The organism is Roseateles aquae, assembly GCF_032337115.1.
In the GTDB taxonomy this organism is placed as follows: Bacteria; Pseudomonadota; Gammaproteobacteria; order Burkholderiales; family Burkholderiaceae_C; genus Roseateles_C; species Roseateles_C aquae.
Genome location: NZ_JAVXZY010000005.1, coordinates 340459 through 395799 on the forward strand (window position 1 = coordinate 340459; position 55341 = coordinate 395799).

Here is a 55341-nt window from a genome sequence, read left to right on the forward strand (position 1 = left end):
GGCCCAGCGGCACAGCGGCTATATGGTAGGCGGCACCTCGCCGTTTGGCACGCGCAAGCAGATGCCCGTATTCGTCGAGGCCGGCATCCTGGCACTGCCGCGCATCCTGATCAACGGCGGCCGGCGCGGCTATCTGCTCAGCCTTGACCCCCAGGTTTTGCCTAGCCTCCTGGGCGCGCGAAGCGTCCAGTGCGCCAGTGCAGAATAGCGCCCCATGCAAGACACACTCTTTCCCCTGCTGGCCGTGGTTGCCGGCTATCTGATCGGCTCGCTCTCGTTCGCCGTCATCATCAGCCGTTTGATGGGCTTGTCTGACCCGCGCAGCTACGGTTCCGGCAATCCGGGTGCGACCAATGTGCTGCGCTCCGGCAACAAGAAGGCCGCCATCCTGACGCTGCTCTTTGATGCGCTGAAGGGCTACCTGCCGGTGCTCGCGGTGCTGCTCTGGGGCGGCTCGCTGGGGCTGGGCGAAGGCACCGCAGCACTGGTCGGCCTGGCCGCCTTTCTTGGCCATCTGTGGCCGGTGTTCTTCAAGTTCGAAGGCGGCAAGGGCGTGGCCACGGCCGCTGGCGTGCTGCTGGCGATCAACCCGCTGCTGGGCGGGGCGACGCTGCTGACCTGGTTGATCATTGCCTACTTCTCGCGCTACTCCTCGCTGGCGGCCATCGTCTCGGCCCTCTTCGCGCCCTTCTACCAGATGCTGATCTGGGGCGCCGGCCCGGTCGTGCTGACGGTCGGTGTGATGGGCCTGCTGCTGGTCTGGCGCCATGAGGCCAATATCAAGAAGCTGCTCAACGGCACCGAAAGCAAGCTGGGCCAGAAGGCCGGCGCCGCGGTGCCGGCCGGCAGCAGCAAGAAGCATCCGCATGGCCAGGGTTACCAGGCGCGCGGCCATTCGCACCACCACAGCAGCAAGAAGGGCAAGAAATCATGATCGAACGTTTTGATGTCGGCGCACGGATGTCCGAAATGGCCGTGCACAACGGCGTCGTCTACCTGGCCGGCCAGGTGCCGGCCGATGCCAGCCTGGACATCACCGGCCAGACGGCCGATGTGCTGGCCCAGATCGATGCCTTGCTGGCCCGTGCCGGCAGCGACAAGACCAAGATCCTGCGCGCCCAGATCTATATCGCTGATCTGGCCGATTTCCCCGGCATGAACGTCGCCTGGGACGCCTGGGTCGCGCCGGGCCACACGCCGCCACGGGCTACCGTTGAGGCCAAGCTGGCCAAGCCGGAGTGGAAGGTCGAGATCGTCATCACCGCGGCTGTCTGAGTTCTATGCGGCCCAGCCAGCAAGGCGCCCCACGGGGCGCTTTTTTCTTGCCTGTCAGATCGCCTTTGCAGCGAGCTCGGGTCTGGCTTCGCTGCGTGGGCTGAGCTGCTTGCTCAGCACCTCCAGCTTGAGTTTGCGCTGACCGTCGGGGCCGCTGGTTTCGAGGCTGGCGCGCTGGCTGTCGGCCATGAGCAGTCGGGTGTGCAAGGGCGCTTCGCCGGGCTGCTGAAGCTCCAATTCCAGCAGCAGCATGCCGTCCGGCAGAGGGGTCGGGCGCAGCGAAAGGTGCCAGCGCGTCTGGGTGTGGTCCTGGTCCGGTTCGATATCGAGTTCCGCGAGCGCGCCGGATTGGACCTGTACCGTGGGCGATCCAAGCGTCCGCGCGCCATCAGACAAGCTCAATTCCAGGCGTATCGGCGCTCTGAGTTCGGCCGCCAACGTGCGCGCCGCAGCGATTTGTGCGTCGCTATAGGGGAAGGGCGGACTAGCGCCTGCATCGCGCAGGGCGATTCGCAGGCTGAGGCGACGACCGTGGGTGTCCAGCACCGGCAAGTCCGTGGCGGACGCGCGCAGCCTCTCGGGCGCACTGCGGGGCAGCTGGCAAGCGCCATCCAGCAACTGGGCCAGGCGCTGCACCGCGCCGTCATGATGGTGCCGAGTGCTGAGTTCAAGACACCAGCCCTCGCTACCGAGTTGCTGCGCATTGATGCGAGTCTGCGTCAGGCTGTAGCCGGCATCGCTGGCAAGCTTGGCGGGCAAGACCATGCGGGTTTGCAGACTGAGCTGTCGGCCGTCCGGCAGTCCTATGCTGACCAAGGCCAGCTGGTCAGCTTTGCTGGCGGCACCCTTGCCTGTTCCGGTGTCTGGACCGTCAGGCTGACTGGCCAGTCCCACGCCTGTACCCAGCAACAGGCTGATGAACAGCGTGATACGTGACGCCGTGCGGCGCGCCTGATCATGGCGGTGTCGCTGCAGCCAGCGCATTCGCTCGATGGCAGGGTGGCGACGCATCCAGGCGCCACTCAGGCTCGGCATGGCCTCGGCCTGCTCGGCTTTCAGCAGCGCCTGCGCATAGACGGCTAGTTCGGTGGCTGGAAGAGGGCCCAGCACCGCGGCGTCGCAGGCCAACTCCTGGTCAGCGCGCAGCCGTGCCCAGGCCCACCAGGCTAACGGATTGCACCATTGCAAGGCCAGCAGCAGCAGGGCGAGCAGATTCCAGGCGTTGTCATGGCGTTGTGCATGCACCGCTTCATGGGCGAGGATCAGCCGCTGCTCAGCAGCATTGAAGCGCTGTTCGAAATCCCGCGGGAGGGCCAGACGCGGGCGCCACAGGCCCAGCAGCGCCGGGCTGCAGCCCGCCGGGAGTCGCAGCGGCGAGTGTTCGTCGCTCGAAGGGCTGGCGCGGCGGCTCAGTCGCCACTGCTGCCAGGTCGCGGCGCCCAAAAGCCCCAAACTACCGGCGAGCCATAGGAGGCTGAGGATTGTCGGCGTCGGGCTGCTCGTGCGAGACGAATGGGTCGGCTCGGTGGGTGCGAGTCGCTGTACCTGTTGCTGAGTGAAACCCAGTACCGGCTGAACGGCAGGCACCGCAGGGAGCGGGCTCGGCAGGCTGCGCGCCAGCAGCAGCGCGGGCAGCAGCAGCCAGCAGGCATAGGCGGCGCCGGCGCCCAGCCAGCGGCGGCAAGCCAGCCGCAGTACCACCACAGCGAGCACGGCCACGCTGAACCACAGGCTGCACTGCAGCAGCAGGGGCCAGAGCAGGGGCAGGCGATCATTCATTGTCATAGTCCTTGATCAACTGCTTCAGCGCTGCGAGGTCGGACGGGCTGAGCCGGCGCTGCGATGAAAACTGCGCCACCAGCGGCGCCAGGCTGCCACCGAACAACTTGTCCAACAGGCCCAGGCCCTGACTGGCCTGCCAATCGGCGCGGCTGAGCAGCGGGCTGTAGAGGTAACGGCGGCCGTCTTTTTCGGCGTGGATCACGCCCTTGTTCAAGAGGCGGTTGATCAGGGTCTTGATCGTGGCCAATTGCCAGTCCTGCTTGTCGGACAGGTCGGCAGCGATCTCTTCGCTGGTGAGGGGATGCCGATCCCAGAGGATCTGCATGACCTGTGTCTCTGCATCGCTGATGCTTGTCATGGTGTTTCGTTTACGCTTGTAAATGTTCAGCAATGATTACGCTTGTAATCGAAGCTGTCAACAGGGCTTGTGCGTGATGGGCAGTGTCTTTGGGGTCAGGTCTTGCCCGAGCGGAATTTGGGCGTGCTTGATATGCCTCAAGCCGACGCTGCGGAGCTCGGCCTAGAGTGCGGCATCAAAGCCTGGAGGGAGTGATTCCAATGCCGATCGAACTGTTCCGCCGCGACAGCCATGTCTGCCTGATGTTTTCCAAACTCAGCCTGGAAGAAGACGAGGCGGTGCAGTCGAACCAGTTCCTGCTCGTCAATGGCGACACCGGTGCCATCCTCGATCCGGGCGGCAATCTGGCCTACAACGAACTCTATCTGGGCATGACCCAGCATTTCGCGCCGCACAAGCTGGCCGCCATCCTGGCCTCTCACGCCGATCCGGACATCATCGCCTCGCTGGACCGCTGGATGACCGCGACGACGGCGCCGGTCTACATCTCGCGCATCTGGGAGCGCTTTGCGCCGCATTTCTGCAAGCCCGGCAAGACCGCCGGCCGCATCGTCGGCATTGCGGACGCTGGGGCGCGGCTGCGTCTGGGCGAGGGGCCCAGCAGCTTCGAGTTGCTGGCCTTGCCGGCGCATTTCCTGCACGCAGAAGGCAACTTCCAGTTCTATGACCCGGTCAGCAAAATCCTATTTTCCGGCGACCTTGGCGCTTCAATCGGCCATGATCTGAATCCGGAAAAACCGGTCACCGATCTGGCCAAGCACCTGCCGCGGATGGAAGGCTTCCATCGCCGCTATATGGTCAGCAACAAGGTGCTGCGGCTGTGGGCCCAGATGGTACGTGGGCTGGAAATATCAATGATCGTGCCGCAGCACGGTGCGCCGATGGCTGGGCCAGCGGTGGCTCAGTTCATCGACTGGGCCGAGCGGCTGGATTGCGGCATTGACCTGATGGGAAGTGCGGACTATCGCGTGCCACAGTAAGCCGTCGCAGCATGCCGTCTGGCCCTACGATGGCTGGATGGACGAATCATTGAGCAAGCCTGGCCGCTGGCGGCAACTGTTGCCGCTGGGCATTCTGGTTGTGGCGCTGAGCGGCGCTGTCGCCGGCCTTGGGCATTGGCGTGGCGCACAGGCGGCGGAGCGACTGCGCGCCGCACATTTGCAGCCAGCAGACTTGCTGATGTTGAGCAGCGCGGACTGTGCGGTCTGTTTGCGCGCGCGTCGCTGGCTTGATGCCGAACGGGTTCCCTACAGCGAGTGCGACATCGGCAAAGAGCCGAATTGCGAGGCCTTGTTTCGCCGCTTGCAAGCGGTGGGCACGCCGACCTTTGTTTTGCGGGGTCAGGTCTTGTCGGGCTGGGACGCGTCGCGGCTGGCAGCGATGCTCGATGGCTAGGCCGCGCTCAAGCTCATGCACGAGGTCATCCGGGGCAAGGAGGCGCCAGACGACTTGGCATTTGCATGGGTTTTGACGCTTCGGCCCGCGCTTGCAAGCCGCTCAGCTCTCGCAAGGCGTCGAACAGGCCGCAGGGCCTGTTCTCGGTCGCGCCTCATGCCTGCCGGCTTGCAGGCCAGCAGGCTTTCGCCGGGCGTCAGGCAAGCCGCAGGGCTTGCCTTCGGTCGCAGCTCATGCCGAGCGGCTTGCAAGCCGCTCAGCTTTCGCAAGGCGTCGAACAGGCCGCAGGGCCTGTTCTCGGTCGCGCCTCATGCCTGCCGGCTTGCAGGCCAGCAGGCTTTCGCCGGGCGTCAGGCAAGCCGCAGGGCTTGCCTTCGGTCCCGTCTCAATCCTCTGCCTTGAAGACGAGTTTGACTTCGTGGGTTTGCTTTTCGCCGTTGCCTTCAAAACGCCACTCCATCAGCGCGCGCGTAACGGCTCTGTCGAAGACGCGCGGTGGTTCCGATTCCATGATGGACACTTCGGTCACCTTGCCTTCGGCATCAATGCTCAGCTTGGCCTTCACCGAGCCGGCTGACACGCCGCGCTGGGTGGCCTCACGCGGGAACTCGGGCGGCACCTTCTTGACGACCTTGGGCGAAGCCTGCACGGCAATCGCGAACAGGGCTGCACAGCACAGCAGCAGCACGCGACGCGTCCATTGCGACACAGACGAAGCGCTCTGGAATGGGCTCATTGTCTTTCCTCCGTGAAGAAGCTGTAGTTTCAGTGATGGCCGGTGCGGAAGAAGCCGACGGCTTCGAGCAGGCGCGAAGAACTACCGGTCAGCGCTTCCGTTGAGCGGGTCAGTTCGCTGACCAGGCTGGCATTTTGCTGAGTGCTGCGGTCCAACTCGTTCATCGCGTTGTTGACAACACCCACGCCCATGGCCTGTTCCTGGGCCGAGTGGGAGATTTCCTCGATCAGCTGGCCCATATTGTTGACCTCGTCGACGACGCTGTGGATGGTCTGCCCGGCGTTGTTGACCAGGCCAGTGCCTTGCTCCACCTTGACGGTCGACTCCTGGATCAACACCTTGATTTCCTTGGCGGCCGAGGCAGCCCGTGAAGCGAGGGCGCGCACTTCGGAAGCGACCACCGCGAAGCCCTTGCCGTGCTCGCCGGCACGGGCCGCTTCCACCGCTGCATTCAACGCCAGGATATTGGTCTGGAAGGCGATGCCATCGATGACGCCGATGATGTCGCCAATTTTCTTGGAGCTGGCACTGATGTCCTGCATTGTGGCGACCACCTGCGCCACAGCATTGCCGCCGGCCGAGGCCGATTGACGCGCCTTGCCGGCGATGCTGGCGGCCTTGCGGGTCAACTCGCTGGCACCGCTGAGATTGGCAGCGATTTCCTCGACCGAGGCTGCCGTGGTCTGCAGGCTGGAGGCCGAACGGGCCGTGCGGTCGGCCAGATCGTTGTTGCCACCGGCAATCTGCTGTGAGTTCTGCGCGACTTCGCTGGCTGCGGAGCTGACGCTGCTGACCACGCCACGTAGTGCCGTCTGCATTTCAAGCATGGCTTGCAACATTTGGCCGAGCTCGTCGGTGCCATCGGCGCGAATGTCATGGGTCAGATCACCATTGCTGATCGACTCTGCTGCCGCACGCGCTGTATGAACCGGACCCACGATGGAGCGCGAGATCAGCAGGCCGCCGCCGCCGCCCAGGGCGACCGCGACGATGACCAATACGACAGTGACGACGACCGATGTCTTGGCCACCTCACCGCCGGCGCTGGCCAGATCATGGGCACTTTCGAACTGCAAGTCGACCAGCCCCTTCAAGCCCTCTTGATAAGCCTGCTGGGCGGGGCGCACGTCGGTGATCAGACTCTCACGGGCTTCATCGGGGCTGCCATCGACCTGAATCTTGCGGAACTTAACGACCGAGGCAAAGAACTTGGCCTGACGCTCCTTGACCTGGCCAATCAACTCGGTTTCCTTGCTGCCGTCGATCTTGCCCTCCAGGCTGGCGAGTTGCTTCTCGCTTTCCTGCAGCGCGTTGTCGATGGCGGCCTTCTGTTTCTTGATCTGGCCGGCTTCGTCGAGCAGCAGCAGATCGCGGGAGGCGCGGGCAATGACATTGACCTGACCCTCCAGCGAATTGGCCGCGGCGATCTTTACCAGGCTCAGATTGGCCGTCGTATCCAGGTCCTTGGACAGACGATTGGCGCTGGATGCGCCGTAGCTGCCGATGATTATCAGCAGGACGATGAGTAGCCCATAGCTCAGGGCAAGACGCTGGCTGATTCGCAAGCGGGTCAAAAGGCTCATGCTCGGCCCCTCATCAAAGAAGCGGTATTCAGACAGACGCCCAACGCATGCATCCACCGCTCCAGCGGCACGGTACAGCGTTAGGCCTCACTGCACAATCACTTCGGCAGGATGCCAGCCAACTTTAGCGCCTGAGGCGTCGGAAAGGCGGTACAAGTTCCGCCTGTTCATTCGATGCTCAGGCCCAGTGTTGCAGGATCGCCGCGGCCCTGACGCAGCAGTACCGGCTCGTCGCCGCAGAGGTCGACGATGGTGGTCGCCTGCAGCGGGCAGGCGCCGGCATCGACGATGGCCTGCAGCTGATTGTCAAAGCGCTCGCGAATCTCGTTGGCGTCGTTCAGCGCCTCGGTTTCACCGGGGGGTATCAAGGTTGTGGCCAGCAGCGGCTGGCCGAGCAGCTGAAGCAGTTCCAGTGTCACCTTGTGGTCCGGGACGCGCAGGCCAATGGTGCGTCGCGAGGGATGGGACACGCGCCGTGGCACTTCCTTGGTGGCCTGCAGGATGAAGGTGAAGGGGCCAGGTGTTGCCAGCTTGAGCAGCCGGTACTGCCGGTTGTCGACCCGCGCGTAGTTGGCCAACTCGCTGAGGTCGCGGCACAGCAGGGTCAGGTGGTGCTTGTCGTCGACGCCGCGAATGCGTCGCAGCGCGTCGGCCGCGGCCTTGTCGTCCAGGTGGCAGACCAGCGCATAGCTGGAGTCGGTCGGGATGGCGACCACGCCGCCGCCGTGAAGAATCTGCACCGCTTGCTTCAGAAAGCGGACCTGCGGGTTGTCCGGGTGGACTTCAAAGAATTGCGCCATGACCCGATTGTGGTCCGCGCCGCAGCATCGCGCTGTGGCGCGGATGCCGCGCGGGCTCAGTCGCTGCTGGTGTCCAAAGCCAGCGGCGAGTGCGTGGCCGACCGGCGCACGTTCAGCCAGGCCGAGGCGGCACCACAGGCGCTGACCACCAGCATGCCCAGCCAGGCGAAACGGTCCGGCACATGGCCGAAGGCCAACCAGCCAATCGCCGCGGCAAAGGCAATCTGCACATAGACAAAAGGCATCAGCGTGCTGGTTGGCGCCAGGCCCAGGGCCAGGATCAGCAAGAGGTGGCCCAGCGTGCCAAGCGCGCCTATGGCCAGAAGCACGGCCCAGTGCCAGGGCGCCAGCTGCGGGAGGGCCGCCGTGGCCGGCCAGGGCCCCAAGGCCAGCAGCAGACTCAGCAGCAGGGCGCCGACCAGGCCGGTGTAGAAATGCGTGGTGAAGGGGTCTTCCAGGGCGGCCAGACGCGCGGTCAGAATCTGGAAGCTGGCATAGCTGAAGGCGCCGGCCAGCGGGAACAGCACGGGCCAGCCCAGCACGCCGCTGCCCGGGCGCATGACGATCAGCGCGCCGGCAAAGCCGCCGATGACCAGTGCCCAGCGCAAGGCCGAGGTCTTCTCATGCAAGAGCAGCGCGGCCAGCAGGGTGACAACCACCGGCGTCAGCATATTGATCGCGGTGAACTCCGCCACCGGCAGGTATTGCACACCGTAGAAGCTCATCGCGCTGGTGGCCAGCAGCAGCAGGCCGCGGATCAGCTGAAAGCGTGGATGGGCGGCCCGGAACGGTTGGCCGCCGCGTTGCCAGCGTCGCCAGGCCAGCCAGATGGCCATGCTCAGGGCCTGGACGCTGTAGCGCGCCCAGAGGATCAAGAGCACCGGCACATAGGCGCCGAGAAAGCGGATGGTGCTGTCCATCGAGGCAAAGCATGCTGCCATCAGCAGGATCAGCACGATGCCCAGGCCGGCATGCTTCCCGGCGGGAGGCCGCGATGGGGCTGGAGCAGCCTTCAAGACGGGCGTTGAATGCGCGCATCCAGCGCTTGCCAGACGGGCGTCAGCCGGCCGGATAAATCGGGCAGCTTGCCCAGATCGGTATGGCTCTCGGTCGGGCTGTGGAAGTCAGAGCCACGCGAAGCCAGCAGGCCGAATTCCAGCGCGGTCTCGGTGTATTTGGCGGCCTCGGCGGCGGTGTGGCTGCCGGTCACCACTTCGACGGCACGACCGCCATGGCCGATGAAATCGGTGAACAGCGCGTATTCCTCGGTCGGCGTGAAGTCATAGCGGCCCGGGTGGGCAATCACGGCGATGCCGCCCGCGCCATGAATCCAGGCGAGCGCATCGCGCAGCGCCGCCCAGCGGTGCTCAACATAGCCGGGCTTGCCCAAGGTCAGGTAGCGGCGGAACACTTCGCTGACATCCTGGCAGTGCCCGGCCTCGACGAGGAAGCGGGCGAAATGGGTGCGTGAAATCAGCTCGGGATTACCGACATAGTGCAGCGCGCCCTCGTAGGCGCCCTTGATGCCGACCTGGGCCAGGCCGGCGGCCATTTCGCGGGCGCGAGCCTCGCGGCCGCCGCGGGTGGCACGCAAGCCAGCCACCAAGGCCTCGTTGTGGTGATCAAAACCAAGGCCGACGATGTGCACCACGCGGCCGGCAAAGCTGACCGAGATCTCGCAGCCGGTCAGATAGCTGATGCCCAGCGCCAGCGCGGCATCCATGGCGCGCTGCTGGCCGCCGATCTCGTCGTGGTCGGTCAGCGCCCACAGCTCCACGCCATTGGCTTGGGCACGGGCGGCCAGCGCCTCGGGCTCCAGCGTCCCATCGGACACTTTGGAGTGGCTGTGCAGATCGGCGTTGGTGCAGGCGCTGAAGGAGGAGGGGCTGGATGGATTCACCCCACGATTCTAGGTGGCCCCCTTGCTGCAGGCTGTTGCGGGGCCTTTGCGCCGGCGCGAGTTTCGCCTCAGCGGCTTTGGCGCGAGACCCGGAAGCTGCTGATCACGCCGGTGAGGCTGACGGCCTGGTCCTTCAGGCTGGAGGCCGCCGCCGCGCCTTGCTCGACGAGGGCGGCGTTTTGCTGCGTCATCTGGTCCAGATTGCCGATGGCCTGGCCGACTTCGCCAATGCTGGTGCTCTGCTCATTGGTCGCCGCGGTGATCTCGGCCATGATGTCGGTGACACGCTGCACCGAGGCGACGATATCGGTCATCGTCGTGCCGGCCTGCTGGACCAAGCTGGCACCGGTTTCGATCTTGTCCACCGAGGTGGTGATCAAGGTCTTGATTTCCTTGGCCGCCTCGGCGCTGCGCTGGGCCAGGCTGCGCACCTCGCTGGCCACGACGGCAAAGCCGCGGCCCTGCTCGCCGGCACGTGCCGCTTCGACGGCGGCATTCAGGGCCAGGATATTGGTCTGGAATGCGATGCCGTCGATGACGCTGATGATGTCGGCAATCTTCTTGGAACTGGCGCTGATCTCGTCCATCGTCGACACCACCTGGCCGACGACCTCGCCGCCGCGTGTGGCCACACCGGAGGCGCTGACCGCCAATTGATTGGCCTGGCGGGCCGAATCGGCGTTGTGGCGCACGTTGTCGGTCAGCTGCTGCATGGCCGAGGAGGTCTCTTCCAGGCTGGCCGCCGCCTGTTCGGTACGGGCCGAGAGATCGTGGTTGCCGGTGGCTACCTCGGCAGCAGCGACCTGGATCGACTCCGAGGTTTCGCGCACCCGCAGCACGATATTGCGCAAGCCCTGCTGCATCTGCACCAGGCCGTGAGCCAGCTCGCTCATCTCGTCTCGCCCGATGACATCCAGGTGCTCGTCCAGTGCACCGCCTTCGACGGCGGCGGTGAATCGCATGCTCTCGCGCACCGGGATCAGTACCGACAGCGAGATGCGCCAGGCGATCATCATCGCGAGCACGCAGCCCAGTGTCAGCGCCACCCAGATGACGGTTGAAATCGTGCCGTAGACGCCGTCGATGCGCGTCTTGGCGATATCGACGAACTTGTCGACGGTAGTCAGCGCCTGGTCGAGTGCTTTTTCAGCCTCGTCGACCGACTTCTTGGCATCGCGCGGGGCATCCCAGGCTGCCTTCAAGTCGCTGGCCATATCCCCTTTGGACAAGCGCTCCATCACCGGTTGCATGCCGCTGCGGTAAGCGTTGAAGTTCTCGCGGATATTGGCCAGCATCTTCAGCACCGCCGGGTCAACAACGCGCTGCTCCAGATCCTTCAAGCCCTTGTCGGCATCGCGCATGGAGCTGTTCCAGCGTTCCTGGGCCCGATTGAAATCCGCCACGCCGATGGCAGCGAAGATCATGTCCTTTTCGTAGCGGCGCGCGGTCAGCAGCCCGGAGCGCAACTCGTCGACGCTGCGCAGCGAGTTGACGACCTTGTCGTTGAAGGCACCGAAGGCGTCGTGCATGGTGCGGGTGGCGATCCAGCCGCCTATGCCCAGGACCAGCATCAGGATCACCATCAGGCCGAAGGCCAGGCCGAGTCGAAGCTTGATCGATAGATTGCGCAGCATGGGCATGTCTCCTTGATCCCGGAAGCATGCGCAGTCATTGGGCATGGCGTTCCATCAAAAAGCGGGGGCGAATGCCGCCCATCTCGCTAATTTGTCGACAGCCTCGCCCGGCCTTCAGCTGGCGATGAAGGCCTCGACCACCATCTGCACCCGCTGCTGGCCCTGGTATTCGTCCAGGCTCAGCCGGTAGGCCAGGCGGCCGCGTTCGGGCAGGGCGTCGATGTGGCCAAACCAGATCGCGTCGCGCAGCAGGCTGCCCTGGCGCACGCGCAACTTCAGATGCCGCTCGCCGACGATGCGCTGGGCGACGATCTGCACCTCGTCGCAGAACAGTGGCGCCTCAAAGGCCTGACCCCAGACCTGGCCGTCCAGCTCGCGCACCGTCTGGGGCGTGAACTGTTCCGGCGGCAGCGGGCCATCGGTGCGCAGCGTGCGGGTCAGCGCCTGTTCGTCCAGCCATTCGGCGGCCACGCGCTGGAATTCGGCATCGAAGGCCGCGAAGCCGTCGGGCTCCAACGTGCAGCCTGCGGCCATCGCATGGCCACCAAATTTCTTGAGCAGCTGCGGCTGGCGCTTGGACACCAGGTCCAGCGCATCGCGCAGATGGAAGCCGAGAATCGAACGGCCCGAGCCCTTCAGCTGGCCGTTGGCGCCCAGGGCGAAGACGAAGGTCGGCCGGTGCAGGCGATCCTTCAGCCGCGAGGCGACGATGCCGACCACGCCCTCGTGGAACTCGGCGTCGTAGATGGCCAGCGCCGGCGGGATTTCGCCGTCCAGCTTGGCCAGCAGCCGGTCCAGCTGCATCTCGGCGCTCTCGCGCATATCGGCCTCGATCTCGCGACGCTCACGGTTGATCTCGTCCAGCAGCTTGGCCAGCTCCAGGGCGCGGCTCGCGTCCTCGCACATCAGGCAGCTGATGCCCACGGTCATGTCCGACAGTCGGCCAGCGGCATTGATGCGCGGCCCCAGGGCAAAGCCCAGATCGAAGGCATTGGCGCGGCTGGCATCGCGCCCCGCCGCGGTGAACAAGGCGGCAATGCCGGGCTGCATGCGCCCGGCACGCATGCGCTTCAGGCCCTGGGCGACCAGGCGGCGGTTGTTGGCGTCCAGCCGCACCACGTCGGCCACGGTGCCCAGGGCCACCAGGTCCAGCAGCCCGTCCAGCCGCGGCTGGCTGCTGGCGTCGAACACACCGCGTGCGCGCAGCTCGCTGCGCAGCGCCAGCAAGAGATAGAAGGCCACGCCGACGCCGGCCAGGTTCTTGCTGGCAAAGCCGCAGCCGGGCTGATTGGGATTGATCAGCGCATCGGCCTCGGGCAGCAAGACCTGACCCTCATGCACGGCGGCCAGATGGTGGTCGGTGACCAGCACCTTCAGGCCGAGCGCCTTGGCATGGGCCACACCCTCGATGCTGGCGATGCCGTTGTCCACCGTCATCAGGAGCCGGGGCGACAAGGGCAGCGCCAGCTCGACAATGGCCGGCGTCAGCCCGTAGCCGTGGATGGCGCGGTCGGGCACCACATAGTGCAAGGTGTCCGGCTTTGCGCCGAGCAGGGCCAGGCCGCGCAGTGCGACGGCGCAGGCGGTGGCGCCGTCACAGTCATAGTCGGCCACGATGCAGATGCGCTCGCCGGCCTGCAGCGTGTCGGCCAGCAGCGCGGCGGCAGCGGCCATGCCCTTCATGCCTTCCGGTGGCAGCAGCTTGCCCAGGCCGTCGTCCAGCTCTTCGGCGGCGCTGACGCCGCGGGCCGCGAACAGCCGCGCCAGAAGCGGCGAGACGCCGGCCTGTTCCAGCGCCCAGGCGGCCCGCGGCGGCACATCGCGCACCAGCAGTTGCGGCGCGTTCATAGTGCCTCCAGCGGTGCGGCGACGGCGGCGCGCGGTGGGGCCAGCTGGTGCCAGAGCCTTTGCAGCGCACCGTGGCGTTGATTGGTCCAGCTGCGCGCCTGTCGCTCGCCGGCCAGGCTCAGCCGCACCGTGCCGGGCGCCGCGCCGCGCAGCGCGCGATGCAGATCGGCCAGCGGGCCGGCATCGATGGCCGCCCAGGCCTCTGCCCAGGCGGCCCAGTCACCGGCCAGCCAGGGCTCGCGCAGCGTATCGACGACACGCAGTTCGGCAGGCAAGGCCTGACCCTCGGCGCGGCCGCAGCCGCTGATCCAGACCGAGTTCAGCACCAGCGCACCACGGGCCTCGCGGGCCGTGTTCAGCGGGTGGCCGTGCAGCAGCATCTGCAACTCGTTCTGCAGCCGGCGCAAAAGCCGTGCCTCGGGCATCCAGCTGTCGACGTTGCGGTTGAGCACACGCTCCAGGCTGGCGGTGGCCAGGCCCTGCAGCGATTCGTGCCCGATCAGCCACAGGCTGGGCGCCCGCCACTGGCAGCGCCAGCCTTCGGCGCTGGGGAAGAGTTCGGTCGTGAGGGCAGCAAAGAAAGCGCGCGATTCGGCCTCGTCCAGCTGCAGCAGCTCGGGTGACAGCGCGGTGACCTGATCGCTGCCCACCGACAGGTGCAGCGGCGTCAGCTGTGCCCAGGCGAGATCACCGGGGTCGGCCAGCTGCCAGGCTGCGCTGGGCAGGCTGGCGGCGGCCGGATCAAGGCCGCGCTCGGCGGCGAGCAGGCGCTCATGGGGCAGCAGCGGGTTGTACTCGTCATCACCGTAGACCGTGGCTTGCGGGCCCATCAGGGCCAGCAGGGCGCTCAGATGGGGGGTGTTCAGGCCGTGCAGGGCAGCAAGGCCATCGTCGCTGCGCGCGCTGGCATAGGGGATCAGGAGATGCATGGCGCGATTATCGAGGACACCCTCGGTCATCAAGTCTTCATCGCGCTGCCATGGCAGCGACACGGCCGGGCGCGAAGCTGGGCGCCCATGCAGCACGACCACCTGATGGCCCGCGCCGCGGCGGGGCTGGCCTCACCGCCACCATGGCATCTGACGCCGCAGGCGCCGGATGAGGAGGCGCCGCCGGGTCAGCTGCGCTACCGCACGGTCTGGATCTCCGATCTGCATCTGGGCACGCCCGGTTGCCAGGCGGGGCCTTTGCTGGACTTTCTGCGCGAGGTCGAGTGTGAGCAGCTATTTCTCGTCGGCGACATCATCGATGGCTGGCAGCTGCGGCGCAGCTGGTACTGGCCGCAGGCGCACAACGATGTGGTGCAGAAGCTCTTGCGCAAGGTGCGCAAGGGCTGCCGGGTGATCTATGTGCCGGGCAATCACGACGAGTTCGCGCGCAAGTATCTGCAGCTGAGTTTTGGCGGCATCGAGGTGGCCGAGGAATGGATTCATGAGACGGCCGATGGCCGCAAGCTCTGGATCACCCATGGCGATCTGTTCGACGGCGTGATCCAGTGCGCCAAGTGGCTGGCCCATGTCGGCGACACGCTCTATGAGTTCACGCTGAAGCTGAACCGGCATCTGAACTCCTGGCGGGCGCGCATGGGTCTGCCCTACTGGAGCCTGTCCAAGTACCTGAAGTTGAAGGTCAAGCGTGCGGTCAGCTATGTGTCGGACTTTGAGCAGGCGGTGGCCCGCGAGGCCAGGCGGCGGGGCGTGCAGGGCGTCGTCTGCGGGCACATCCACCATGCCGAGCTGCGTGAGATCGACGGCATTCTTTACGCGAATGACGGGGACTGGGTCGAGAGCCTGACAGCCTTGGTGGAACACGCCGATGGCCGCCTGGAGATCCTCGACTGGGCGGCACTGCAGGCGGCGCGCCATGCCGGGCAAGACCTGGCACTGATCGATGCACCGAGCCTGTCATAAAGCGGCATGGTGCTGTCATAAAGCAAGACGAACTGTCACGCAGGTGTCACAAGCCCTTCATAGAATCGTTGCATGAGCCCATCTACCGTGGCCCTGCTCAACCGTGAGCAGGCCATTCTTGAATTCAACCGCCGTGTGCTGGCTCAGGCGCAACGCGCCGATGTGCCTTTGCTGGAGCGGCTGCGCTATATCTGCATCGTTTCGTCCAATCTGGATGAGTTCTTTGAGGTGCGCTTTGCCGACATGCTGGACGCCGCGCGCGCGCCGGACAGCGTGGTCAGCAACCGCGACGTCGAGCGTGTCGGCCGTGCCGCCCATGCGCTGATCGATCAGCAGTACGCGATCTTCAACGAGCAGGTGATGCCAGCCTTGCAGGCGGCGTCCATCCGCATCGTCAACCATGCTGAGCGCAATGACGAGCAGCGCCGCTGGGTGGCCAAGTTCTTCGAGCGCGAGGTGCGTCCGCTGCTGGTGCCGGTCGGCCTGGACCCGGCCCACCCCTTTCCGCAGGTGGCCAACAAGTCGCTGCATTTCATCGCCAAGCTGTCCGGCAAGGATGCCTTCGGCCGCGACAACCGCATTGCCATCGTCAAGGTGCCGCGCGTCCTGCCTCGTGTCATCAAGCTGCCGGCGATGATCAGCGGCGGCCAGCAGGTCTTTGTGCTGCTGACCAGCGTGATTCGCGCCCATCTGGAGGAGCTGTTCCCCGGCCGCCAGGTGGAATCGTTCTCTCAGTTCCGCGTCACCCGCGACTCCGATCTGGAAGTCGACGAGGAAGAGATCGCCAATCTGCGCCATGCCCTGCGCAGCGGGCTGACGACGCGCCACTTCGGCCGCGCCGTGCGGCTGGAGGTCGTCAACACCTGCCCGGAAGAGCTGTCGCGCTTTCTGCTGGAGCAGTTCGCACTGCCACCGGCCGCGCTGTATCGCGTCAACGGCCCCGTCAATCTGGTGCGTCTGAATGAGCTGATCGATCAGAGCGATGCGCCGGAGATGCGTTTCACGCCGCATGAGCCGGTCTGGCCGCAGGGGCGCCTGCCGCGGCAGAAGTCGATGTTTGATCGGCTGAAGAAGGGTGACGTGCTGCTGCACCACCCCTTTGAAAGCTTTGAGCCGGTGGTGCAGTTCCTGCGCGAGGCGGTCGACGACCCGGACGTGCTGGCCATCAAGCAGACCATCTACCGCACCGGCAGCCAGTCGGTGCTGATGGATTTGCTGATCGAGGCGGCGCGGCGTGGCAAGGAAGTGCTGGCCGTGGTCGAGCTGAAGGCACGCTTTGACGAAGAGGCCAATATCAACTGGGCCGAACGGCTGGAAGCGGTGGGCGCCCAGGTGGTCTATGGCATCGTCGGCCTCAAGACCCACGCCAAGATGCTGCTGGTGACGCGACGTGAGGGCAACAAGCTGCGCCGTTATGTCCACCTGTCGACCGGCAACTACAACCCCAAGACGGCCCGGCTCTACACCGATCTGGGCTATCTGAGCGCCGACAGCGAGCTGTGCAGCGATGCCGACATCGTGTTCCGCCAGCTGGCCTCGCTGTCCAAGATCAAGCTGCCCAAGCGCATGCTGCTGGCGCCTTTCAATATGCATGAGCGCATGGTCGAGTACCTCGGCCGCGTCGAGGCGGCGGCGCGCGAGGGCAGGCCGGCCCGGGTGGTGCTGAAGATCAATGCGCTGACCGATGCCGCGCTGATCGAGGGCCTGCTGCGTGCCGGCCAGGCCGGAGCCAAGATCGATCTGATCGTTCGCGGCGCCTGCATGCTGCCGCCAGGGCTGCCCGGTGTGTCTGACAACATCCTGGTGCGCTCGGTGGTCGGTCGCTTTCTGGAGCATTCGCGGGTCAGCTATTTCCGCTGGGGCGAGGACGATGCCGACGAGGCGCTCTACCTCTCGAGCGCCGACTGGATGAGTCGCAATATGTTCCGGCGTATCGAGCTGGCCTGGCCGGTCATCGATGCCCGCCTCAGGCAGCGCGTCATTGACGAGGCGCTAACACCTTATCTGCACGACAGCCTGGACGCCTGGCAGCTCGGCCCTGACGGCCACAGCACGCGGATCTCCGACAGCGGCATCAGCGCCCAGCAGGCGCTGGTGCGGCGCTTCAAGCCGGAATGAGGCGGGCATGGATCTGATCCTCTGGCGCCATGCCGAAGCCCAGGTCCTGCAAGAAGGCGGTGACGACCTTGCCCGCACGCTGACGCCCAAGGGCGAGCGCCAAGCGCAGCGGATGGCGCACTGGCTCAACCACCGGTTGGCGGCGAGCACGCGGGTGCTGGTCAGCCCGGCCGAACGCACCCGGCGTACGGCGGCGGCGCTGGAGCGCGACCACCGCATCGTGCCGGCCTTGGCGCCCGATGCCAGCCCTGACGACATCCTTCAGGCGGCGCGCTGGCCGCGCTCGACCGAGCCGGTGCTGGTGATCGGCCATCAGCCGGCGCTGGGCCAGGTGGCGGCCCTGCTGCTTAGCGGCGCGCCGCTGGAATGGAGCATCAAAAAGGGCGCTGTCTGGTGGCTGCGCTCGCGGCTGCGCGACGACCAGCTGCAGGTGGTGCTGCAGGCGGTGCAGGCGCCGGACTGCCTGTAAAGGCGGTTGCGCCGCGCCGCGTCAGTCGGCCAGCGACAAGGCCACGGCACCAAAGCGTGCCCAGGCCTCGATCTCCTCACGCAGCAGGAAGGCCGAGCGCGGATGGGCATCCAGCCAGCCGCGCGGCAGGCTGATCTGCACCAGGCGGCCCTGGCGGCGCAAGCGCATCGCGCCGCTGTCCACCGCCTCGCGGGCATGGCATTTGACTACGGCCAGGCGCAGCGCCAGCAGCTGCCAGAGCAGGCCTTCATCCTTCAGTTGTTCTTCCAGCTTGCGCAGGCCGCCGCGCTGGCCCAGGGCCAGATCACCGAGCCGGCGCAACTGGCTTTGCGAGAAGCCCGCCGCATCGACATGGGCCAGCAGGTAGGCGCTGTGGCGGTGGTGGTCGTGATGCGAGACCATCATGCCGATCTCGTGCAGGGCAGCCGCCCAGCCGAGTTCGCGTTGGCTTTCGGCGCTGGCGCGTGGCAGCAGCTGTTTGTACAGCGCCAGCGCCTGGGCTTGCACGCGCTGCGCCTGTTCGGGATCGACATCGAAGCGCTGCTGCAGTGCCTGCACCGATTGGTCGCGCATATCGTGGCCGTTTTCCAGCCCCAGGCGCTGCGCTTCCAGCCGCTCGGCCAGGTCGAACACGACACCCTGGCGCAGCGCGCCCTTGGCCGGCTGCAGCCGCTCAATGCCGAACTGGGTCAAGAGCGTGTAGAGAATGCACAGGCCGCCGGCGACGACGGCACGGCGGTCGTCCTTCAAGCCGGGCAGCTTCAGCGCCTCGACATGGCCGGCCTCCAGGCAGCGTTCCATGCACCAGCGCAGCGCTTCCGGCGTGATGCTGCCGTCAGTCTGCCCCGAGGCGGCCAAGACCTGCGAGACCGCGCCGACCGTGCCCGAGGAACCCAGTGCCTCGACCCAGCGCGGCCGGGCGTTCTGGCGCGAGAACAGCGCGAAGGCCTCTTCCAGTTCGGCACCGGCGGCGATCTGGCCGGCGCGCAGGCCCTCGGCGGTGAATCGGCCGTCGGCGAAGTAGCGCAGCGACATGCTGACGCTGCCGATCTGGAAGGATTCGGCCTGCAGCGGGCGGCTGCCCTGGCCCAGAATCATCTCGGTCGAGCGGCCGCCGATATCGATGACCAGGCGCGGCGCTTCCGAGGGCTGCAGCCGCGAGACGCCGGCAAAGATCAGTCGCGCCTCTTCGCGGCCGGAGATGATTTCGATGGGGTAGCCAAGTGCCGCCTGGGCGCGCTCCAGAAAGGCATTGCGATTGCGCGCCTCGCGCAGCGTCTGTGTAGCCACCGCGCGAACGCGGTTCGGGGCCATGCCGCCCAACTCGGCGGCAAAGCGCTGCAGGCAGTCCAGGCCGCGCTGCATCGCTGCCTCGGTGAGATTGCATTGCTCGTCCAGGCCGGCGCCAAGGCGGACGGTGTCCTTCAGGTAGAGCAGGCGCTTGTACTGGCCGCGATGCAGCTGGGCGATTTCCAGCCGGAAGCTGTTCGAGCCCATGTCGATGGCGGCCAGGGCATCACGGCCGTGAGGAGAGGTGCGCGGCAAGGTCATGGGGCGCGATTGTCGCGGTGTTTTGTGTCTTCGCCCGGCTCAATTGGCGTGGCCCACCGAGGGCTTGACAGCTTTGCGACAATGCAGGCTTCTCATTCAGACAAGAGCGCAGCGCAGGCTGCGCTTTTTCTTCTCCGCATGACCCTGAGCTATATCGTGTTGGCCACCCTGGCCGGCGGCCTGCTGTCGGTGTTGATCGCGGCCAGCCTGACCGTCGCGTTGCTCGGGCGCATCGTCAAGCACCTGGTCAGCCTGTCTACCGGGGTACTGCTGGCCACGGCGCTGCTGCATGTGTTGCCCGAGGCCTTCGAGAGCAAGGCCAGCCCGCACGCGCTGTTCCTCACGCTGTTGTGCGGCTTGATGTTTTTCTTTCTGCTGGAGAAGGCCGAGCTGTACCGGCATACCCATCACCATGAAGGCGACGGGCACCATCACCACCACCATTTCGATGTGGAACAGGCCGGCCGTGGTGGCCTGGCGGTTCTGGTGGGCGACTCGATCCACAACTTCTGCGACGGCATCATCATCGCCGCGGCCTTTCTGGCCGACACGCACCTGGGCTGGGTGACGGCGCTGGCCATCATTGCGCACGAGATTCCGCAGGAGGTGGGTGACTACATCGTGCTGCTGAATGCCGGCTTCAGCCGTGGCCGGGCGCTGTTGTTCAATGCGTTGTCGGGGCTGGCGGCCGTGGTCGGCGGTGTGCTGGGCTACTTCGTGGTCGGGCCCTGGGAATCGCTGTTTCCCTTCTTGCTCGTCGCCGCGTCGAGCAGCTTTGTCTATGTGGCAGTGGCCGATCTGATCCCGCAGCTGCAGCGCCGTCTGCCCTGGCGCGAGACGGCGCTGCAGCTGTTCTGGCTGGCCGCCGGCATGGGCATCGTGGTGCTGGCGGTGAACAGCCGCCACTGAGGCGAGGCATTTAGGCGAGATACTGAGGCGAGCTTCGCGACTCAATGAAAAACGCCCTGGCCGCATCGGCACAGGGCGTATTGCGTTGGAAGTGCTGCTGTTAGCGCACGACCAGCACCGGAATGGTCGAGTGCGTCAGCACCTTCTGGGTTTCGCTGCCCAGCAGCAGGGCCTGGACACCGCGGCGGCCGTGCGAGGCCATCACGACCAGATCGGCCTCGACCCGCTTGGCGTGCTCGATGATGGCCTCCCAGGCATGCAGGGCCTCGACACTGTGCGCCTCGGCGCTGACGCCAGCGGCCTCGGCAGCGGCCACGACCTCCTTCAGGCGGCCGGCAGCGATGCGCTCCTGGGCGTCGAAGAACTCCTGCGGCGGTGTCGGCTGCATTTCGGACACGGCGCTGTAGGGGAAGGGCTCCTTGATGCTGATCGCGAAGATCTTGGCGCCATGCAGCTTGGCCATGGCGGCTGCGGTGGCGACGGCCTTGGCGGTGATGTCGGAACCGTCGGTCGGTACGAGGATGCGTTTGAACATGAGGGCCTCCTGTCAGCTTGAGTCAGTGGATGATGCTCAGTGTTGCGCTGACATGGTCCTCGTGTCTTGCGCTATGTCAAGCTCCGCCCAAGGCCACGGGGCGGGCAGGGTCGGCCGACCACTCGCTCCACGATCCCGGGTAGAGCCGCGAGCCGGCCAGCCCGGCGTGCTCCATGGCCAGCAGGTTGTGGCAGGCGGTGACGCCTGAGCCGCATTGATGCACCACCTCGGCCGGCGCATAGGGCGCCAGCAGCGGCAGCCACTCGGCGCGCAGCTGTTCGGCGGACTTGAAGCGGCCGTCCGGCTGCAGGTTGTCCCGGAAGAAGCGATTGCTGGCGCCGGGGATGTGGCCGGCGCGGCGGTCCAGCGGCTCGACGTCGCCGCGAAAGCGCTCGCCGGCGCGGGCATCGACCAGGCGCAGCTTGCCCAGGCTGGCGGCCAGGGCGTCGGCATCCAGGCTGAGGGCGAGCGAATCGCGCAGGCTCAGCGCAGCAGCCGTTGGCGCCGTCGAGGCCGTCTGGCTCAGGGTGCCACCGGCGGCCGTCCAGGCGGCCGCGCCGCCATCCAGCACGGCGACCTCGGCGTGGCCAATCCAGCGCAGCATCCACCACAGCCGCGCCGCGTACATGCCGCCCTGGGCGTCGTAGGCCACGACCTGACGGCCGGGCGTCAGGCCCAGCTCGGCCATGCGTGCGGCAAAGCCTTCCCGCGAGGGCAGCGGATGGCGTCCACGGAAGTGGCCGTCGGCGGCCTGCTTGTCGCCGCTCAGATCGCGATCCAGATGCAGATAGTGGGCGCCGGGAATGTGGCCTGCCGCATGGGCGCGCTCGCCGGCCTCGGTATCGGCCAGATCGAAGCTGACGTCAATCAGCAGCACGGTCTGGTGACGGGCTTCCATCGCCAGCAAGTCGCTGGCACTGATCAGGGTGGTGTAGTGGCTCATGATTCACTGGTGGGCTGTTGACTGTCGATTGGCGTGCTGCGTGCTCGCAGCAGCGTCGCTGCGATGCCTGCAACGATGATCAGACCCATGCCCAGCAAGGCGGCCGCGCCGAGCTGATCGGCGAACAGCAGCACGCCATAGAGGGCCGAGAAAACGATGCCGAGGTACTGCAGGCTGGCATTGACCAGCGTCTTGCCACGGGCGTAGGCGTGCGTCATCAAGAGCTGAGCCGTGCTGGCCAGCAGCCCGACGGCCAGCAGCAATGCGGCTCCACGCCAGCTGTGGCTGTGCCAGGGTTGGGCCTCGATGCGGTCCATGGCACTGGCCAGCAGGGCGCCTGCAAGCACGCCGCCAAGGGAGAAATAGAACACCACACGGATCTCGGGCTCGCCGGCCCGGCCCAGTGCGGTGACCTGAAGATAGGCCAACGCGGCCAGCATGCCTGAGAGCAGGCCGGCCAGGCCATGCCAGGCCTGCTGTTGCTCCACCGTCGGTCGCAGCACCAGGGCAACGCCAACAAAGCCGAGCAGCACCGCTGCGACCAGACGGCCATCAACACGCGCGCTGCCCATCATGATGCTGCCGCCGATCAGGAACATGGCCATCCAGACCGATGACATGTAGTTCAGCGTCATCGCGGTGGCCAGCGGCAGCTTGCCGATCGCATAGAACCACAGCGACAGCGCGATCACCCCGGACAGGCTGCGCCAGAAATGCATGGCCGGGACGGCGGTGCGCAGGCTGATGCCCTGTTTCCAGGCCAGGCCGCCCAGCATCAGGCAGCCGATCAGGCCGCGGTACATGACGATCTCACCGGCGCCGTAATAGGCCGAAGCCAGCTTGACACACACACCCATGGTGGAAAACAGCAGCGTGGCGAGGATCATCTGCAGCGAGGCGGGCATGGGTGGCATTCTCGCCCATGAAAAAACCGCCCATGGCGCGCAAGGCCAAGGGCGGTTGATCGGGCCGGCGAGGGCGTGCCGGCGCAGTACTTCGTCAGTACTTCCTCAATACTTCATCTCGCGGCGGTACCACTCGTGGAAGTGCTTCATGCCGAGCTCCATCGGGTCCTGATAGGGGCCGACCTCGTTGTCGCCGCGCTCCATCAAGGCCTTGCGGCCCCAGTCCATGCGCAGAGCGATCTCGTCGTCTTCGACGCAGGTCTCCATATAGGCGGCCTGGTTGGCCTCGACGAAATCGCGCTCGAAGGCGGCAATTTCCTCGGGGTAGTAGAACTCGACGATATTGGTGGTCTTCTGCGGGCCCTTGGGGTGCAGCGTGGAGACGACCAGCACGTGGGGGTACCACTCCACCATGATGTGCGGGTACAGGGTCAGCCAGATCGCCCCATGCTTGGGCGCCTCGCCACCGCGGAACTGCAGCACCTGCTCATGCCATTTGCTGTAGACGGCCGAGCCGGGCTTCTGCAAAGCCTTGTGGATACCGACCGTCTGCACCGAATGGTGCTTGCCAAATTCCCAGGCCAGGTCTTCACAGGTGACGAACTGACCCAGACCGGGGTGGAAGGGGCCGACGTGATAGTCCTCCAGATAGACCTCGATAAAGGTCTTCCAGTTGTAGTCGCACTCATGGACATGGACCTTGTCGAGCACATAGCCGCTGAAATCGAGCTCGGCGCGAGGACCCAGCTGGGCCAGCTCGGCCGCGATGTCACGGCCGTTGTCCTCGAACAGCAGGCCGTTCCATTCACGCAGCTTGTAGCGGTTCAGGTGCAGGCAGGGGTCTTCCTTGAAATGCGGAGCGCCGACCAGTTCGCCCTGCAGGCTGTAAGTCCAGCGGTGCAGCGGGCAGACGATATTGCTCTGGGTGTTACCACGGCCGCGCAGCATCACCGCCTGGCGGTGGCGGCAGATATTGGAGATCAGCTCCAGGCCCTGGCGGCTATGCACAATGGCGCGGCCCTCGCCCTCCTGGGGCAGGGCGTAGTAATCGCCTATCTCGGGCACGGCCAGCGCATGGCCGAGATAGCGCGGGCCATGCTGGAAGATCAGTTCCTGTTCGCGGCGGAACAGGTCCTCATCGAAGTACGAGGTGACAGGCAGCTGGGTCTTGCTGCGTTCAAGCGCTGAGAGAGTGAGGCTCAGGTCGGACATGATCCAAAGGGGTCTCCAAGAAACCAATGTCAACCCCCCTGCCGAGTCACCCATCAGGGGGTGCAGAGCAGGGTTTGTGTCAAAAAGCCCGGCCAAACAAGCGTTCGAGACCGGGCTCACGGGCGTCGCTTTACGGGTATCGCCCCTTGTTCTGCACAGAAGGGCACGGCTAGCGAGCCCGGGATTGTACCCGTACGCACAGTCACAACTTTGCGCCAAGGCAAATTCATTGCCGCGCTACCCTGTGGCGCTGGTCTGACAGCCTGCCGAGCACGTGATTCGCCCTTTTGGGGCAACTACAATCGCAATTTCGCGTGTTGAAATGAGCAAGTCTTCCACCTCCACCAAGTCTGCCGCCAGTGAGCGGGCGGCCATCAGCTACGAGCAGGCCTTGGCCGAGCTCGAGCGGCTTGTGGCCAGCATGGAGGGCGGACAGCTGCCGCTGGACCAATTACTGGACAGTTACAAGCGTGGCGCCGAGTTGCTCAGCCTTTGTCGCGAGCGCTTGCAGGCGGTTGAACAGCAGGTCAAGGTCCTGGACGGCTCGGACCTTAAGCCTTGGGAGGATGTCTGAGCGTGGATGCTGGAGTTTTTGACCAATGGACGCAGCGCGTGCTGCTGTCCTTCGAGACAAAGTTGGATGAGTGGGTGCCAGCGGATGCGCCAGCCGGGCTTGGTGAGGCAATGCGCTATGCAGTGCTTGGCGGTGGCAAGCGTTTGCGGCCGCTGTTAGCGCTGGCAGCCTGCGATGCAGTTGCCGGCAGTCTTGAGGCAGCCATGCGTGCTGCTTGTGCTGTTGAGTTGATCCATGCCTATTCCCTTGTCCATGATGACATGCCGTGCATGGATAACGATGTCATGCGTCGCGGCAAGCCGACCGTGCACGTGGCCTATGGCGAAGCGCGGGCGATGCTGGCGGGGGATGCCATGCAGGCCTTGGCCTTTGAGGTCTTGACTCCCGACGTTGGCGTCGGTCCAGCACTACAGGCACGCCTGTGTGCACTGCTGGCGCGGGCTTCCGGGCATTCTGGAATGGCGGGTGGGCAGGCCATAGATCTGGCCAGTATTGGTAAGCCCCTGAGTGAGCATGAGCTGCGCGATATGCACCGCCGCAAGACCGGTGTCTTGCTGCAGGCGAGTGTTCTGATGGGCGCTGCCTGTGGCACTTTTGACGATGCTGCTTGGTCAGGCCTGACCGAGTATGGTGCTGCGCTGGGCCTGGCCTTCCAAGTCGTTGACGACATTCTCGATGTGACCCAGGACTCCGAAGTGCTGGGCAAGACGGCCGGCAAGGACCAGGACGCCAACAAACCGACTTACGTCAGTGTGCTGGGCCTGGATGAGGCGCGAGCCTACGCGGACCGGCTGCGCCATGAAGCGCATCTGGCTTTGGGGCGCAGCGGCTTGGCCAATACGGCCTGGCTGAGCATCCTGGCCGACAAGGTCGTGGAGCGTGACAACTGATGACGGACGCGCTGGTGCCGATGAACTATCCGCTGCTGCGGGGCATTGACAGCCCTGCCGATTTACGCCGACTGCCGCGGGCTGACTTGGTCAAGCTGGCCGGTGAACTGCGCGCCTATGTGCTGGACACGCTGTCCAACTCCAAGGTCGGCGGTCACCTGGGCTCCAATCTGGGCACGGTCGAACTGACGGTGGCGCTGCACTATGTGTTCAACACGCCGCACGACCGCCTGGTCTGGGACGTGGGCCACCAAACCTACCCGCACAAGGTCTTGACCGGGCGTCGTGATCAGCTCGGCACGATTCGCCATCTAGGCGGCATCAGCGGTTTTCCGCGCCGTGACGAGAGCGAGTACGACACCTTCGGCACCGGTCATTCGTCGACCTCGATCTCGGCCGCGCATGGCATGGCCATGGCCGCCAAGATCAAGGGCGAAGACCGCAAGGCCGTCGCCATCATTGGCGATGGTGCGATGACGGCCGGCATGGCTTTCGAAGCACTGAACAATGCCGGCGTGCCGCACGGCGGACTGATGGGCGATCTGCTGGTGATCCTGAACGACAACGATATGTCGATCAGCCCGCCGGTTGGCGCCTTGAACAAGTACCTGGCCCGCCTGATGAGCGGCAGCTTTTATTCGGCGGCCCGCGAGGGCGCCAAGAGCGTGCTCAAGAACACGCCGCTGTACGAATTTGCGCGGCGTTTCGAAGAGCACACCAAGGGCATGGTCGTGCCCGGCACGATCTTTGAAGAATTCGGCTTCAACTATGTCGGCCCCATCGATGGTCATGACCTCGATGCGCTGATCCCGACGCTGGAAAACCTGCGCGATAAAAAGGGCCCGCAGTTCCTGCATGTGGTCACCAAGAAGGGCCAGGGCTACAAGCTGGCCGAGGCCGACCCGGTCAAGTACCACGCGGCGCCGGGCAAGTTCGATCCGGCCGTCGGTTTCGTCAAGTCGGCGGCGCCGGCCAAGCCGACCTTCACGCAGATCTTCGGTGACTGGCTCTGCGATATGGCCGAGCAGGACACGCGCCTGGTCGGCATCACGCCGGCGATGCGCGAGGGCTCGGGCATGGTCGAGTTTCACAAGCGTTTCCCTTCGCGCTACCAGGACGTCGGCATCGCTGAGCAACATGCGGTGACGGTCGCAGCCGGCTTGGCCTGCGAGGGCCTGAAGCCGGTCGTGGCGATTTATTCGACCTTTCTGCAGCGCGCCTACGATCAGCTGATCCACGACGTTGCGCTGCAGGATCTGCCGGTTCTGTTCGCGCTGGACCGCGCTGGCCTGGTGGGTGCCGATGGCGCCACCCATGCCGGCAACTACGACATCGCCTTCACCCGCTGCGTCCCGAAGATGGCGGTGCTGACGCCGGCCGATGAGAACGAATGCCGTCAGGCGCTGTTCACCGGCTTCCAGCATCAAGGGCCGGTGACCGTGCGCTACCCGCGTGGCGCTGGAGCTGGCGTCGAGGTGCAGAAACAGATGCAAGCCCTGCCCTGGGGCAAGGGCGAGATTCGCCGTGAGTCGGGCCAGCCGCAGGGCCGTGCTGGTTCACCACGGATTGCCATCCTGGCCTTTGGTACCTTGCTCTACCCGGCGTTGGCGGCGGCCGAGCAACTCGATGCCACGGTGGCCAATATGCGCTTCGTCAAGCCCTTGGACCAGGAACTGGTGCTTGAGCTGGCCCGTAGCCATGATGGGCTGGTCACCATCGAGGATGGCTGCCTGATGGGGGGCGCCGGCAGTGCCGTGCTGGAATGCCTGCAGGCGGCGGGCCTGCAAACGCCTGTGCTGACGCTGGGATTGCCGGATGAGTTCATCGAGCATGGCGATGTGCCCAGTTTGATGAGCCAGTGCGGCCTGGACGCGGCGGGCATCGAGCAATCCATTCTGAAGCGCTTTGGCGGCCGCCCGGCGCTCTTGCGCAGCGCGGCCAACGAGTAAGTCTGCCTTGAACATGGCTAGGGCGAGTGCTCTAGAGCGCTCGACCGAGAAGCCTTGCCCAAGCAAGGCGGCTGCATTGATGCGATGCTGCTCGCCAATCGTTTACCCTTAGCGAGCTTTGCGCGGCCTCGCCGCCGGCCTCCTTGCCTTCGTTTATGAATCCGATCTCCAGCGCCCTGCACATTCCCGATACCCAAAGCGAACGCGATGAGCGCCATCTGGTGATCCAGCGAGTGGGCGTCAAGGATGTGCGCTATCCGCTGCAGCTGCGCGTCGGCAAGCAGGCACAGGCCACGGTGGGCACCTGGACGCTGGATGTGATGCTGCCGGCCGAGAAGAAGGGCACCCATATGTCCCGCTTCGTGGCCTGGTTGGATGCCTTGCATGAGCCGCTGGATGCCGAGCTGCTGCAGCGCCTGCATGGCGAGATGCTGCAGAAGCTGGAGGCGGTCGAAGGGCGCATCGAGCTGAGCTTTGCCTTCTTCCTGCGTAAGCGTGCGCCGGTGTCGGGCATCGAAAGCATGCTGGACTATCAAGGCCGCCTGATCGCCGAGACCCGCGCCGGCCAGACGGCCATCTGGGCCGAAGTGGCCGTGCCGGTGAAGAGCCTGTGCCCCTGCTCCAAGGAAATCTCCGACTACGGTGCCCACAACCAGCGCTCGCTGGTGACGATTCGTGCCGAGCTGAAGGACTTCAGCCTGGGTTGGGGCGAGCTGGTGCGTTTCGCCGAGGAAAGCGCCTCCAGTGAGATCTGGCCGCTGCTCAAGCGCAGCGACGAGAAGTGGATCACCGAGCGCGCCTACGAGAACCCCAAGTTCGTCGAGGACCTGGTGCGTGACGTGGCGCTGCGCCTCAACGCCGAGCCGCGCATTGGCCGCTATGCGGTGGATGTGGAGAACTTTGAATCCATACACAACCATTCAGCTTATGCGCGCATTGAGCGCGCGTAAGCGGCGCAGCGCGCCGGTGATCGCGTGAGTGATCATCTGAGGGGTTGCGACAAGCGCTCATATCGCTCTGCGATGTGAGCGCTTGTCACAATCACAAGGCTTTTTCGCACTTCGAGCGCAGCTGAAAGTTCTTAGGCCTGCAGTGCGATCGAGAGTCGCTGTTGCAGGTCCTCGGCTTCTGCGTGCAGGGCCTGCTGCAGCGGCTCCAGCCGCGCGTGGCTGGCTCGCAGCAAGGGCTGGGCCAGATAGACCTGGTAGGGAATCGACAAGGCCAGGCGCCGCAAATGAAGTCCATGGCCGGCCAGGCTCAGCGCGCTCAGCGGGTTGATGATGGACAGTCCCAGGCCACGCCGTACCAGTTCGCAGATGGCTGCGGCGCTGTGCGTCTGCAAGCGCAAATCGCGGCCGACGCCATGCTCGGCGAATAGACGGTCGATCTGCTGCCGGTACGGGTCGGACGGCGCCAGGCTGATAAAGGGCTGCCCGGCAAAGTCGGCGGCTTGCAGCACCGGCTTGGCCAAAAGCGGGTGCCCCTCGGGCAGCACGCCGACCTCATCGGCGCTGAACAGCAGGCGGCTGCTGGTGCCGGCGGGCGCCGCGGCCAATTCGGTGAGGCCCAGATCAAAGCGCTGGGCGCTCAACCATTCATCGAGCAGCGGCGGCTCCTGCGGCGTGATGTTCAGCCGGGCCTCGGGCGCCAGCCGCTGCAGGCGCACACAGGCGCCGGGCAGCAGGGCCTGGCTCAAGGCCGGCAGGCACAACAGTTCCAGCGCTGCCGTGCCGCCCTGGGCCAGCTCCAGCGCCCGGCTGCTGATGCGCTCCAGCCCCTGAAAACTGCGCTGTACCTCATCAAACAATGCCAGGCCGCGTTGGGTGGGGCGCAGCCGGCCGCGCACTCGCTCGAACAGCGCGAAGCCCAGCAGGTACTCCAGCCGCGCCAACTCGCGTGACAAGGTCGGCTGCGAGCTGTGCAGCTGACGCGCGGCTTCGCTGACGTTGCCGGCGCTCATCACCGCGCGGAAGACTTCGATATGCCTGTGTTGAATGGCGGCCGGGTTCATGGCTGGACCATATCAGAACTGAATCGATGATGAAAACAAAAGCATTTGAGTGAATTGGTTTTGCTTGGCATGCTGTGGCCTGTCATCGATCAGTCCATCCGAGCACCCATCCCATGCCCAACTTTCAGCCCACCGCCTTTGGCGCTTCACAACTGCAGCAGCTGGCGCAGCAATTCGGCACGCCGCTCTGGGTCTACGACGCGGCACTGATCCGCCAGCGCATCGCCGAGCTGCGCGGCTTTGACGCGATCCGCTTCGCGCAGAAGTCCTGCTCCAACACCCATCTGTTGCGCCTGATGCGCGAGCAGGGCGTGCGCGTCGATGCCGTTTCCCGCGGCGAGATCCTGCGGGCATTGGCGGCCGGCTACCAAGGCGGTGGCGGCGCCGATGCCGAGATCGTCTTCACCGCCGACCTGATCGATCGTGCGACGCTGCAGACGGTGATCGAGCACCGCATTCCGGTCAACGCCGGGTCGATCGACATGCTGCGCCAACTCGGCGCCGCATCGCCCGGTCATGGCGTCTGGCTGCGCATCAATCCGGGCTTCGGGCACGGCCACAGCAACAAGACCAATACCGGCGGCGAACACAGCAAGCACGGCATCTGGCATGAACAGCTGGCCGAGGCGCTGGCGGTGGTGCGCACGCAAGACCTGACCCTCCTGGGCCTGCACATGCACATCGGCTCGGGTGTCGACTACGGCCATCTGCAGCAGGTCTGCGGTGCCATGGTCGAGCTGGTGCGTGAGGTGCGCGCGGCCGGCCACGATCTGCAGGCGCTGTCCGCCGGGGGTGGCCTGTCGATTCCCTACCGTGACGGCGAAGGCCGCGTCGATACCGCTCACTATTTCGGCCTGTGGGACGCCGCACGGCGCGAGGCCGAGGGCGTGATCGGCCATGCCCTGCACCTGGAAATCGAGCCCGGTCGCTATCTGGTGGCCGAGTCCGGCGTCTTGCTGGCCGAGGTGCGTGCCTGCAAGGACGTCGGCCGCAATCACTTCGTGCTGGTCGACGCTGGGTTCAATGAGCTGATGCGGCCGTCCATGTACGGCGCCTATCACCGGATGAGCCTGATCGCGGCCGATGGTGTCGACAAGCCGGCGCGGCCGACGGTGGTGGCCGGTCCGCTGTGCGAATCCGGCGATGTGTTCACCCAAGGCGATGGCGGTGTGGTGCTGCCGCGCGACTTGGCCGGGGCGCAGGTCGGCGATCTGCTGGTGATCCATGACACCGGCGCCTATGGCGCCTCGATGTCCAGCAACTACAACAGCCGCCCGCTGATCGCCGAGGTGCTGGTCGATGATGGCCAGGCCCGCCTGATCCGGCGCCGCCAGACGGTCGAGGAATTGCTGGCCTTGGAGCAAGGACTGTGACGATTTGAGGATAGGCAGGCTCAATAGGGGTGATTTGATTAATCAAAACTAAGGGCTACGGGTTGACCATATGATTCAACCCATCCCATCAACCCACTGAAGAGTGAGCCATGTCTTTGATCAACACCCAAGTTCAGCCTTTCAAGACCGAAGCCTTCCACAACGGCAAGTTCGTTGAAGTCACCGAAGCCAGCCTGAAGGGCAAGTGGTCGGTGCTGGTGTTCATGCCGGCCGCTTTCACCTTCAACTGCCCGACCGAAGTCGAAGACGCTGCCGATCTGTACGCTGACTTCCAGAAGGCCGGCGCCGAGATCTACATCGTCACCACCGACACGCATTTCTCGCACAAGGTCTGGCACGAAACCTCGCCGGCCGTCGGCAAGGCCAAGTTCCCGCTGGTCGGCGACCCGACCCACAAGCTGACCCGCGCCTTTGGCGTGCACATCGAAGAAGAAGGCCTGGCCCTGCGCGGCACCTTCGTGATCAGCCCGGAAGGCGTGATCAAGACCGCCGAAGTGCATGACAACGCCATCGCCCGCGACATGAAGGAAACCCTGCGCAAGCTGCGCGCTGCCCAGTATGTGGCCAGCCACCCTGGCCAAGTCTGCCCGGCCAAGTGGAACGAAGGCGCCAAGACACTGACCCCGTCGCTGGACCTGGTCGGCAAGATCTGATGACCCACCCCCGGAGCGCCTGCGGCGCTCCTCCTCTAGGGGGCGAGCCCAGTGGCCCGGCACAGCCGGTTCCACGGGCTCCGCTGGATCCCCTCTCGCGAGCCATGCTGAAAGTGCCCTGACAGACCTGGGTGCTTTCAGAGTGGCTTGGACAAGCACGACTGAACAAGGAGCACACCATGTTGGACGCCGCATTGAAAGAACAGCTCAGGGCCTACCTGGAGAGGGTTCGCGAACCCTTTGAGATCGTCGCCTCGCTCGACGATTCGGCCACCGCCGCCGAGATGAAGAGCCTGCTGGAAGACATTGCCAGCATGTGCGACAAGATCAGCCTGCGCCTCGATGGCAGTGATCAGCGCAAGCCTTCCTTCAGCCTGCAGCGCCTGGGCAGCCAGCAATCGCTGCGCTTTGCCGGCCTGCCGCTGGGCCATGAATTCACCTCGCTGGTGTTGGCACTGCTGTGGACCGGTGGCCATCCGCCCAAGGTCGAGCAGGACGTGATCGAGCAGATCCAGGGCCTGGACGGTGACTTCAGCTTCGAGGTCTATATGAGCCTGTCCTGCCACAACTGCCCGGACGTGGTGCAGGCGCTGTCGCTGATGGCGGTGCTCAACCCCAAGGTCAAGACCGTGGTCATCGAAGGCGGCGCCTTCCAGGCCGAGGTCGAGGCGCGCGAGATCATGGCCGTGCCCTCGGTCTATCTGAACGGCCAGGTCTTTGGCTCGGGCCGGATGACGGTGGAAGAGATCATCGCCAAGCTCGATACCGGTGCCGCCAGCCGTGATGCGGCCAAGCTTAGCGCCAAGGTGCCCTACGACATGCTGATCGTCGGCGGTGGCCCGGCCGGTGCGGCCGCTGCGGTCTATGCCGCCCGCAAGGGCATCCGTACCGGCGTGGCGGCCGAGCGTTTCGGCGGCCAGGTCAATGACACGCTGGCGATCGAGAACTTCATCTCGGTCACCGCGACCGACGGCCCCAAGTTCGCCGCGGCGCTGGAGGCCCACGTCAAGGCCTATGACGTCGACATCATGAATCTGCAGCGGGCCGAGAAGCTGATCCCGGCCAGCGAGCCCGGCGGCCTGATCGAGATCCAGCTTGCCAATGGCGGCTCGCTGAAGGCCAGGAGCGTGATCGTCTCGACCGGTGCGCGCTGGCGCAATGTCAATGTGCCCGGCGAAGCCGAGTACAAGAACAAGGGCGTGGCCTACTGCCCGCACTGCGATGGTCCGCTGTTCAAGGGCAAGCGGGTGGCGGTGATTGGCGGTGGCAACTCCGGTGTCGAGGCGGCCATCGATTTGGCCGGCATCGTGGCCCATGTGAGCCTGTTCGAGTTTGCCGACCAGCTGCGCGCCGATGCGGTGCTGGTCAACAAGCTGAAGAGCCTGCCCAACGTCAGCATCCATACCTCGGCACAGACCACCGAGCTGACCGGCGACGGCAACAAGCTCGACGGCCTGAGCTACACCGATCGCGTCAGCGGCGCGGCCCACCACGTCGAGCTTGAGGGCGTGTTCGTGCAGATCGGCCTGGTGCCCAATACCGAATGGCTGAAGGGCACGCTGGAGCTGTCGAAGTTTGGCGAGATCATCGTCGACAGCCATGGCCGCACCTCGCTGCCCGGCGTGTTCGCCGCCGGCGATGTGACGACAGTGCCCTTCAAGCAGATCATCATCGCCACCGGCGATGGCGCCAAGGCCGCGCTGGGCGCGTTTGACTACCTGATGCGTCTGCCTGCCAGCAGTTGATCAGGGCGCCGCTCGGCTGCGCCACCAGCCCTCGGCGCTGTAGACCAGCAGCGCCGCCCAGATCAGCCCGAAGCCGACCATGCGGCTGGCGGCAAAGGGCTCGTGATAGAGCCAGACGCCAAGCAGGAACTGGATGCTGGGCGAGATGTATTGCAAGAGGCCCAGCGTCGTCATCGGGATGCGCCGGGCCCCGGCGGCAAACAGCAGCAGCGGCGCGGCGGTCAGCGGGCCGGCAAGTATCAAGAGGCCGATCAGGCCGCTGTCGCCGCTGTTGAGCGCGCTGCCACCCTGCCAGCCCCAGACGCCCAGCGCCAATGCCGCCACCGGCGCCAACAGCAGGCATTCCAGCAGCAGGCCTTCCAGCGCACCCAGTGCAGCGATCTTGCGCAGCAGGCCGTAGACGCCAAAGCTGGCAGCCAGCACCAGGGCCACCCAGGGCAGCCGGCCGGTCTGCAGCGTCAGCCAGGCGACGCCGGCCGCAGCCAAGCCAACCGCCAGCCATTGCGCCGGCCGCGGCCGCTCGTGCAGAAAGAAATAGCCCAGCGAAACGTTGACCAGCGGGTTGATGAAATAGCCCAGGCTGGCGTCCAGCACATGGTCGTGCTGGACCGCCCACACATAGGTCAGCCAGTTGGCCGACAGCAAGACCGCCGACAGCGTGAACGCACCCAGCACCTTGGGCGAGCGCAGCACCGGGCCCAGCCAGGCCCAGCGCTTCATCACCGTCAGCACCGCGGCCATCAGCAGCAGGCACCAGACGATGCGGTGTGCCACCACCTCCAGCGAGGGCACGCCGGCCAGATGCTTGAAGTACAGCGGGAACAGGCCCCACAGCGTGTAGGCCAGCGCGGCACTGAGCACACCCTTGCCGACGGTTGTTGTGTTCTTGAGCATGGCGCGCATTGTGGCCAGTTTGTGCGAGGTCACGCCGTCCAAAGGTCATGGCCGGGAAATCCACGGTGCGGCGAGCGCCCAGGCACGGCCTAATCGTCCCCATGCCGCGCATCGTTTTCACGCCCCAGCTGCGACGCTTTGTCGAGGCGCCCGACTTCGAGGCCAGTGCGCTGAGCCTGGCCGAGGCCCTGCAGCAGGCCTTCGCCGCTCATCCGCGATTGCGCGACTATGTGCTGGACGAGCAGCAGCATCTGCGCACTCACGTCGTCGTGTTCATTGACGGTCAACGTGCGCGCGACCGTCTGTTGCTGTCCGATGCCTTGAAGCCGGACAGCGTCGTGCATGTCCTGCAAGCCCTGTCCGGAGGTTGAACGATCATGAGTCTGACTGCCTGGGTGGCCACCCGCAAAGGCCTGTTTGAACTGCAGCATCTAGGCACGGGCGGCTGGCAGATCCGCCGCAACAGCTTTCTCGGCGATCCGGTCAGCATGGTGTTGCCACCAGCACCCAGCGGCCATGCGGCTGGGCGGCTGCTGGCGGCGCTGAATCTGGGCCATTTCGGTGCCAAGTTGCACGCCAGCGATGATGGTGGTGCCAGCTGGCAGGAGTTGCCTGCGCCGGCCTTTCCGCCGCAGCCCGAGCCTCACGACGGTGGGCCGGCCTGGAAGCTGCTGCAGATCTGGTCTCTGGCGCGCAGCGAGTCGGCCTTGTGGGCGGGCACGGTGCCTGGCGGGCTGTTTCGCAGCAGCAACGCCGGCGCCAGCTGGCAACTGGTCGACGCGCTGTGGCAACGGCCGGAACGGCTGGAATGGATGGGCGGCGGCAACGAGGCACCTGGTATTCACAGCCTGCTGCCACACCCGAGCAATGGGCAAGACCTGACCCTGGCGATCAGCTGTGGTGGCGTCTGGCACAGCGCCGATGAGGGCGCGAGCTGGGCGCTGCACGGCCGAGGACTGAATGCCGGCTACATGCCGCCCGAACGCCAGCAGGACATGAATGTCCAGGATCCGCATTGCCTGCAGCGCTGCCGCGCCGTGCCCGAGGTGATCTGGTGCCAGCATCACTGCGGCATCTGGCGCTCTGTCGATGGCGGCTTGAGCTGGCAGGAGCTGAAGGCGCCGTTGTCGAGCTTCGGCTTTGCCGTCGCGGCCCACCCGAGCGATCCGCAGACCGCCTGGTTCGTGCCGGCGATCAAGGATGAGCGGCGTATCCCGGTCGATGGCGCGCTGGTCGTTAACCGCACCCGCGATGGCGGCCAGAGCTGGGAGACCCTGCGTGCCGGCCTGCCGCAGCAGCATTGCTACGACCTGGTCTATCGCCATGGGCTGGCCGTCGATGCCAGCGGCCAGCACCTGCTGATGGGCAGCACGACCGGCGGCCTCTGGGCCAGCGACGATGGCGGCGAGCACTGGCAGACCGTTGCCGCCCACCTGCCGCCCATCTACGCGCTGGCGATCGCCTGAGTCGACGCCGCCACAAGAACCCAAGCCACGGGCGCGAAAGCGCCGCGATGAAAGCCCATGCACCTTCCGTCTCGCCAAGCGCTGGCGTTCAAATCCAGCATTGCCCTCGCTGCCACGATGGCTGCGCTCTTCAGCGCCGCAGCGCGGTCGGCCCCCGAGCCCTATGACCTCAAGGCCAACTACACCAAGTACGAGTACCGCATTGCGATGCGTGACGGCAAGCGCCTGTTCACCGTTGTCTACCAGCCCAAGGACGCGTCCAAGCGCTATCCCCTGCTGATGACGCGCACGCCCTACAGCTGCGGCCCCTATGGCGAGGACCATTACGGCGGCTGGGGACTGGTGCCCTCGGAGGAGTTCTACAAGGCTGGCTACATCGTCGTCTGCCAGGATGTGCGCGGGCGCAATATGTCCGAGGGCACGTTCACCGAAATGACGCCCCATGTGGCGCAGAAAAAGAGCAAGAACGATGTCGACGAGAGCAGCGATATGCATGACAGCGTGCAATGGCTGATCGACCACCTGCCCAATCACAACGGCCGGGTCGGCATCTGGGGCAATTCCTATCCGGGCTTCTACAGCGCCGCCTCCATCATCGACAGCCACCCGGCCATCAAGGCCGCCTCGCCGCAGGCGCCGATCGCCGACTACTACCGCGGGGACGATGGCTACCACGGTGGCGCCTTCATGCTGGCGCACAACTACGGCTTCTTCACCAGCTTCAAGCCGCAGGAGAACCCTACCTCGGCGCCGCAGCGCTGGGGCAGCTTCAGCTACAACAGCGGCGACGCCTACGAGTACTTTTTGAAGCTCGGCAACCTGAGCAGTATCGCCAAGACCCTGGGCACGCCGGGCAATCCGTATTTCAATGACCTGATCGAACACGACAGTTATGACGCGCACTGGAAGCCGCGCAGCATCGCGCCGCATCTGAACAATGTCCGCGCCGCGGTGCTCACCGTCGGTGGCTGGTTCGATGCCGAGGATCTGCCCGGTCCGCTGGCCATCTACCGCAGCATCGAGGCACGCAATCCCGGCATCAGCAATCAGATCGTGATGGGGCCCTGGCGCCATGGCGGCTGGTTCCGCACCGCCGGCAAATCCATCGGCATGGTCGACTTCGGGCAGAAGAGCAGCGAGTACTTCATGAAGCAGATCCTGCTGCCCTTCTTCGAGCAGCATCTGCGCGGTGGCAGCGACGCCAAGCTGGCCGAGGCGACGATGTTCGAGACCGGCAGCAATGTCTGGCGCCAATACCCGAGCTGGCCGCCGGCCGAGGCCAAACCGCGCAAGCTCTATCTGCAGGCCGGCGGCAAGCTGGGCTGGCAGGCGCCGACCGAAGGCGCGGGGGCGGGCATCGACAGCTACGTGAGCGATCCGGCCAAGCCGGTGCCTTTCATCGGCTATGCGGCGCTGGGCATGCCGGCCGAGTACATGGTCAGCGATCAGCGCTTCGCCTCGACGCGGCCCGATGTGCTGGTCTATCAGAGCGAGGTGCTGGAGTCGGACCTGACGGTGGCCGGCCCGGTCAAGGCCAGGCTCTATGTGTCGACCACGGGCACGGACAGCGATTTCATCGTCAAGCTGATCGACGTCTACCCGCACAACCGCGCCGAGGAGGAGAAGGGCGCCGCGCCGCCGCCCGATGTGCCGCCGCCGCAGCTGACGCTCAATGGCTACCAGCAGCTGGTGCGCGGCGAGCCACTGCGGGCGCGCTTCCGCAAGGGCCTGGACAAGCCCGAGGCGGTCACGCCCGGCGAGGTGATGGCGTTGGACATCGAGCTGCCCGACGTCAATCACAATTTCCGCCGCGGCCACAAGCTGATGGTGCAGGTGCAGAGTTCCTGGTTCCCGCTGCTGGACCGCAATCCGCAGCGTTTTGTCCGCATCCGCGATGCCCGGCCAGAAGACTTCCAGCCGGCCACCCAGCAGCTCTTCCACACCGCGGCCCAGGCCTCGGCACTGGAGCTGCGGGTGATCGACGCGCCGCAGTGAGGGGCTTGCCCGGCAGTGGGCCGGGTGAAGGCTCAGGGCTGGCCGTTGCGGCCGTGCTGCATGAAGGCCGGCCGTTCGCTGAGGCGCTCGTAGTACGTCAGCACCGCAGGCAGCACCGGGCGCTCGATGGGGGCCGACAGCCAGCGGTGCGTGGACAGGCCCAGCACCACATCGGCCAGCGTGAACGCCTGGCCGCAGACGTAATCGCGGCCATCGGCGAGCTGCCCTTCCAGCATCGCCATATGGCGGTTCCAGTGGGCCACGCCGGCGGCCAGCTGGGCAGCATCCTGATGCGCCGGGCTCTGGCGCACCGTGGACATGAAGGCATAGCGCCAGCTGTTGTTCAGCTCGCTGGCCTGCCAGTCCATCCATTGCTCGACCGCAGCCCGGGCGGCCGGGTCGGCCGGCAGCAGCGCGGTCTCGCCGCTGCGACTGGCCAGATAGCGGCAGATCGTGTTGCTCTCCCACAGCACCATCTCCCCGTCGAGCAGCACCGGCACCATCGCATTCGGGTTGAGGGCCAAGAACTCCGGCGTGTCGGTCGGCCTGAAGCCCGAGCCCCACTGTTCCTGCTCGTAGCCGAGGCCCAGCTCGGTGGCCGTCCACAGCACCTTGCGGACGTTGATGGATGAGGATTTGCCGAGGATCTTGATCATGGTCTGCTTGTGTCACTGCTGAAGTCCGCAGTGTGCGGCCGCGCCGCACCCTTGTCAGGGCACAGGTGGCTGATGCCTGGGCTGCGCTGTATCAGTCAGGGCACTGATACGCCCTGGAGCAGCGGCGCCCATTCCGGCCCTGGCGGGGTGCGCAGCCGCAGCGTTTCGGCCCGCCAGGGGTGGGGCAGTTCCAGCGTCAGCGCGTGCAGCCACAACCGCGCCAGACCCAGATGCGCGGCCACAGCGCGGTTGTGCGCGCCCTTGCCATGGGTGGCGTCGCCGATGATGGGGTGGGCGATGTGCTTCAGGTGGCGGCGGATCTGATGGCGGCGACCGCTGTGCGGCTGCAAGGCCATCAGCGCATAGCGAGCGCTGGCAAAGCGCGGATCGGGCTGTATCGGCCAGTCGTAGCGGGCCAGGCACTGCCAGTCGGTGCGGGCCTCCAGCAAGACCTGACCCCGCGAGGGCAGCTCCGGGTCGCGCGCCAGCGGATGGTCGATCTGCCCGGCGGCCGTGGCCGGCCAGCCGCGCACCAGGGCCAGGTAGTGCTTGTTCGCCAGGCCCTGCTCGAAGCACTGGCCAAGGCGGCTGGCGGTGTCGGCGTCCAGCGCGAAGAGCAGCAGGCCCGAGGTGCCCTTGTCCAGCCGGTGCGCTGGCCAGACCGGCCGGCCGAGCTGGTCGCGCAGCAGTTGCAGCGCGAAACGTTCCTCCTGGGCATCGAGGCCGCTGCGATGCACCAGCAGGCCCGGCGGCTTGTCGATCGCGACCAGATGCTCGTCCTGGTAGACGATGGGGAGCGCCGCGTCGTCGGCCACCGCGTCTAGAACGGCTTCAGCTGACATCGCCATCCAGATAGAACCATTGCCCGTCTTCGCGGACGAAGCGGCTGGTCTCGACCATCCGATGTGCGCGACCACCGAGCTTGCTGCGCGCCACGAAGCTGACGGTGGCATGCGTCTCGTCCTGCTGCTGGTGCTGCTTGATCTGCAGGCCCAGCCAGTGCAGGCCTGGTTCATTGGGGGCCAGTGTGGCGGGCCGGGTGCTGGCATGCCAGCTGGCGCGCAGATAGTCCAGCTGGTCCAGCACATAGGCGCTGTAACGCGAGCGCATCAAGGCTTCGGCGCTCGGGGCCATGAGCCGGCCGTCGTCGGCAAAGCGCTGGTGCAGCGCGCCGCAGCAGCGTTCATAGGGTAGGGCGCTACCGCAGGGGCAGGGCACAGCCGTGGCGGGCGTTCGTTCAATCATGCCGGCATCATGCCAGTCTCTAAAATGCGTGGATGAGTCCGCACCCCCAAGATGATCTGTTCGCGCCTGCCCCAGGTTTCGCCGCCCCAGCGCCCGCCTATGTGCCGCCCAGCAGTGGCTTGCTGAAGGGCCTGAACCCGGAGCAGCATGCGGCGGTGACGCTGGGCCAGGAGCCAGCACTGATTCTGGCCGGCGCCGGCTCGGGCAAGACCCGGGTGCTGACCACCCGCATCGCCTGGCTGATGAGCCAGGGCCTGGTCACACCCGGTGGCGTGATGGCGGTGACCTTCACCAACAAGGCGGCCAAGGAGATGGTCACGCGCTTGTCGGCGATGCTGCCGGTCAATGTGCGTGGCATGTGGATAGGCACCTTCCACGGCCTGTGCAACCGCTTCCTGCGCGCGCACTGGAAGCTGGCCGGCCTGCCGCAGGGCTTTCAGATCCTCGACGCCTCGGACACCGTCTCGGCGATCAAGCGCGTCATCAAGGCGATGAAGCTCGACGAGGAGCGCTATGTGCCCAAGCAGGTGGGCTGGTTCATTGCCGGCGCCAAGGAAGACGGGCTGCGGCCCAAGGACATCGAGGCGCGCGATGAGCAAAGCCGCGTCCAGGTGCAGATCTACCAGGCCTATGAAGACCAATGCCAGCGCGAGGGCGTGGTCGACTTTGCCGAACTGATGCTGCGCACCTACGAGCTGCTGCGCGACAACGCCGCCTTGCGCGAGCACTACCAGCATCGCTTCCAGTACCTGCTGGTCGACGAGTTCCAGGACACCAACAAGCTGCAGTACGCCTGGCTGAAGATGTTCGCGCCACCGGGCCGCGGCCAGGGCGTGTTCGCCGTGGGCGACGACGACCAGAGCATCTACGCCTTCCGCGGCGCGCGGGTCGGCAATATGAGCGACTTCGAGCGCGAGTACCGCGTCAAACGGGTCGTCAAGCTGGAGCAGAACTACCGCAGCTTCGGCAACATCCTCGACGCCGCCAATGAGCTGATCAGCCGCAACAGCCATCGCCTGGGCAAGAACCTGCGCACCGAGGCCGGCCCGGGTGAACCGGTGCGTGTCAATGAATCGGCCAGCGATTTCGCCGAGGCGCAGTGGCTGCTGGAGGAAGCGCAGGCGCTGCACCGCCAGGGTCTGGCGCGCCAGGAGATCGCCATCCTCTACCGCAGCAATGCGCAGTCGCGGGTGCTGGAATCGGCGCTGTTCAATGCCGGCGTGCCCTACCGCGTTTACGGCGGTCTGCGCTTCTTCGAGCGGGCCGAAGTCAAGCATGCGCTGGCCTATCTGCGCCTGATCGAGAACGCCAACGACGACACCAGCTTTCTGCGCGTCGTCAACTTCCCGGCCCGCGGCATCGGCGCGCGCACCATCGAGCTGCTGCAGGATGCGGCGCGCATCAGCGGTCGCAGCCTGTATCAGAGCGTCAGCGCGGTGGCGGGCAAGGGCGGCAGCAATCTGGCCGGCTTTGTGAACCTGGTCGAATCGATGCGCAATCTGACGCAAGGCCTGACCCTGCGCGAGATCATCGAACAAATCATCGAAACCTCGGGCCTGGCCGAGTTCTACCGCAACGACAAGGACGGCGCTGAGCGGCTGGAGAACTTGGCCGAACTGGTCAACGCGGCCGAGGCCTTCGTCACGCAAGAGGGCTTCGGCAAGGACGCGGTGGCCCTGCCGGTCGACGAGCTGGCACCCGGCGCCATCGCCGAAGGCCTGCCGCGCGCGGTGGCTGCCGCTGCGGTGACGCCCGATGCCGAGACCGGCGAAATCATGTCACCGCTGGCGGCCTTCCTGACCCATGCCTCGCTGGAGGCCGGCGACAACCAGGCGCAGGCCGGCCAGGATGCGATCCAGCTGATGACGGTGCACTCGGCCAAGGGCCTGGAGTTCGACGCTGTCTTCATCACCGGGCTGGAGGAAGGGCTGTTCCCGCACGAGAACTCGATGTCCGACGCCGATGGCCTGGAAGAGGAACGGCGCTTGATGTATGTGGCCATCACGCGAGCGCGCCAGCGCCTCTACCTGAGCTTCAGCCAGACGCGGATGCTGCATGGCCAGACCCGTTATAACGTCAAGAGTCGCTTCCTCGAGGAATTGCCCGAGAGCGCGCTGAAATGGCTGACGCCGCGCAACCAGGGCTTTGGCTCCGGCTTTGCCAAGGAATACCAGAGTGCCTGGGAGCGTGGGGCGGGGCTGAAGTCGGTGGTCGGTGCCGGCCGGGTCGAGAAGCCGGCCTATGGTGCTGCCAGCGCGACGCCCAGCTTCGCCGCCGCGCCGGTGCCCAAGAGCATGAAGCAGGCCGCCGCCGAGAAGGTCGGCGCCGAGCACGGCGGCCTGCGTGTGGGCAAGGGCGTGTTCCACACCAAGTTCGGCGAGGGCGTGCTGATGACGCTGGAAGGCAGCGGCGCCGATGCCCGCGCCCAGGTCAACTTCGGCCGCCACGGCATGAAGTGGCTGGCGCTGTCGGTGGCCAAGCTGACGCCGATCGATTGAGCGCAGGCGGCTAACGGCATCTCGCCCGGCTGGTCGGCGACAAAAGAAAAGGGCGCCCCTCCCCGGGGCGCCCTTTTTGCATTGGAAGCGTTTTGTGCCGGAGGCTCAGAGCTTGCCGAGCTTGACGCTGGTGGCTTCGGCGGTCAGGTAACCGACGGCAGCGGCGAAGCGGTCCTTGTAGTTGGCACGCACCAGCGGGTCCAGCGTGTCCTTGACCTTGCTGTGCAGGCTGGAGCTCCAGTCGCCGGGATGCTGGAAGTTGCTGGTGATGTAGGTCCAGCCATTCAGATCATCGACGACACCCAGACCGGTGGCTTCGGCGCCCGAGGGCATGGAGACCAGGCGCGACAGCACCTTGGTGTCGACGTTGTAGGCCCAGACAAAGTTGTTGACGTGGTAGCTGCTGTCTTCGCCAATGAAGAGGGTGCGCAGCTTCTCCGAGAACTTCAGGTTGTCCGGCGCGCCGATCTTGTCGGGGTTGGCCAGATTGCCCAGCGCATCGGCGACGGCCAGGTCTTCGCCTACCAGCAGCATCTTGGTCTTGGTCGGCACCCATTCGCTGTTGATGGCGGCGTCAGCTGTGTCCTTCTGACCTCCGCTCAGCGTGTGAGCCAGCACGCCGCCGGCGTTCAGCGCCTTGTCCAGGGTGATGCCATAGGCCTCGTTCCACGCGGCGTTGCCCTTGACCATCGAGCTCTGCATGTTCTGCAGCGCCGAGTAGGCGATCTTGTCCTTGATGTTGACGGTCGTGCCTTCCATCTTGGTGAAGGCCATCGTGCCGCCCTTCAGCGCCGCATAGCGATGCGTTTCCAGGAAGGCCGCAGCCTTGTCCATGCCGGCCTTGACGCGAATCCACTGCACCTTGCCGCCCAGATAGATCTTGGTGAAGCTGGCGTCCTTGGGGTCGGTCGTGGCCACATCCATGATGTCGGTGGGCTTCAGCGTGTCGGCCAGCTTCTCGATCTCGGCGCTGGTGGCGGAGCCCAGCTTGACCCAGGTCAGCGGCGCACCGGCGGCGGCCGGGTCAATCGAGAAACCGGCGCCGAACTTGGCGACGTACAGGCTACCGGCGGACAGGTCCTTCTCCTTGTCGGCCACGAACATGAAGAAGCCGCCGTTGGTGGCGTCGTCGCCCATGAGGGCGGTGCGGTTGTCCGGCATCACCTGGATCAGCTCATGCGAGATGCGGCCCAGGCAATAGTGCTTCTTGATCGTGCCGGTGCCATCCGGGTTGACGGTGACTTCGGGCAGATGGCCGTAGTGATAGGGATTGGCCTTGCTGGCATCGCCGAACAGGTTCTGGCTGTAGGCCTTGAACATGCTGTTCGAGGCGATGGTGAATGCGTCCGGCTCATACTCCTCGGACGACAGATGAGTGCCCCAGGGCGACAGGCTGGAGCCGCAGGTGATCCACAGGCCGTGAGCCGGCGAGGTGTCAACGTTGTGGTACTTGACCAGGCTGAGCTTGCCGGTGGCCTGGTCTTGATCCAGCGTCAGCACGGCGATCGGCGAGGGCAGCTTGCCGTACATATCGGTCTTGCCGTCTTGGGCCCAGGTGGCGTACTCAAACTGCACGACGGCAAACACGGCCTTGCCCTTGATGCCGGGCACATTGGCGTTAGGCAGGCTCAACAGCGAGGTGCCATCGGGCGAGTCAGAGAAGTACTGGCGCTCCTTGCCAGCCAACGTGGTGTCGATGATGGGCTTGTTGTTGATGTCGAAATAGGCGCCGGCCAGCACGGTGCCGCCCTTGCCGTCCGGCACCAGATCGCCGGTCATGAAGAAGGGCTGATAGGCCAGCTTGAAGCGGTTTTGCGTGCCATCGCTGAGCAGCACGTCGAGGCCGGAGTTGACCAGGGTCTTGGCCATATCGGCCGGCGTGGCCAGGCTGGGGGCAGCCATGGCGGCGAAGGCGGCCGAGCTGAACGTCACCGGTGCGGGGGCCGGCTTTGCTTCGCCGGAATCACCGCCACTACCGCAAGCGCTCAACAAGGCCGAGCCGCCCAGCGGCAGCATGAAAGGGGTGCCCAGAAACTTCAGGGCTTGGCGACGGGTGGGCTGTTGAGACAAGAGAACCTCCAGAGACTGACTTTTGGACGTAGAACAGGGCTGCTTTGGGGCAGCCCTGTTGCGGTGTCCGTCACTCTAGGGGGCTCGTGTGTCAGGCGCGTGAATCCGCCAAGGAGAAGCCCAGGGAAAGCTCAGCGATGCTCGTCGAGCAGGTCGCGCGGTGCGCCGAACATGAAGCAGTCGACGAAGGTGAAGTACAGCGAGGCGTAGAAGACCGTCGAGATCAGCAGGCCCATCGGCATGGCCAGCAGCGGCAGCAGGCGGCCCAGGTCGAGCAGGGCCAGTACCACCGTGAGGATCAGCGAAGCGGCAAAGATGACGCCGCCCCAGCTCAACGCATTCAAGGCGAAGGCCTGGCGGTTGCGCCACACGCCCAAGGTGCTGGAGAACAGTGCCTGCATCACGCCCTGACCACCCCAGTGCACCAGGGCCGGCGCATGCCAGAACGGTACCGACAGCAGTGCGGCCAGACTTAGCCGCAGCAGCGAACCCCAGAACAGTGCTGGTTCGGCGAGTGCCGCCTCTATCGTCTTTTCATCGGCGTTGCCGCGCGCAAGCAACTCCTGAAAGCTGCTCAGTGCACCGCCATCTGCCCAATCGGCCAGCAGCATGACCAGTAGCGTCGCCAGTGCGTAGGCCAGGCAGAGCAGCAGCTGGGTGTTGCGGCGCTGCGGCGTCAACTGCAGCGGCGCGACGAAGACGGCCACGGTGGGCGTCTTGTCCTGCAGCACCAGATGGGTGGCCAGCATGAAGCCCAGCGAGAGCAGCGGCAATGCCATCAGCAGCAGCACCGGTCCGATGCCCGGCAGCAGCATCAAGCCGCTGGCCATCACCATGAAGACCGCGAACAGGCCCAGCAGCGCAATCGGGCGGCGCTGGAAGACCTTGAAGCCGTGGCGCAGCCAGAGCAGGCCATTGCGCGGCGCGACCGTTTGCAGATGGAGGATCATCGACATCGCTTTCTCAGTCCTCGCTGCCAGCACCCAGCGCATGCCAGGGGCGGTTGATCCGTTCACGCAGCACGCGCTCGAAATGGCCGGGGTCATGCGGCTTGAGCAGTGCCGCATCGCGCGGCAGATGGAAGTCCCAGAGTCGTGAGATCCAGAAGCGCAGCGCGGCCGCGCGCAGCATGCCCGGCAGCAGCCGGTGCTCGGCGCCGCTCAAGGGGCGCACGGTTTCATAGGCGCTCACGAAGGCCTGAGCGCGCTGCACATCGAGCCGGCCACTGGCCAGGTCGATGCACCAGTCGTTCAGGCAGACCGCCAGATCGAACAGCCAGGTGTCGACGCCAGCAAAGTAGAAATCGAAGAAGCCGCTGAGTTGTTCGCGCCCGGTCAGGCCCGAGACGGTGGCGCGGTCAGTCGTTGCCGCCGGCACAAAGTCGAACATCACGTTGTCGCGGAACAGGTCGGCGTGCACCGGGCCGCGCGGCAACTCGGCATAGGTCGCCGAGGCGGCGATCTGCTGCTGAAAGGCCAGCTCGCTGCTGATCAACGCGGCCTGATCGGCACTCAGAAACGGCAGCACCACCGGCACCGTCTCGGTCCACCAGGGCAGGCCGCGCAGATTGGGCAGATGCAGCGGGAAATCCTGCGCCGCCAGATGCATGCGCGCCAGCGCGGCACCGACCTGCTCGCAGTGAAAGACGTCGGGTGCCAGCTGGTGGCTGCCGCGCAGCCTGTCGACCACCGCAGCCGGCTTGCCGGCCAGCTGGTGCAGGATCTCGCCCGTGGCATCGGCCTGCGGCTCGGGCACCGAGATGCCGCGCTGGGCCAGATGCTTCATCAGGCGCAGGTAGAAGGGCAGCTGTTCGGCCGTAAGCCGCTCGAACAGGGTCAGCACATACTCGCCGCGCTCGGTCGTGACGAAATAATTGGTGTTCTCGATGCCGGCGGTGATGCCGCGCAGGCTTTGCACCCGGCCGAGCGAGAGCCGCTCCATCAGGCCCTGGGCCTGGGCCATGGTGACTTCGGTAAATACAGCCATGTGTGTCGGGGAATTGCAGCGCGCTGCCACGGCAGCGCTGCTGACTCAGAAATTGAACAGGCGCCAGACGCGCTGACCGGCGGCCACGCGGGTCGAACCCGGGCCGTTGCTGAGGTCGCGGCTGCCGTCGCCCATGATGATTTCGTACTCGGGCAGCTTGCTGCCCTTGGGTTGGACCTTGACCGATTGGGTCTGGCCCCGCACGCGCAGCTCTTCGACGCGGTTGCCGTCGTCTTCGATGATGATCAGTTGCACGGCGGCGTCGGGCGCGCCCTTTTGAGGCGTGACTTGTTCCAGCGGCGTCACCGGTTTGGCCGGCACAGCGTCCTTGGCGCCGTCCTCAGCATGGGCCGCCGGGGCCAGCAGCAGCAGGGCGGCGAAGCAGGCGCAGACGGAAGCGCTGGATCGAGCGCGGCGGAGGGCAGAAGTGGCGTGCATCGGTCCATTCTAAGCGGCGCTCAGGCGTTGGCCGGAGCGGCCCTGCGTCACAATGCGCGCCATGAGCGACAAACCCATCATGCTGCTGGTCGACGGTTCCAGCTATCTGTACCGCGCCTTCCATGCGGCGCCCGATCTGCGCGGCCCCGAGGGCCAGTTCACCGGCGCCGTCCACCTCTTTGTGGCGATGATGAAGAAGCTGCGCGCCGAGATCGCCGCCGAGCATGCGGTCTGCGTCTTCGATGCCAAGGGCCCGACTTTCCGCGACGAGTGGTACCCCGCCTACAAGGCCCAGCGCCCGCCGATGCCCGATGCGCTGCGCGAGCAGATCGCACCGATTCATGAAGTCGTCGCGCTGCTGGGCTGGCCCATTCTGGAGGTGCCCGGCATCGAGGCCGATGACGCGATCGGCACGCTGGCCGCGGTGGCGGCGCGTGGCGGCCATCAGGTCGTGATTTCGACGGGCGACAAGGACATGGCCCAGCTCGTCACGCCCGACATCACGCTCTACAACACCATGAGCAACGAGCGGCTCGACGAGGCCGGCGTGCTGGCCAAGTTCGGCGTGCCGCCCGAGCGCATCATCGATTACCTGACGCTGATGGGCGACACCGTGGACAACGTGCCCGGCGTCGAGAAGGTCGGGCCGAAGACGGCGGCCAAATGGATTGGCGAGCACGGCTCGCTGGACGGCGTGATCGCTGCAGCTGGCGCGATCAAGGGCGTGGCCGGCGAGAACCTGCGCAAGGCGCTGGACTGGCTGCCGATGGGCCGCAAGCTGGTGACCGTCGTGCAGGACTGCGATCTCTCCGCCCATGTGCCGAACTGGCCGGCGCTGGAAGCGCTGGCGCTGCGCGAGCCGGACAAGGCCGGGCTGATTGACTTCTTCACCCGCAACGGTTTCAAGACCATGCTGCGCGAGCTGCAAGGCGAAGCCGAGGGCAAGCCGGCCAGCAAGTCCAAGCCGGTCGCCGCCGTCACTGGTGATCTGTTCGCCGAGCAGGCGCCGCCGGCCGAGGCCGCGCAGATCAGCACCCAGTACGACACCGTCCTGAGCTGGGAGCAGTTCGATGGCTGGCTGGCCAAGCTGCAGGCCGCCGAGTTGACGGCGCTGGACACCGAGACCGATTCACTCGATTCGATGCGGGCGCGCATCGTCGGCATCTCCTTCAGCGTCAAGCCCGGCGAGGCTGCTTATCTGCCGTTGCGCCATGACGGCCCCGACGCGCCGACCCAGCTGCCGCTGGACGAGGTGCTGGCGCGGCTCAAGCCCTGGCTGGAAGATGCGAGCCGGGCCAAGCTGGGCCAGAACGTCAAGTACGACAGCCATGTCTTCGCCAACCACGGCATTGCGGTGGCCGGCTATGCCGAGGACACGATGCTGGAGAGTTATGTGCTGGAGGCGCACAAGACCCACGGCCTCGAAGCGCTGGCCGAACGCCATCTGGGCCGCCACGGCCTGAGCTATGAAGACCTCTGCGGCAAGGGCGTGCATCAGATTCCCTTTGCCCAGGTCGATGTGGCCCGTGCCGCGCAGTACTCCTGCGAGGACTCGGACATGTGCCTGCATGTGCATGAGCTGCTGCGCCCGCGCGTTGCTGCTGATGCCGGGCTGGAGTTCGTCTACCGGCAGATCGAGATGCCGGCCTCGGCGCTGCTGACGCGCATCGAGCGCACCGGCGTGCTGATCGACGCGCCCCGGTTGCAGGCGCAAAGCCATGAGCTGGCGCAGCGCCTGTTGCAGCTGGAGCAGGAGGCCTATGCGATTGCCGGCCAGCCCTTCAATATGGGCAGCCCCAAGCAGATCGGCGAGATCCTGTTCAACAAGCAGGGCCTGCCCATCGTCAAGAAGACCGCCACCGGCGCGCCCTCGACCGACGAAGAGGTGCTCGACAAGCTGGCGCAGGACTACCCGCTGCCGGCCAAGATCCTCGAATACCGTGGCCTGGCCAAGTTGAAGAGCACCTACACCGACAAGCTGCCGCTGATGGTCAACCCCAGCACAGGCCGCGTGCACACCACCTATTCGCAGGCGGTGGCGGTGACGGGCCGGCTGGCCAGCAACGACCCCAATCTGCAGAACATCCCCATCCGCACCGCCGAAGGGCGCAAGGTGCGCGAGGCCTTCATCGCGCCGCCGGGACATCGCATCGTCAGCGCCGACTACTCGCAGATCGAGCTGCGCATCATGGCCCATATCAGCGAGGATCCGGGCCTCTTGCGTGCCTTCCAGGACGGCATCGACGTCCACCGCGCGACTGCCAGCGAGGTCTTCGGCACGCCGGTGGCCGAGGTCACGACCGAGCAGCGCCGCTACGCCAAGACGATCAATTTCGGCCTGATCTACGGCATGGGTGCATTTGGCCTGGCGCAGTCGCTGGGCATCGAGCAGAAGGCGGCCAAGGATTACATTGATCGCTATTTCACCCGCTTTGCCGGCGTGAAGCGCTATATGGACGAAACCCGCGAAGCCGCCAAGGCCAAGGGTTATGTGGAAACCGTGTTCGGCCGCCGCCTCTGGCTGCCCGAGATCAACTCCGGCAATGGCCCGCGCCGCACCGGTGCCGAGCGCCAGGCGATCAATGCGCCGATGCAGGGCACGGCCGCCGATCTGATCAAGCTGGCGATGATCGCCGTGCAGCGCGCACTCGATGAGCAGGGCAAGGCGACCCGCATCGTCATGCAGGTCCACGATGAACTGGTCTTCGAAGTGCCCGAGGTCGAACTGCCCTGGGTGCGCGAGCAGGTGCCAGCGCTGATGGCCGGCGTGGCCCAGCTGAAGGTGCCGCTCTTGGCCGAGGTGGGCGAGGGCAGCAACTGGGACGAGGCGCATTGATCTCGCCCACCCACTTTCTATAGTCTCTGGCCTGCGGCAGCCCCCTCAAGGGGGCGAGCGCGGTGGGCAGGCGGAGCCGGACCCGCGCGCTCCGCTGGATTTGATTTGAGCGGTGCAAATAGATGAAGAGGCGCCCCGGTCAGACCGGGAGCGCCTCTTCGTGCATCAGGACAGACAGTTCACCAGGCGGGGGTTGTACAGCCTGCCCCGGGGTGCGCTGTTCAGCGGACTTGCTTGAATTTCTTGCTGCGGCGGCTGCCGGCGGCGCCCAGCAGGGCGATACCGATCAGGGCCAGGCTGGTGGGTTCGGGCAGCTTGCCGGCGCCCTTCAGGCCGATGTCGAAGAAGGCCAGATCATTGGCTGAGCCGGGGTAGACGGGCAGCGGGGTGCCGTCGTAGCTGCCGGCCTTGACCTTGAACAGGCCGCTCAGCGTGATGTCGGCCAGGTGGCCGCCATTGAAGAGTTGATAGGTGATGCCGGGGTAGACGCCGCCGGGGAAGCTGTCGCCGATGCGCTTGCCATTGAGCGAGAGGCCGAACAGGTCGACGTCCAGCGCCGGGTTCTTCTGCTTGTCTTCAACGGTCAGCAGGATCTGGCTGTAGCCCTGCCCCTTCATGCCGGCATTGGCGAACTTCAGTGCATTGCTGTCGCCGCTGCCGCCCATCAGCGACCAACCGCTCTTGAAGCCGCCGTCGTCGCCCAGGGTCACGCTGCTGTAGACATTGAACAAGCTGGTGCCGGTGCTGGCCGAGAAGACGTACTTGAAGGCGTAGGTCTTGCTGGCGTCCCAGTTGACGGCCAGGTTCTTCTGCGCGCCGGTACCGCTGCCCACGCTGTAGGCGGCGGTGGTGGTGGTCAGCTTCAGCAGGGCGTCAACGGAGCTGTTGGCGACGACCGGGGTGGCTTGGGCCAGGCTGCTGCCGAGCAGGAGCATGGCTCCGCCCAGGCGCAAGAAATTGCTGCGCAAAGACATTCTTAATTTCCCTCGAAAGTGAATCGAAACTTGGCGCGCTCTACTTCTTGCTATTGCGGCACGCTGTGACCCGAAGTGTAAAGATGTAACAAAAACAAACAACACCTTGGATGCGGGGTGGTATCTGGTTGGTATGCGTACTGCGTCACGTACTTTCGGCGCTTGCGAAGGTGTCGGTTAGCATCGCCGCCCATGAACTGGCCCTATGAATTGCAAATCGGTTGGCGCTACACCCGTGCCGGCCGGGGCGGGCGGCGCAACCGCTTCATCTCCTTCATCTCCGGCGTCTCCATGTTGGGCATTGCGCTCGGTGTGGCGGCGCTGATCATCGTGCTGTCGGTGATGAATGGCTTCCAGAAGGAGGTGCGTGATCGCATGCTGGCGGTGATCTCGCATGTGGAGCTGCTGTCCTGGCAGGGCGAGGCGCTGCCCGACTGGCAGGCCACGGCTCGGCGTGCCGCCGAGCACGGCCAGGTTCAGGGCACGGCGCCCTTCATCGTCTCGCAGGCGCTGATCGTGCGCGGCGATGGCACCCGCGGCGCGGTGGTGCGCGGCATTGACCCGGCGCGTGAGCCCGATGTCACGCCCTTGGCGCAGGAGTTGCGCCAGAACGGCGCGCTGGCGCGGCTGCAGCCGGGCGCCTGGGGCGTGCTGATCGGCATCGAGCTGGCGCGCAGCCTGGGTGTGCACGAGGGCGACAAGATCACGCTGGTGGCGCCCAGCGGTGATGTCACCGTGGCCGGCACGATGCCGCGCTACAAGCCCTTCACCGTGGTGGGCATCTTCAATGCCGGCCACTATGAGTACGACAGCGGCCTGGCGATGATCCATATCGAGGACGCGGCGCGCTTCTTCCGTGTTGAAGGGCCGACTGGCGTGCAGCTGCGGCTCAAGGATGTGCACCAGGCCCGCCAGGTGGCCGGGCAGCTCAACGCGCAGATGGGCCAGGAGGTGAGGGTGCGGGACTGGACGCGCAGCAACGCCGCCTGGTACGACGCGGTGCAGGTCGAGAAACGGATGATGGGCATCATCCTGACGCTGATCGTCGCCGTCGCTGCCTTCAATCTGGTGTCGACCCTGGTGATGACGGTGACCGACAAGCAGGCCGATATCGCCATCCTCAGAACCTTTGGCGCGAGCCCGCGTTCCATCATGGGCATCTTCATGGTGCAGGGCGCCGCCTCGGGCGTGATCGGCACGCTCAGCGGCGTCGCCCTGGGCCTGCTGGTGGCCTTCAATATCGATGTGATCGTGCCGGCGATCGAGCGCCTGCTCAACGTCAGTTTCCTGCCCGGCAGCATCTATGTGATCAGTCGCATGCCCAGCGACCCGCAGTCCGAGGACATCGTGCCCATCGTGCTGATCTCGCTGCTGCTGGCCTTCCTGGCCACGCTCTATCCAAGCTGGCGCGCCAGCCGCGTGCAACCGGCGGAGGCGCTCCGGTATGAGTGAACATCAACCCCTCGACCAGGCTGTGCCTGGCCGGTCCCCCGCGGGGACGCCGACGGCTACGGGGGCTGCCCCACAGCCAGACCGGCTCGCGTCGCCCTTGGGACGGCCCGGCGGGCGACACGATGCTGATTTGGTGCTCCAAGGCCAGGGCCTGACCCGCCGTTTCAGCGAAGGCGGCTTGAATGTGCAAGTGCTCAGCGGTGTGGACGTGCAGGTGGCACGCGGCCAGACGCTGGCCATCGTTGGCGCCTCGGGCTCCGGCAAGAGCACGCTCCTGCATCTGCTGGGCGGGCTGGATAAGCCCAGCAGCGGCACGGTGCGGCTGATGGGGCAAGACCTGGCACGGCTGGGCGAGCCGGCACTGGGCCGCTGGCGCAATCAGCATCTGGGTTTCGTCTACCAGTTCCATCACCTGCTGCCGGAGTTCAGCGCGCAAGACAATGTGGCGATGCCGCTGCGCGTGCGCCGGCTGCCGCTGGCCCATGCGCGCGAGCAGGCCGCCGCCGTGCTCAAGCGTGTGGGTCTGGGCGAGCGGCTTGCGCACCGGCCGGGCGAGTTGTCCGGCGGCGAGCGGCAACGGGTGGCGATTGCCCGCGCCCTGGTGACGCGGCCGGCCTGTGTGCTGGCCGATGAGCCGACCGGCAATCTGGACCGCAGCACCGCCCATGCCGTGTTCGATCTGATGCTGGAGTTGGCCGCCGAGCAGGGCACGGCCTTTGTGATGGTCACCCACGATCAGGAACTGGCCGCCCGATGTGAAACCCGATTGACCTTGGTGGGCGGGCATTTCGCTGCCGCGCTGAAGTAGCATCACGGGCCGCTCACGAGAATCGATCATGACCACCAGCAGTACCCGTTTCATCCTCAAGCTCAGCTGTCCGGACCAGGCCGGCATCGTTCATGCCGTGACCGGCTTTTTGCTCGAACAGGGCGGCAACATCCTGACCTCGGCCCAGCATGGCGACGCTGACCATCAGCGTTTCTTCATGCGCATCGAGTTCGAATGCGCAGCCGCCCAATCAGAGCAGGCCCTGCGCGAACGCTTCGCGCCGCTGGCCCAGCGGCTGCAGATGGATTGGGAGCTGGTGGCCCGCGAGGCCAAGACGCGGGTGCTGCTGCTGGTGTCCAAGCTGGGCCATTGCCTGAACGACCTGCTGTTTCGCGTGCAGACCGGCCATCTGGCGGTTGAGATTCCGGCCATCGTGTCCAACCATCGTGACTTCTACCAGCTGGCCGCCTCGCACAACATTCCTTTCCATCACTTCCCGCTCTTGAACTCGACGCCCGAACAGAAGGCGGCGCAGGAACGCAAGATCCGCGAAGTGATCGAAGAGAACCAGATCGACCTGGTCGTGCTGGCCCGCTATATGCAAATCCTTTCGCCCGAGATGTGCAAGTACCTGTCGGGCCGAGCGATCAATATCCACCACAGCTTCCTGCCCAGCTTCAAGGGCGCACGGCCCTATCACCAGGCGCATGAACGCGGCGTCAAGCTGATCGGTGCGACGGCGCATTACGTCACCTCCGATCTGGATGAGGGCCCCATCATCGAGCAGGAGGTCGCCCGCATCGATCACAGCATGCCGCCCGAGCAGCTGGTGGCCATGGGCCGCGACGTGGAATGCGTGACGCTGGCCCGCGCGATCCAATGGCATGCCGAGCACCGTGTGCTGCTCAATGGCAATCGCACGGTGGTGTTCCGCTAGTGTGGATAGACAGCCACTGCCATCTGGATGCGCCGGAATTCGACGCGGATCGTGATGCGGTGGTGGCGCGCGCCCGGCAGGTAGGCGTGACGCAGCTGGTGCTGCCGGCGGTGGCGGCCTTTGATTTCGACACGGTGCGCGAACTGGCGCACCGCCATGGTTTCGCCTACGCGCTGGGCATCCACCCGCTTTATGTGATGCAGGCGGCGGAGCAAGACCTGACCCTGTTGGCCGAGCAGCTGCAGGCGCACCGCGATGATCCGCGCCTGGTCGCCATCGGCGAGATCGGCCTGGATTTCTTTGTGCCGGGGCTGGATGCGGTTCGCCAGCAGCATTTCTATCTGGAGCAGCTGAAGCTGGCGCGGCGCTTTGAGCTGCCGGTGATTCTGCATGTGAGGCGCAGCGCCGATCAGCTGCTGGCCGGGCTGCGCCGCCTGCCGGTCGCGGGCGGCATTGCCCATGCTTTCAATGGCAGCGCGCAGCAGGCAGCGCGCTTTGTTGAGCTCGGTTTCAAGCTCGGCTTTGGCGGCACGCTGACGTATGAGCGCTCGCTACAGATCCGCCGCCTGGCGCAGACCCTGCCCGAGCGTGCGCTGGTGCTGGAAACCGATGCGCCCGACATCCCGCCGCACTGGCTCTACACGACGGCCGCCGATCGTGCTGCGGGGCAGGCCATGGGCCGCAACGAACCGGCCGAGCTGCCGCGCATCGCGCAGTGCCTGGCCGAGCTGCGCGGCTGGACGCTGGGCGAGGCAGCTCAGAACACCAGCGCCAACGTGCGGGCGGCACTGCCGCGCTTGTCGGCCTGCTGATCGCCCGCCCGCTGAGGGGCGGGTGGTCTTCACCACCCGTGCTGATCAGCGATTCCGCGGCGCCAACGGTGTTTCCGGCAGCGGATAGCCGGCCGCGCCAAAGGTGGCGACCACGGCCTTGTGTGTATCGAAATAGACCTGCCAGTAGTGGTCGGTGTGGGTGTAGGGGCGCACGCACAGCAGCGGGCCTTCCGGCGTGAAGCTGAGGATCTCGACATCGGGCTGCGGCGTTGCCGCGACGTGGGGGATCTGCACGATGGCGGCCTTCAGCCTCGCAATGGCATCGAGCGGGTCCACCGAGTTGGCGATCTTGGCCACGCAGTCGACGCGGCGCACCGGCAGCGTCGAGTAGTTCTGAATCGTGTCGGAGAAGATCTTGTTGTTGCCGATGATGGTCTGCACATTGTCCGGCGTGATCACCGTGGTGCCGAACAGGCCGATCTCGACGACGGTGCCGGTCACGCCGCCGACCTGCACAAAGTCGCCAACCTTAAAGGGCCGCAGCACCTGCATGAACACGCCGGCGGCAAAGTGGGTCAGCAAGCCGCCCCAGGCGGTGCCGATGGCCAGGCCGGCGCCGGCCAGCAGGGCGGCGAATGAGGTGGTCTGGATGCCGAAGATGTCCAGGATGGCCAGCACCAGCACGATGTTCAGGAGCACCGTCAGGATGGAGCGCAGATAGGTGGACAGCGTCGAATCGATCTTCTTGCCGCGTTCCAGCGCGGCGGCAAACAGGCGCACGACCAGCTGGATGATCCAGCGGCCAACTACCCAAGCGGCCAGCGCGGCCAGCACCTTGAGCCCGAAGTCAGCGCCCTGGGTGCTGAGAAAATGCCATATGGCTTCGGTATTCATCAAACAAACCTCCCATGGTTAAGCCCGCCGGACAGCGGACGGCGGCCATCATCGCAGCGCCTGCCGTGCGCCTGCAAGGCCTGACCCCCTGTGTGACGCCGCACACACAGTGGCTGTTGCTGGGCAGCTTTCCTGGCCTGGCTTCCTTGCAGGCGCAGCAGTACTATGGCCACCCGCGCAATCAGTTCTGGCGTCTGCTCGGCACGGTGATGCGGCTGCCGCTGGCCGAGGCTGACTACGCGACACGCCTGGCCCTGCTGCGAGAGCACGACATCGGGCTCTGGGATGTGATCACCGAGACCGAACGCGCGGGCAGCCTCGATGCCGATATCCGCGACCCGCTGGCCAGTGATTTGCACGGCCTGCTGGCCCGCCTGCC

At 65.7% G+C, this 55341-nt stretch carries 52 protein-coding genes (2 of these 52 cut by a window edge); 26 read left to right on the plus strand and 26 right to left on the minus strand.

Annotated elements, in window-relative coordinates; translation table 11 throughout:
• The 3 genes in view from RQP53_RS14465 to RQP53_RS14475 are tightly spaced (at most 6 nt apart) and all read left to right on the plus strand, a layout consistent with a single transcriptional unit that may run on beyond the window.
• Positions 1-208, plus strand: partial view of an aminoacyl-tRNA deacylase gene (locus tag RQP53_RS14465; protein ID WP_315651069.1) — the 3' portion only. 287 nt of this gene lie to the left of the window's left edge; only the last 208 of its 495 coding nucleotides appear in the window; its start codon lies off the left edge, out of view; its stop codon occupies positions 206-208.
• A 6-nt stretch (positions 209-214) separates the two neighbouring features.
• Complete coding sequence (gene plsY / locus RQP53_RS14470; RefSeq protein ID WP_315651070.1) at positions 215-934, plus strand: glycerol-3-phosphate 1-O-acyltransferase PlsY; 720 nt, start codon at positions 215-217, stop codon at positions 932-934.
• Complete coding sequence (locus RQP53_RS14475; RefSeq protein WP_315651072.1) at positions 931-1275, plus strand: RidA family protein; 345 nt, start codon at positions 931-933, stop codon at positions 1273-1275. The genes plsY and RQP53_RS14475 overlap by 4 nt, the downstream gene beginning before the upstream one ends.
• A 54-nt stretch (positions 1276-1329) precedes the next feature.
• Here RQP53_RS14475 and RQP53_RS14480 read toward each other — a convergent pair whose 3' ends face one another.
• Together RQP53_RS14480 and RQP53_RS14485 are read right to left on the minus strand one after the other, a co-directional pair.
• A complete protein-coding gene (locus RQP53_RS14480; RefSeq protein WP_315651073.1) occupies positions 1330-3054 on the minus strand; it encodes a M56 family metallopeptidase in 1725 nt (574 codons plus the stop codon).
• Complete coding sequence (locus RQP53_RS14485; RefSeq protein WP_315651074.1) at positions 3047-3415, minus strand: BlaI/MecI/CopY family transcriptional regulator; 369 nt, start codon at positions 3413-3415, stop codon at positions 3047-3049. Before RQP53_RS14485 ends, RQP53_RS14480 begins: the two co-directional genes overlap by 8 nt.
• A 200-nt stretch (positions 3416-3615) precedes the next feature.
• Between RQP53_RS14485 and RQP53_RS14490 the strand changes: the two genes are divergently transcribed.
• The gene (locus tag RQP53_RS14490) at positions 3616-4395 is read left to right on the plus strand and encodes an oxygen-binding di-iron domain-containing protein (protein WP_315651076.1); all 780 of its coding nucleotides are present in this window, start codon (positions 3616-3618) and stop codon (positions 4393-4395) included.
• 37 nt (positions 4396-4432) lie between these two features.
• Entirely contained in the window at positions 4433-4810 is a 378-nt protein-coding gene (locus RQP53_RS14495) for a glutaredoxin family protein (protein ID WP_315651077.1), read from the plus strand.
• Between the two features lie 385 nt (positions 4811-5195).
• Here the strand turns inward: RQP53_RS14495 and RQP53_RS14500 are convergent, their stop codons facing one another.
• From RQP53_RS14500 to RQP53_RS14535, 8 genes are all read right to left on the minus strand, one after another.
• Entirely contained in the window at positions 5196-5546 is a 351-nt protein-coding gene (locus RQP53_RS14500; protein ID WP_315651078.1) for an energy transducer TonB, read from the minus strand.
• A gap of 29 nt (positions 5547-5575) precedes the next feature.
• Positions 5576-7129 carry a methyl-accepting chemotaxis protein gene (locus tag RQP53_RS14505; protein ID WP_315651079.1) on the minus strand — a complete coding sequence of 518 codons (1554 nt, stop codon included), beginning with the start codon at positions 7127-7129 and terminating at the stop codon, positions 5576-5578.
• Between the two features lie 167 nt (positions 7130-7296).
• The gene (locus RQP53_RS14510; RefSeq protein ID WP_315651080.1) at positions 7297-7929 is read right to left on the minus strand and encodes an L-threonylcarbamoyladenylate synthase; all 633 of its coding nucleotides are present in this window, start codon (positions 7927-7929) and stop codon (positions 7297-7299) included.
• Positions 7930-7985: 56 nt separating this feature from the next.
• The gene (locus RQP53_RS14515) at positions 7986-8885 is read right to left on the minus strand and encodes a DMT family transporter (protein WP_315651161.1); all 900 of its coding nucleotides are present in this window, start codon (positions 8883-8885) and stop codon (positions 7986-7988) included.
• 56 nt (positions 8886-8941) lie between these two features.
• Positions 8942-9829 carry a 3',5'-nucleoside bisphosphate phosphatase gene (locus RQP53_RS14520; protein WP_315651081.1) on the minus strand — a complete coding sequence of 296 codons (888 nt, stop codon included), beginning with the start codon at positions 9827-9829 and terminating at the stop codon, positions 8942-8944.
• Between the two features lie 68 nt (positions 9830-9897).
• A complete protein-coding gene (locus tag RQP53_RS14525) occupies positions 9898-11463 on the minus strand; it encodes a methyl-accepting chemotaxis protein (protein WP_315651082.1) in 1566 nt (521 codons plus the stop codon).
• A 114-nt stretch (positions 11464-11577) separates the two neighbouring features.
• Entirely contained in the window at positions 11578-13311 is a 1734-nt protein-coding gene (gene recJ / locus RQP53_RS14530; RefSeq protein WP_315651083.1) for a single-stranded-DNA-specific exonuclease RecJ, read from the minus strand.
• Positions 13308-14240, minus strand: coding sequence for a hypothetical protein (locus RQP53_RS14535; RefSeq protein ID WP_315651085.1), 933 nt, complete (start codon positions 14238-14240; stop codon positions 13308-13310). Before RQP53_RS14535 ends, recJ begins: the two co-directional genes overlap by 4 nt.
• Positions 14241-14327: 87 nt before the next feature.
• Between RQP53_RS14535 and RQP53_RS14540 the strand changes: the two genes are divergently transcribed.
• From RQP53_RS14540 to RQP53_RS14550, 3 genes are all read left to right on the plus strand, one after another.
• Complete coding sequence (locus RQP53_RS14540) at positions 14328-15221, plus strand: UDP-2,3-diacylglucosamine diphosphatase (RefSeq protein ID WP_434064092.1); 894 nt, start codon at positions 14328-14330, stop codon at positions 15219-15221.
• 72 nt (positions 15222-15293) lie between these two features.
• A complete protein-coding gene (gene ppk1 / locus RQP53_RS14545) occupies positions 15294-17339 on the plus strand; it encodes a polyphosphate kinase 1 (protein WP_315651087.1) in 2046 nt (681 codons plus the stop codon).
• 7 nt (positions 17340-17346) lie between these two features.
• Complete coding sequence (locus RQP53_RS14550) at positions 17347-17808, plus strand: SixA phosphatase family protein (protein ID WP_315651088.1); 462 nt, start codon at positions 17347-17349, stop codon at positions 17806-17808.
• A gap of 21 nt (positions 17809-17829) precedes the next feature.
• Here the strand turns inward: RQP53_RS14550 and RQP53_RS14555 are convergent, their stop codons facing one another.
• Entirely contained in the window at positions 17830-19359 is a 1530-nt protein-coding gene (locus RQP53_RS14555; protein WP_315651090.1) for a Ppx/GppA phosphatase family protein, read from the minus strand.
• Between the two features lie 138 nt (positions 19360-19497).
• On the opposite strand from RQP53_RS14555, the gene RQP53_RS14560 reads away from it, so the two are divergent.
• Complete coding sequence (locus tag RQP53_RS14560) at positions 19498-20268, plus strand: ZIP family metal transporter (protein ID WP_315651091.1); 771 nt, start codon at positions 19498-19500, stop codon at positions 20266-20268.
• Positions 20269-20368: 100 nt separating this feature from the next.
• Here RQP53_RS14560 and RQP53_RS14565 read toward each other — a convergent pair whose 3' ends face one another.
• The 4 genes from RQP53_RS14565 to RQP53_RS14580 all read right to left on the minus strand — a co-directional run bounded on the left by RQP53_RS14565 (position 20369) and on the right by RQP53_RS14580 (position 23863).
• Positions 20369-20803, minus strand: a complete 435-nt coding sequence (locus RQP53_RS14565; protein WP_315651092.1) for a universal stress protein — start codon at positions 20801-20803, stop codon at positions 20369-20371.
• Between the two features lie 76 nt (positions 20804-20879).
• Positions 20880-21746: a sulfurtransferase gene (locus RQP53_RS14570; protein ID WP_315651093.1), complete on the minus strand. Its 867-nt coding sequence runs from the start codon at positions 21744-21746 to the stop codon at positions 20880-20882.
• On the minus strand, positions 21743-22651 hold the full coding sequence (locus RQP53_RS14575) for a DMT family transporter (protein WP_315651095.1): 909 nt from the start codon (positions 22649-22651) through the stop codon (positions 21743-21745). The genes RQP53_RS14570 and RQP53_RS14575 overlap by 4 nt, the downstream gene beginning before the upstream one ends.
• A 105-nt stretch (positions 22652-22756) precedes the next feature.
• Entirely contained in the window at positions 22757-23863 is a 1107-nt protein-coding gene (locus RQP53_RS14580) for an aromatic ring-hydroxylating oxygenase subunit alpha (protein WP_315651096.1), read from the minus strand.
• Positions 23864-24185: 322 nt separating this feature from the next.
• Here RQP53_RS14580 and RQP53_RS14585 point away from each other — a divergent pair, with 322 nt between their 5' ends.
• The 4 genes from RQP53_RS14585 (at position 24186) to folE2 (ending at position 28226) form a co-directional block, all read left to right on the plus strand.
• Positions 24186-24437 (plus strand): exodeoxyribonuclease VII small subunit, encoded by a 252-nt coding sequence (locus RQP53_RS14585; RefSeq protein WP_315651097.1) that lies wholly within the window; start codon positions 24186-24188, stop codon positions 24435-24437.
• A gap of 38 nt (positions 24438-24475) precedes the next feature.
• On the plus strand, positions 24476-25327 hold the full coding sequence (locus RQP53_RS14590) for a polyprenyl synthetase family protein (RefSeq protein WP_315651098.1): 852 nt from the start codon (positions 24476-24478) through the stop codon (positions 25325-25327).
• The gene (gene dxs, locus RQP53_RS14595) at positions 25327-27276 is read left to right on the plus strand and encodes a 1-deoxy-D-xylulose-5-phosphate synthase (protein ID WP_434064093.1); all 1950 of its coding nucleotides are present in this window, start codon (positions 25327-25329) and stop codon (positions 27274-27276) included. Before RQP53_RS14590 ends, dxs begins: the two co-directional genes overlap by 1 nt.
• A 155-nt stretch (positions 27277-27431) precedes the next feature.
• A complete protein-coding gene (folE2, locus tag RQP53_RS14600) occupies positions 27432-28226 on the plus strand; it encodes a GTP cyclohydrolase FolE2 (RefSeq protein ID WP_315651100.1) in 795 nt (264 codons plus the stop codon).
• A 131-nt stretch (positions 28227-28357) separates the two neighbouring features.
• Here folE2 and RQP53_RS14605 read toward each other — a convergent pair whose 3' ends face one another.
• Positions 28358-29287 carry a LysR family transcriptional regulator gene (locus RQP53_RS14605; protein WP_315651102.1) on the minus strand — a complete coding sequence of 310 codons (930 nt, stop codon included), beginning with the start codon at positions 29285-29287 and terminating at the stop codon, positions 28358-28360.
• A 113-nt stretch (positions 29288-29400) separates the two neighbouring features.
• On the opposite strand from RQP53_RS14605, the gene lysA reads away from it, so the two are divergent.
• From lysA to ahpF, 3 genes are all read left to right on the plus strand, one after another.
• A complete protein-coding gene (gene lysA, locus RQP53_RS14610; protein ID WP_315651103.1) occupies positions 29401-30660 on the plus strand; it encodes a diaminopimelate decarboxylase in 1260 nt (419 codons plus the stop codon).
• 110 nt (positions 30661-30770) lie between these two features.
• The gene (gene ahpC, locus RQP53_RS14615) at positions 30771-31334 is read left to right on the plus strand and encodes an alkyl hydroperoxide reductase subunit C (RefSeq protein WP_315651104.1); all 564 of its coding nucleotides are present in this window, start codon (positions 30771-30773) and stop codon (positions 31332-31334) included.
• A gap of 179 nt (positions 31335-31513) precedes the next feature.
• Positions 31514-33079, plus strand: a complete 1566-nt coding sequence (gene ahpF, locus RQP53_RS14620) for an alkyl hydroperoxide reductase subunit F (RefSeq protein ID WP_315651106.1) — start codon at positions 31514-31516, stop codon at positions 33077-33079.
• Here ahpF and rarD read toward each other — a convergent pair whose 3' ends face one another.
• The gene (gene rarD / locus RQP53_RS14625; RefSeq protein ID WP_315651108.1) at positions 33080-33973 is read right to left on the minus strand and encodes an EamA family transporter RarD; all 894 of its coding nucleotides are present in this window, start codon (positions 33971-33973) and stop codon (positions 33080-33082) included.
• Positions 33974-34074: 101 nt separating this feature from the next.
• On the opposite strand from rarD, the gene RQP53_RS14630 reads away from it, so the two are divergent.
• The 3 genes from RQP53_RS14630 to RQP53_RS14640 all read left to right on the plus strand — a co-directional run bounded on the left by RQP53_RS14630 (position 34075) and on the right by RQP53_RS14640 (position 37434).
• On the plus strand, positions 34075-34344 hold the full coding sequence (locus RQP53_RS14630; protein ID WP_315651109.1) for a MoaD/ThiS family protein: 270 nt from the start codon (positions 34075-34077) through the stop codon (positions 34342-34344).
• 6 nt (positions 34345-34350) lie between these two features.
• Positions 34351-35439 (plus strand): WD40/YVTN/BNR-like repeat-containing protein, encoded by a 1089-nt coding sequence (locus tag RQP53_RS14635; RefSeq protein ID WP_315651110.1) that lies wholly within the window; start codon positions 34351-34353, stop codon positions 35437-35439.
• A gap of 117 nt (positions 35440-35556) precedes the next feature.
• The gene (locus RQP53_RS14640; RefSeq protein ID WP_315651111.1) at positions 35557-37434 is read left to right on the plus strand and encodes a CocE/NonD family hydrolase; all 1878 of its coding nucleotides are present in this window, start codon (positions 35557-35559) and stop codon (positions 37432-37434) included.
• Positions 37435-37466: 32 nt separating this feature from the next.
• Here the strand turns inward: RQP53_RS14640 and RQP53_RS14645 are convergent, their stop codons facing one another.
• The 3 genes from RQP53_RS14645 to RQP53_RS14655 form a co-directional block, all read right to left on the minus strand.
• A complete protein-coding gene (locus RQP53_RS14645) occupies positions 37467-38090 on the minus strand; it encodes a glutathione S-transferase family protein (protein WP_315651112.1) in 624 nt (207 codons plus the stop codon).
• Between the two features lie 95 nt (positions 38091-38185).
• Complete coding sequence (locus RQP53_RS14650) at positions 38186-38932, minus strand: pseudouridine synthase (protein WP_315651114.1); 747 nt, start codon at positions 38930-38932, stop codon at positions 38186-38188.
• Positions 38922-39335, minus strand: coding sequence for a YchJ family protein (locus RQP53_RS14655; RefSeq protein ID WP_434064094.1), 414 nt, complete (start codon positions 39333-39335; stop codon positions 38922-38924). Before RQP53_RS14655 ends, RQP53_RS14650 begins: the two co-directional genes overlap by 11 nt.
• Positions 39336-39367: 32 nt before the next feature.
• Here RQP53_RS14655 and RQP53_RS14660 point away from each other — a divergent pair, with 32 nt between their 5' ends.
• Positions 39368-41833 (plus strand): UvrD-helicase domain-containing protein, encoded by a 2466-nt coding sequence (locus RQP53_RS14660; RefSeq protein ID WP_315651115.1) that lies wholly within the window; start codon positions 39368-39370, stop codon positions 41831-41833.
• A gap of 105 nt (positions 41834-41938) precedes the next feature.
• On the opposite strand, the gene RQP53_RS14665 is transcribed toward RQP53_RS14660, so the two are convergent.
• From RQP53_RS14665 to RQP53_RS14680, 4 genes are all read right to left on the minus strand, one after another.
• The gene (locus tag RQP53_RS14665; protein ID WP_315651170.1) at positions 41939-43849 is read right to left on the minus strand and encodes a PhoX family protein; all 1911 of its coding nucleotides are present in this window, start codon (positions 43847-43849) and stop codon (positions 41939-41941) included.
• Positions 43850-44034: 185 nt separating this feature from the next.
• Positions 44035-44859 carry a BPSS1780 family membrane protein gene (locus RQP53_RS14670; RefSeq protein WP_315651116.1) on the minus strand — a complete coding sequence of 275 codons (825 nt, stop codon included), beginning with the start codon at positions 44857-44859 and terminating at the stop codon, positions 44035-44037.
• Between the two features lie 7 nt (positions 44860-44866).
• Positions 44867-45889, minus strand: coding sequence for a homoserine kinase (locus RQP53_RS14675; RefSeq protein ID WP_315651118.1), 1023 nt, complete (start codon positions 45887-45889; stop codon positions 44867-44869).
• A 45-nt stretch (positions 45890-45934) separates the two neighbouring features.
• A complete protein-coding gene (locus RQP53_RS14680; protein ID WP_315651119.1) occupies positions 45935-46327 on the minus strand; it encodes a DUF2782 domain-containing protein in 393 nt (130 codons plus the stop codon).
• A gap of 61 nt (positions 46328-46388) precedes the next feature.
• On the opposite strand from RQP53_RS14680, the gene polA reads away from it, so the two are divergent.
• Positions 46389-49163, plus strand: coding sequence for a DNA polymerase I (polA, locus tag RQP53_RS14685; RefSeq protein WP_315651120.1), 2775 nt, complete (start codon positions 46389-46391; stop codon positions 49161-49163).
• A gap of 221 nt (positions 49164-49384) precedes the next feature.
• Here polA and RQP53_RS14690 read toward each other — a convergent pair whose 3' ends face one another.
• Positions 49385-50137, minus strand: a complete 753-nt coding sequence (locus RQP53_RS14690; protein ID WP_315651121.1) for a PEP-CTERM sorting domain-containing protein — start codon at positions 50135-50137, stop codon at positions 49385-49387.
• 192 nt (positions 50138-50329) lie between these two features.
• Between RQP53_RS14690 and RQP53_RS14695 the strand changes: the two genes are divergently transcribed.
• The 4 genes from RQP53_RS14695 (at position 50330) to RQP53_RS14710 (ending at position 54107) form a co-directional block, all read left to right on the plus strand.
• Positions 50330-51589, plus strand: a complete 1260-nt coding sequence (locus RQP53_RS14695) for a lipoprotein-releasing ABC transporter permease subunit (RefSeq protein ID WP_315651122.1) — start codon at positions 50330-50332, stop codon at positions 51587-51589.
• 133 nt (positions 51590-51722) lie between these two features.
• A complete protein-coding gene (locus tag RQP53_RS14700; protein WP_434064095.1) occupies positions 51723-52397 on the plus strand; it encodes an ABC transporter ATP-binding protein in 675 nt (224 codons plus the stop codon).
• Between the two features lie 28 nt (positions 52398-52425).
• Positions 52426-53295, plus strand: coding sequence for a formyltetrahydrofolate deformylase (purU, locus tag RQP53_RS14705; RefSeq protein ID WP_315651125.1), 870 nt, complete (start codon positions 52426-52428; stop codon positions 53293-53295).
• Positions 53295-54107, plus strand: a complete 813-nt coding sequence (locus RQP53_RS14710; RefSeq protein WP_434064096.1) for a TatD family hydrolase — start codon at positions 53295-53297, stop codon at positions 54105-54107. Before purU ends, RQP53_RS14710 begins: the two co-directional genes overlap by 1 nt.
• A gap of 45 nt (positions 54108-54152) precedes the next feature.
• Here the strand turns inward: RQP53_RS14710 and RQP53_RS14715 are convergent, their stop codons facing one another.
• Positions 54153-54962 (minus strand): mechanosensitive ion channel family protein, encoded by an 810-nt coding sequence (locus RQP53_RS14715; RefSeq protein ID WP_315651130.1) that lies wholly within the window; start codon positions 54960-54962, stop codon positions 54153-54155.
• Between the two features lie 14 nt (positions 54963-54976).
• Between RQP53_RS14715 and RQP53_RS14720 the strand changes: the two genes are divergently transcribed.
• Positions 54977-55341, plus strand: partial view of a DNA-deoxyinosine glycosylase gene (locus RQP53_RS14720; RefSeq protein ID WP_315651132.1) — the 5' portion only. Its footprint extends 172 nt past the window's final position; only the first 365 of its 537 coding nucleotides appear in the window; it begins with the start codon at positions 54977-54979; the stop codon falls past the right edge of the window.

Bases quoted from the DNA above. Each gene is read 5' to 3' on its own strand.
- plsY (WP_315651070.1), top strand. From the start codon at position 215: ATGCAAGACACACTCTTTCCCCTGCTGGCCGTGGTTGCCGGCTATCTG.
- RQP53_RS14475 (WP_315651072.1), top strand. From the start codon at position 931: ATGATCGAACGTTTTGATGTCGGCGCACGGATGTCCGAAATGGCCGTG.
- RQP53_RS14480 (WP_315651073.1), bottom strand. From the start codon at position 3,054: ATGAATGATCGCCTGCCCCTGCTCTGGCCCCTGCTGCTGCAGTGCAGC.
- RQP53_RS14485 (WP_315651074.1), bottom strand. From the start codon at position 3,415: ATGACAAGCATCAGCGATGCAGAGACACAGGTCATGCAGATCCTCTGG.
- RQP53_RS14490 (WP_315651076.1), top strand. From the start codon at position 3,616: ATGCCGATCGAACTGTTCCGCCGCGACAGCCATGTCTGCCTGATGTTT.
- RQP53_RS14495 (WP_315651077.1), top strand. From the start codon at position 4,433: ATGGACGAATCATTGAGCAAGCCTGGCCGCTGGCGGCAACTGTTGCCG.
- RQP53_RS14500 (WP_315651078.1), bottom strand. From the start codon at position 5,546: ATGAGCCCATTCCAGAGCGCTTCGTCTGTGTCGCAATGGACGCGTCGC.
- RQP53_RS14505 (WP_315651079.1), bottom strand. From the start codon at position 7,129: ATGAGCCTTTTGACCCGCTTGCGAATCAGCCAGCGTCTTGCCCTGAGC.
- RQP53_RS14510 (WP_315651080.1), bottom strand. From the start codon at position 7,929: ATGGCGCAATTCTTTGAAGTCCACCCGGACAACCCGCAGGTCCGCTTT.
- RQP53_RS14525 (WP_315651082.1), bottom strand. From the start codon at position 11,463: ATGCTGCGCAATCTATCGATCAAGCTTCGACTCGGCCTGGCCTTCGGC.
- recJ (WP_315651083.1), bottom strand. From the start codon at position 13,311: ATGAACGCGCCGCAACTGCTGGTGCGCGATGTGCCGCCGCGGGCCGCC.
- RQP53_RS14535 (WP_315651085.1), bottom strand. From the start codon at position 14,240: ATGCATCTCCTGATCCCCTATGCCAGCGCGCGCAGCGACGATGGCCTT.
- RQP53_RS14540 (WP_434064092.1), top strand. From the start codon at position 14,328: ATGCAGCACGACCACCTGATGGCCCGCGCCGCGGCGGGGCTGGCCTCA.
- ppk1 (WP_315651087.1), top strand. From the start codon at position 15,294: ATGAGCCCATCTACCGTGGCCCTGCTCAACCGTGAGCAGGCCATTCTT.
- RQP53_RS14550 (WP_315651088.1), top strand. From the start codon at position 17,347: ATGGATCTGATCCTCTGGCGCCATGCCGAAGCCCAGGTCCTGCAAGAA.
- RQP53_RS14555 (WP_315651090.1), bottom strand. From the start codon at position 19,359: ATGACCTTGCCGCGCACCTCTCCTCACGGCCGTGATGCCCTGGCCGCC.
- RQP53_RS14560 (WP_315651091.1), top strand. From the start codon at position 19,498: ATGACCCTGAGCTATATCGTGTTGGCCACCCTGGCCGGCGGCCTGCTG.
- RQP53_RS14565 (WP_315651092.1), bottom strand. From the start codon at position 20,803: ATGTTCAAACGCATCCTCGTACCGACCGACGGTTCCGACATCACCGCC.
- RQP53_RS14570 (WP_315651093.1), bottom strand. From the start codon at position 21,746: ATGAGCCACTACACCACCCTGATCAGTGCCAGCGACTTGCTGGCGATG.
- RQP53_RS14575 (WP_315651095.1), bottom strand. From the start codon at position 22,651: ATGCCCGCCTCGCTGCAGATGATCCTCGCCACGCTGCTGTTTTCCACC.
- RQP53_RS14580 (WP_315651096.1), bottom strand. From the start codon at position 23,863: ATGTCCGACCTGAGCCTCACTCTCTCAGCGCTTGAACGCAGCAAGACC.
- RQP53_RS14585 (WP_315651097.1), top strand. From the start codon at position 24,186: ATGAGCAAGTCTTCCACCTCCACCAAGTCTGCCGCCAGTGAGCGGGCG.
- dxs (WP_434064093.1), top strand. From the start codon at position 25,327: ATGACGGACGCGCTGGTGCCGATGAACTATCCGCTGCTGCGGGGCATT.
- folE2 (WP_315651100.1), top strand. From the start codon at position 27,432: ATGAATCCGATCTCCAGCGCCCTGCACATTCCCGATACCCAAAGCGAA.
- RQP53_RS14605 (WP_315651102.1), bottom strand. From the start codon at position 29,287: ATGAACCCGGCCGCCATTCAACACAGGCATATCGAAGTCTTCCGCGCG.
- lysA (WP_315651103.1), top strand. From the start codon at position 29,401: ATGCCCAACTTTCAGCCCACCGCCTTTGGCGCTTCACAACTGCAGCAG.
- ahpC (WP_315651104.1), top strand. From the start codon at position 30,771: ATGTCTTTGATCAACACCCAAGTTCAGCCTTTCAAGACCGAAGCCTTC.
- ahpF (WP_315651106.1), top strand. From the start codon at position 31,514: ATGTTGGACGCCGCATTGAAAGAACAGCTCAGGGCCTACCTGGAGAGG.
- rarD (WP_315651108.1), bottom strand. From the start codon at position 33,973: ATGCTCAAGAACACAACAACCGTCGGCAAGGGTGTGCTCAGTGCCGCG.
- RQP53_RS14630 (WP_315651109.1), top strand. From the start codon at position 34,075: ATGCCGCGCATCGTTTTCACGCCCCAGCTGCGACGCTTTGTCGAGGCG.
- RQP53_RS14635 (WP_315651110.1), top strand. From the start codon at position 34,351: ATGAGTCTGACTGCCTGGGTGGCCACCCGCAAAGGCCTGTTTGAACTG.
- RQP53_RS14640 (WP_315651111.1), top strand. From the start codon at position 35,557: ATGGCTGCGCTCTTCAGCGCCGCAGCGCGGTCGGCCCCCGAGCCCTAT.
- RQP53_RS14645 (WP_315651112.1), bottom strand. From the start codon at position 38,090: ATGATCAAGATCCTCGGCAAATCCTCATCCATCAACGTCCGCAAGGTG.
- RQP53_RS14650 (WP_315651114.1), bottom strand. From the start codon at position 38,932: ATGTCAGCTGAAGCCGTTCTAGACGCGGTGGCCGACGACGCGGCGCTC.
- RQP53_RS14655 (WP_434064094.1), bottom strand. From the start codon at position 39,335: ATGATTGAACGAACGCCCGCCACGGCTGTGCCCTGCCCCTGCGGTAGC.
- RQP53_RS14660 (WP_315651115.1), top strand. From the start codon at position 39,368: ATGAGTCCGCACCCCCAAGATGATCTGTTCGCGCCTGCCCCAGGTTTC.
- RQP53_RS14665 (WP_315651170.1), bottom strand. From the start codon at position 43,849: ATGCTGCCGCTGGGCGGCTCGGCCTTGTTGAGCGCTTGCGGTAGTGGC.
- RQP53_RS14670 (WP_315651116.1), bottom strand. From the start codon at position 44,859: ATGTCGATGATCCTCCATCTGCAAACGGTCGCGCCGCGCAATGGCCTG.
- RQP53_RS14675 (WP_315651118.1), bottom strand. From the start codon at position 45,889: ATGGCTGTATTTACCGAAGTCACCATGGCCCAGGCCCAGGGCCTGATG.
- RQP53_RS14680 (WP_315651119.1), bottom strand. From the start codon at position 46,327: ATGCACGCCACTTCTGCCCTCCGCCGCGCTCGATCCAGCGCTTCCGTC.
- polA (WP_315651120.1), top strand. From the start codon at position 46,389: ATGAGCGACAAACCCATCATGCTGCTGGTCGACGGTTCCAGCTATCTG.
- RQP53_RS14690 (WP_315651121.1), bottom strand. From the start codon at position 50,137: ATGTCTTTGCGCAGCAATTTCTTGCGCCTGGGCGGAGCCATGCTCCTG.
- RQP53_RS14695 (WP_315651122.1), top strand. From the start codon at position 50,330: ATGAACTGGCCCTATGAATTGCAAATCGGTTGGCGCTACACCCGTGCC.
- purU (WP_315651125.1), top strand. From the start codon at position 52,426: ATGACCACCAGCAGTACCCGTTTCATCCTCAAGCTCAGCTGTCCGGAC.
- RQP53_RS14715 (WP_315651130.1), bottom strand. From the start codon at position 54,962: ATGAATACCGAAGCCATATGGCATTTTCTCAGCACCCAGGGCGCTGAC.